Here is a 54,098-nt window from a genome sequence, read left to right as displayed (position 1 = left end):
GGAAGGCACCGATGCCATGGTGGCGGTCAAGCAGGCCACCGGTTGGCTGGGCCCGGTGCTGATGGTGCTGTTCCTGCTCAACATCATCAGCCACAACGCCCTCAACCTCTACGGCGCGGTGCTGTCGATCGTCACTGCGATCCAGACCTTTGCCGCCCAGTGGACGCCGAGCATCAGGCTGCGGGTGGTGCTGGCCGGGGTGATCCTGGTGGGCTGCGGCCTGGTGGCATTGAATGCCTCGGCGGACTTCATCGGCCAGTTCATCGGGCTGATCCTGGCGCTGTTGCTGGTGCTGGTGCCGTGGGCGTCGATCAACCTGGTGGACTTCTACCTGATCAAGCGCGGCGAGTATGACATCGCCTCGATCTTCCGCGCTGATGGCGGCATCTACGGGCGTTTCAACCACCACGCGATCATCGCCTACGCCTGCGGCATCCTGGTGCAGCTGCCGTTCGCCAATACGTCGCTGTATGTCGGGCCGTACTCGAACATCGTCGAGGGGGCCGACCTGTCGTGGCTGTTCGGGCTGTTGGTGACGGTGCCGCTGTATTACTGCCTGGCGACCCGGGCTCAGCCGGAAAAGGCGCAGCGGGTGGTCGACGTCAAATCCTGAAACTCGCGCCAACCTCATCACGGAGCATGCCCGATCCTGCACAACCCTTGCAGGAGCAAGCGTGCCCCGCGATGTTCATCAGGCCGTTCAGACCTTGAACTGCGCGACCAGCCCATTGAGCTCCAGCGCCAATTGCGACAGGTCCTGGGCCGATGCGCTGGTCTGGTTGGCCCCGGTGGTCGTCTGCATCGCCAGCTCGCGGATATTCACCAGGTTGCGGTCCACTTCCCGGGCCACCTGCGCCTGCTCCTCGGTGGCGCTGGCGATCACCAGGTTGCGTTTGTTGATCGAGGTGATGGTCCGGGCGATCAGTTCCAGAGCCTGACCGGCCGACTGCGCCACCTCCAGGGTGCCGCTGGCGCGGCCCTGGCTGCTGTGCATGGCGCTGACCGCCCGTTCGGTGCCGATCTGGATGCCGCCGATCATCTGCTCGATCTCTGCGGTGGACTGCTGGGTACGGTGGGCCAGGGCGCGCACTTCGTCGGCGACCACGGCAAAACCACGGCCTGCCTCGCCGGCGCGGGCAGCCTCGATGGCGGCATTGAGTGCCAGCAGGTTGGTCTGGCCGGCGATGGCGCCGATCACATCCAGCACCCGGGTAATGTCGTTGGCGCTGTTGGCCAACTGTTCGATCTCTGCGGCGGTGCCGGTGACATCGTCGACCAGATGCTGGATCGAGGCGAGCGCCTGGTTGACCTGGTCTCGGCCGTCACGGGTGGTCTGGTCCGCGTCCTGGGAAGCTTCAGCCGTGCTCACGGCGTTGGTGGCCACCTCCTCGACGGCGCTGGTCATCTGGTTGACCGCGGTGGCTGCCTGGTCGATCTCGGTGCTCTGCTGCAGCAAGCCACGGCTGGTGTCCTCGGTGACGCCGTGCAGCTCCTCCGAGGCCGAGGTCAGGCGGTCGGAGGACGCGGCGATCTTGCCAATGGTGTCGCGCAGGCTTTGCTGCATGCGGCGCAGGGCGTGCAGCAGCAGCGCGGGTTCGTCCTGGCCGACGACCACGATCTCGCGGGTAAGGTCACCGGTGGCGACACGCTCGGCCACCATGACAGCCTCGCTTAGCGGGGTGACGATGCTGCGGGTGAACAGGGTGGCGATGGCGATCAACACCAGGACGATCAGCACCAGTGAGCCGATGATCACTGTGAATGCCTGATCACTGACCGCGTCGCTACGCTGCGAGGCGGCTTGCGCGCCCTTGTAGTTGTAGGCCACCAAGGTCGCCAGGGTGTCCATCATGCGGTCGGCGCGTTGGATCAATGGACCATTGATCAGGCGCCGGGCTTCTGTCATCTGGCCGGCGCTGATGTTGCGCAGCACTTCATGCTGCTGCTGGGAGTATTGTTGGCGCGCAGTGATGAACGCACTGAAAAGGCCGCGGTCCTCGGCGTCGGCAATGGTCTTTTCATAGTCCTTCAGGTCCTGCTGCACCGCTTCCTCGATGCTGCTCAGCAAGTCGACGCTGGCATTGCTGTCACTGTTCTGCTCCAGGGCCGCACGGAGTGTCGCTGCGCGTTCCTGGGCGAGGGTACCGGTGATTTCGTTGAGGGAGATCACCGCTGGCAGCCAATTGCCGCGGATTTCGTCGGTGGCATCGTTCATCTGCCGGGTCTCGTACAGCGCCACCAGCCCCATGGCCAGGACCAGGGCCGCCAGCAGGGTGAACAGGCTGGTCGCCCGCTTGCCGATCTTCATGTTTCTCAACAGCATGGGTGTTCCTTGACGTGTGAATGCAAACGTCAAGAGCATGGGCTGGGGGATGAGCAGGGGGTAGTCGCCAGGTCCTACGCGCCATAGCGTTTTTTCCTGTTCGTCAGCGTTGGAATACGAGCGCGGGGCAAGCCTGTCCCTACAGCAACCTTGCAGTTGAGCTGTAGGAGGGGCTTGCCCCGCGAGGGTGTACCCGGCACCTCAGACCTTGAACTGCGCCACCATCCCGTTCAGCTCCACCGCCAGGCGTGACAAGTCCTGGGCCGCCGCGCTGGTCTGGTTGGCGCCTGCCGAAGTCTGCATCGCCAGGTCGCGGATGTTCACCAGGTTGCGGTCCACCTCCCGCGCCACCTGGGCCTGCTGCTCAGAGGCCGTGGCGATCACCAGGTTGCGCTGGTTGATCGTGGCGATCGCCTCGGCGATCAGCTCCAGGGCCTGGCCGGCCGATTGCGCCACTTCCAGGGTGCCGCCGGCGCGGCCCTGGCTGCTGTGCATGGCGTTGACCGCGCGCTCGGTGCCGGTCTGGATACCGCCGATCATCTGTTCGATTTCCGCCGTGGACTGCTGGGTGCGGTGGGCCAGGGCGCGTACTTCGTCGGCGACCACGGCGAAGCCGCGGCCCGCCTCGCCGGCACGGGCGGCTTCGATGGCGGCGTTGAGGGCCAGCAGGTTGGTCTGGCCGGCGATCGAACCGATCACGTCGAGCACCTGGCTGATCTGGTTGGCATGGCTGGCCAGTTGCTCGATTTCCTCGGCGGTACCGGTCACGTCATCGACCAGGTGCTGGATCGAAGCCAGTGCCTGGTTGACCTGGTCGCGACCATCGCGGGTGGTGCGGTCAGCGCCCTGGGAGGCATCGGCGGTGCTCACGGCGTTGCTGGCCACTTCTTCGACGGCGGCGGTCATCTGGTTGACCGCGGTGGCGGCCTGGTCGATCTCGGCACTCTGCTGGTGCAGGCCGCGGCTGGTGTCTTCGGTAACGGTGTGCAACTCCTCGGAGGCCGAGGCCAGCTGGTCGGAGGAGGCGGCGATCCGCCGCAAGGTGTCGCGCAGGCTGTGCTGCATGCGGCTCAGGGCGCGCAACAGCAAGGCCGGCTCGTCGCGGCCGAGCACGGTTATCTCGCGGGTCAGGTCGCCGGTGGCGACGCGCTCGGCCACGGCGACGGCGTCGGCCAGCGGGACGATGATGCTGCGGGTGAGGAGGGTGGCGATGCCGACCAGCGCGAGCAGGATCACGGCAATGGCGCCGATGATCAGGGCAAAGGCTTCGTCGGACGCCGCGCTGCTGCGCTGCGAGGCTTGCTCGGCGCCCTGGGTGTTGTAGGCGATCAGTTCGCCCAGCGCCTTCATCATGCTGTCGGCGTACTCGGCGAGCGGGCCGTTGACCAGGCGGCGGGCCTCGTCCATCTGGTCGTTGCCGGCGGCGTTGCGGATGGCTTTCTGCAGACCGTGGTAACGCTCGCTGAGACCGATGAAGGCTTCGAACAGTGCGCGGTCGTCGGCTTCGATGATGGTGCGCTCGTAGGCCTTGAGGTCGCCTTCGAGCTGCTGGTTGACCTGGACGATCTTGTCCAGGGTGGCGTGGCGGACGTTGCTGCTGTCCTCCAGGACACTGCGCAAGGTGAGGGCCCGGGCCCGGCCCAGGTTGCTGCTGACCTCGCCCAGGGCGAGTACTGCGGGCATCCAGGTGATGCGGATTTCGTCGGTGGCGCTGTCCATCCTGCGGGTTTCGTAGAGGGCGACCAGGCCCATGGCCAGGACCAGGATCCCGAGCAGGGTGAACATTCCTGCTGCCCGAATGCCGATCTTAACGTTCCGTAACTGCATGCGACGCTCCTTGACGGTGGCTGCAGGCGTCAAGAGCGCGGACGGACCGGGCTCGGCTGGTAGGGCTCTCGATGCACTGCGAAAGGGGTTATATCCTCACGGTTCATGTTGTTTTTTCTGAATGATGACACAGTGCCACTATTATTGACCAGTCGTTCAATGAAAGTTCGAGTTATTGGGTCTTTCGTCACTTGCTGACTGTCAGTCTTCGTTTCGTCGCAAAAAGGGCCGCGTGGCGGCCCTTTCTTTTGATCATGCAACGATCGGGATGGATGGGTCGGCAGCCGCCAGCGCCTGGGCGCGATCCGCTGCCGGGGGATAGATCCACACCGTGTTGATCTGGCGCTTGAGGTTCTTGCCGTCCTGGCCCTGCAAGTGCAGTTCGCGTTCCCAGCCTTCACTGTAGGCCGCGCCCCATTCTCCGAGGTCCAGGCAGGTGACGTACTTGGGCTGGCGATAGATCACCGGCTCCACGCCCAGCAGATCGGCCATGGCGTTGTTGCCCGAATGGCGGCCCATGGGAATGGCATGCTGGCAGGTCATCAGCGCGTGGTTGCCCAGGTCGTCGACCGCGGCGCAGGCGACATCGCCGGTGGCGTAGATGTAGTCCTGGCCAACGACTTTCAGGTGACCGTCGACTTTCAGGCGGCCCAGGCCGTCACGCTCGCCTGCGACCTGGGTGGTCAACGGGCTGGCCTTGACCCCCACGGTCCAGATCACGGTCTTGCTGGCGATGTATTCGCCGTTGTCCAGGGTCACGCCCCCCGCATCCACTGCCACCACCGAGGTGCCGGTCAGCCATTGCACCCCGGCCTGCTCGCTGGCGCTGACGATGGCCGGGGTGATCCCGGCGCCGAGCGCGGCGCCGATGCTGGCACCACGGTCGATGAGCACCACACGGGCCCGGCCTTCGCCAAGGATGGCGCGCAGCCGGGCTGGCAGCTCGGTGGCCGTTTCGATACCGGTGAAGCCACCGCCGCACACCACCACGGTGTTGCGCGCCGGTGAGGCGGGCAGGCTGGCCAGGCTGTGCAGGTGCTGCTCCAGGCGAGTTGCCGACTCCATCTGGTCGACATCGAAGGTGTGCTCGGCCAGGCCTGGGACGGCGGGGCGGGCCACCTGGCTGCCGGCAGCGAGGATCAGGCGATCGTAGGCGAGCTGGTGCTGGCGGCCGTCGGTATCGCGATAGCTGACCTGGCGGGTGTCGCTGTCGATGGTGTCGGCGGTGCCGTGGATGAACTCCACGCCCACCACGTCGAACAGTGCCTCCAACGGCGCCTGCAAGCTGTGCACGTCGGCTTCGTAGAAGCGTGGGCGGATCCGCAGTTGCGGCTGCGGGGCCAGCACACTGATACGCACGTCGCCGCGCTGGGCCTGGTCGAGCAGGCGGGCGGCGCTCAGGGCGCTCCAGACACCGGCAAAGCCGGCACCGATGATCAGGATACGAGAGGTCATGAAGGTGCTCCGCAAGGTAGGAAAGGGCTTCGACGAAGTGTGTGCTGCTTGCCGAATAACTGCGACTGTATTGGTCGTAGTTTAATTCGGCAAGTGTTTTTTCCGCGCCAGGTTGTTCGCCAACCGCCAAGAGACACCTGAATGCCTTGTGTTATCTAGCGTAAAGCAGGGTCCTGATCGGCCAGCCTGACGACGGACGGCTACGCCAGGCTTTGCTTGCCAGCATTGAAGGGCGTACTATTTGCGACAAAATCAGTCGGAGATTTATATGTCCCTCTACAGTGCCGGCGTCGAGTACGGCATCCACTGCCTGCTGTTCCTGGTGGACGAGCGCGGCGACAGCCGCGAGTCCAGCGTGCGCGACCTGGCCGAGCTGCAGGGGGTGCCCCAGGAGTACCTGGCCAAGGTCTTCACCAAGCTCGCCCGGGCCGGGCTGGTCGCCGCGACCGAAGGCGTGCGCGGCGGGTTTCGCCTGGCACGGCCTTCCGACGAAATCACCGTGCTGGATATCGTCACGGCCATCGATGGGCCGAAGAAGCTCTTCGATTGCCGGGAGATCCGCGAGCGCTGCGCGGTGTTCGAGGGTTCGGCGCCGGGCTGGGCGACCGAGGGCACCTGTGCGATCCACGCGGTGATGCTGGGGGCGCAGAAGCGCATGGAAGAGGCGCTGGCCCAACAGACCATCCTCGACCTGGCACGGCGCTTCGGGCGCAAGGCGCCGGCTGAGTTCGGGCAGAAGGTCAATGACTGGATGAGCGAGCGACGCGACGGCAAAGGCAGCGCTGGCGATATTCCGTTGCAGGCGGTTTGACCCGGGCACCACGGAAAATGCTGCTCAACCCCCAGGTAAATCCTTGCCTGGGTGATCCGCCCGCGCGCCTCAAGGCGCGGTAAGCTGACAGGAAAATCCCGCGCGCCGCCCACGGCGCCAGAGAGGTCAGCGTGGCTTCCTATACCTTGCGCCAACTGAAGTACTTCGTCACCACCGTGGAGGCCGGCAGCGTCGCCGAAGCCTCGCGCCAGTTGTACATCGCCCAGCCGTCGATTTCCACGGCGATCAAGAGCCTGGAAGAGAGCTTCGGCGTGCAGCTGTTCATTCGCCATCACGCCCAGGGCGTGTCGCTGACGCCCAGCGGCAAGCGCTTCTACGCCAAGACCCGGTCCCTGTTGCAGATGGCCCACGAGTTCGAGCAGAACGCCCTGGCCGACAACGACACGGTGGCCGGGCAGATCGATATCGGCTGCTTCGAGACCGTGGCGCCGCTGTATCTGCCGCGGCTGATCGCGGGCTTTCGCGAGCGCTACCCAGGGGTGGACATCCGCCTGCGCGACGGCGAGCAACAGGACCTGATCCAGGGGCTGACGGCCGGTACCTTCGACCTGGCGTTTCTCTATGACCACGACCTGGACGGCACCATCGAGACCGAGCCGCTGATGCCGCCACAGAAACCCTATGTGCTGCTGCCGGAAAAGCACCGTTTCGCAGGCCAAGCCCAGGTGTCGCTGCGTGACCTGTGCCCAGAGCCGATGATCCTGCTCGATGTGGCCCCCAGCCGCACCTATTTCGTCAGCCTGTTCAACGAACTGGGGCTGACGCCGAACATTGTCTTCAGTTCGCCGTCGATCGAGATGGTCCGGGGCATGGTGGGGCAGGGCTTCGGTTTCTCGCTGCTGGTCACCCGGCCGCACTCGGAATTTACCTACGACGGGCAACGCCTGGTGACGCTGGCGATTGCCGAGCCGGTGACGCTGTCGGGGTTGGCGGCGGCGCACCTCAAGCGCGTGCAACTGACCAAGCCAGCGCAGCTGTTCGTGGAATTCTGTCGTGAGGAACTGGCACGGATGTAAGTTATGACCGCCCGTCGCCTGTAGGGCGAAGACGACCGAACGCTGCCCGGCCAGTGGTTTCTTCCACTAAGGTGCTAGAGGTATTGAGCCGTCGTCATCGCCGGGGCGAATGGACCTGCGCCCCCTCATGGGCAATCTCAATTGGCATCCTGCCCGTGCAGGGCGTACCACACCCAACAGGCCATCCAGTACAAGAGAGGGGCGTACCATGTCGTTGATTGGCGTTTCGATGCTTGAGATGCGGCAGATGATCGAACAGGCCTGCCTGCCTGATCGCTGCGAGGTGAGCTGTGCGGACGGCGAGCACCTCACCATTCGCCTGGGCCAGGGCTCGAGCCTGGACGATTGCCTTACCGTGACGGGCGTGCCGATTGCCAGCCTCAATACCTGCCATGACCTGCTGGGCCTTGTAAGTCGGGTGAAGGCACAACGTGATGCGCCGCCGGGCGCCCGCAAAGCGATTGCCTGAGGTCATTGCAGCTCGAGCAACAGGTTGATGCCGCCGTCGCCGCATTTGACGTGTTCACGGACCACGCCCCGATAGTTGCGTCCCTCCCAGGCGAAGGCGACGCTGTGCGCTTTCTCCACCTTGCCGGGTAACGGTGGTTCGATATGCAGGCGCAGCGCAGGACGGCCTTGCAGGCTGAGAGCTGCCAACTGGACCTGGCACATGGCCCGCTGGGCCACCGGGCCGAACAGGGTATCGCGGACGAAATCCAGTTCCAGGCAAGCGCAAGGGGCACGACAGGGCATCTTCATGGCGGCTTTCCGACGAGAGAGGCATACCTCGAAGGTTTGAAGCCTAAAGGCGCGAGACGTTCAAATTATTTCAGCTGGCCTCTGGCATTGCACGGTTGCTGTGGAAGCCGGCTTGTCGTGGCGACGAACTGCGGCGATGGGCCGCAATGGCGTCGGTGCCTGACGGGCCTGGCCCTTCAGGGGGCTCACGGTGCGCCAAGAATCTCCAGCACTTTGTCGCGCAACTGGTCGATGCTGAACGGCTTGCCGATCAGGTGCATGCCTTGGGGCACGTTGAAGCTTTCGGCGTAGCCACTGGCGAACAGGACCGGCAGGTTTGGCCGGCTTTCCCGGGCCTTGGCCGCCAACTCCTCGCCGCGCAGGTCGGGCAACCCCACGTCGGTCATCAACAGCGCCAGCGGTTGCGTGGGATCCTCGATGATCTTGAGGGCCGCGGCAGCGCTGTCGGCCTCGATGGCGGCATAGCCCAGTTCGTCGAGCACTTCGACTATCAGCATGCGAACGATGTCGTCGTCTTCGACTACCAGAAGGTGCATTGTGTGGATCCTGTTTCGATGGATTGTCTCTACTCTGTGCGCGGGGCCATGGCAGAAGTTCCCAAGCTTAACGGCATGGGCAAATAGATGGAACGATTGCTGCAGACAGGCTTCAAATACTGGCTAAATGCCCTGCCAGATCCGCGAAAGCTGGTTAGACTCGCTGTATTCGCGGTCGGTCTGGCGCAGGGCAGCACTTACACGACGTAGACGCCGGTCTGTTCAATGGACTTTTTTCGCTCGGGCACTTTCACATGATTCAAGCAGCCTCGATGGACCAACGCAGTTTTCGCAAACTGCTGAGCCGCAACGTCGGCCTGCCCCTGGGAGTGGGGTTACTGGGCGCCGTGGCCTTTGTCGCGGTGATCAATTACCTGCTCTCGGCCATGCAGTGGGTCGAGCACACCGATCGGGTGATCGGCAATGCCAACGAGACGATCAAGCTGTCGATCGACATGGAAACCGGCATGCGCGGCTATCTGCTGACCGGCGAAGAGCGTTTCCTCGACCCCTACGAGGTTGCCAAGCCGCGCATCTTCGGCAGCCTGGACAGCCTGCGGGGAATGGTGGCCGACAACCCTCAGCAAGTCGACCGCATCGACCGCATCGCAGCGTTGCAGCGCGAGTGGAACACTTTCGGCAACGAAGTCATCAGCCAGCGGCGCAGCCAGCAGGGTGATGTGTCGTCGTCGATTGGCCGTGGCCGCGGCAAGCGCCTGACCGACGAGATCCGCAAGGAATTCGACACCTTCATCAACACCGAGCAGCAACTGCGCACGTCGCGCAACGAGACGGTCAGCACGGTCACCATGACCGCGATCTCGGCGTTCGTGCTGTTCATCGTAGCCCTGAGCGCGTTGCTTGCCTACCTTGGGCGGCGTGACCTGCTGGCCTTGTCCTCGAACTATGTCGAGAACCTGGAAGCCCAGCAACGCGCCGCCGAGCGCCTGGAGCAACAGGCCTGGCTGCGCGCCGGGCAGACCCAGCTGGCCGAACAGGTGCTCGGCCAGCTGACGCTGCCGATGCTCGGTGACAACATCCTGCGCTTTTTCGCCGGTTACCTGGGCAGCGTGGTCGGTGCGCTGTATGTGCGCGATGAGCATGGCCAGCTGGTGCGGGTCGCCGCCTATGGGCTGGATGCCGAACAGCAGGGCAGCGAACCGCGCGTGGGCGATCATGCCGGCCTGCTGGGCGAGGCGGTGGCCCAGGGGCGGCTGTTGCGCCTGGACGAGCTGCCGGAGGACTACTATCGCCTGAGCTCGGGCCTGGGCCGTGGTCTGCCGCGCAGCGGCGTGCTGGTGCCGGCGCAGGACGATGGGCGGGTCAACGGCGTGCTGGAGCTGGGGTTCCTGCGTCCGCTGCAGGAACGTGACGTGGAACTGCTGCAGCGAGTCGCCGAAAACCTGGGCATCTCCATCGAAAGCGCGCGGTACCGTCAGCGTCTGCAGGAAGTGCTGGCCGAGACCCAGCAGCTCAACGAAGAACTGCAGGTGCAGCAGGAGGAGCTCAAGACCGCCAACGAAGAGCTCGAGGAACAGTCGCGGGTGCTCAAGGAGTCTCAGGCCCACCTGGAGACCCAGCAGGCGGAGCTGGAGCAGACCAACGAGCAACTGGCCGAGCGCACCGAGGCCCTGGACCGCAAGAACAGCGAGCTGAACCAGGCCCAGGTCGAGTTGCAGGCGCGCGCCGATGACCTGCAGCGCTCGAGCAAGTACAAGTCCGAATTCCTCGCCAACATGTCCCATGAGCTGCGGACACCGCTCAACAGCTCGCTGATCCTGGCCAAGCTGCTGGCCGAGAACGCCGAAGGCAATCTCAGCGAGGAACAGGTGAAGTTTGCCGAGTCGATCTATTCGGCCGGCAATGACTTGCTCAACCTGATCAACGATATTCTCGACATTGCCAAGGTCGAGGCCGGCAAGCTGGAAGTGCGCGCCGAAAGCACCCCGCTGGAGCGTCTGGTCGAAGGCCTGCAGGGCATGTTCCGGCCGTTGGCGCAGGACAAGGGCCTGTCCTTCGCCGTGCAGCTGGAGCAGCCGTTGCCGGCGGCCCTGTTCACCGACCGCCAGCGCCTGGAGCAGATTCTCAAGAACCTGTTGTCCAACGCCATCAAGTTCACCGAGCGCGGCCAGGTCAGCCTGCGCATCAGCCATCAGGCGGGCCTGGGCATCGTCTTCGCGGTGCGCGACACCGGCATCGGCATCGCTGCCGACCAGCAGCAGGCGATCTTCGGCGCCTTCCACCAGGTCGATGGCACCAGCAACCGCCGCTATGGTGGCACGGGCCTGGGGCTGTCCATCTCCCGTGACCTGGCCCACCTGCTTGGCGGGCAGATCAATGTCGACAGCAGCCCGGGGCAGGGCAGCGTGTTCAGCCTGATCCTGCCCGAGCACTTCGAACCCTCGGCGCAGCAGGTCGAGGTGCACAGCCTGCGCCCGGCGGTCGACGAACTGCCGCCGGCGCCACCCGTGCCGGTCCCCGTTCGCAGCGAGCGCCCGACCCCGGCCTTCGCCGATGACCGCGAGCGTGCGCCGTTCGGCAACCGCTGCATCCTGGTGATCGAGGACGAGCCGAATTTCGCCCGCATCCTCTTCGACCTCGCCCACGAACTGGGTTATAGCTGCCTGGTCGCCCACGCTGCCGACGAGGGCTTCGAACTGGCCGCCCAGTACCTGCCCGACGCGATCCTGCTGGACATGCGCCTGCCTGACCATTCCGGGCTCACCGTGTTGCAGCGCCTGAAAGAGCAGGCCGGTACCCGGCACATTCCGGTGCATATCATCTCGGTGGAGGACCGCGTCGAGGCGGCCATGCACATGGGCGCGGTGGGCTACGCGGTCAAGCCCACCAGCCGCGAGGAACTCAAGGCCGTGTTCGGTCGCCTGGAGGCCAAGCTCACGCAGAAACTCAAGCACATCCTGCTGGTGGAGGACGATGACCTGCAGCGCGAGAGCATCGCCCGCCTGATCGGCGACGACGATATCGAAATCACCGCCGTGGCCATGGCCCAGGATGCCCTGGCGCTGCTGCGCGAGAACATCTACGACTGCATGATCATCGACCTCAAGCTGCCCGACATGCTCGGCAATGAGCTGCTCAAGCGCATGACCGCCGAAGACATCCGCAGTTTCCCGCCGGTGATCGTCTACACCGGGCGCAACCTCACCCGCGAGGAAGAGGCCGACCTGCTCAAGTACTCGCGCTCGATCATCATCAAGGGGGCGCGTTCGCCCGAGCGCCTGCTCGACGAGGTGACGCTGTTCCTGCACAAGGTCGAGTCGCAGCTGTCCAACGAGCGCCAGCGCATGCTCAAGACCGCCCGCAGCCGCGACAAGGTGTTCGAGGGGCGCAAGATCCTGCTGGTGGACGATGACGTGCGCAATATCTTCGCCCTGACCAGTGCCCTGGAGCACAAGGGCGCCATCGTCGAGATCGGCCGCAACGGGCGCGAGGCCATAGCATGCCTGGAAGCCAATGACGACATCGACCTGGTACTGATGGACGTGATGATGCCGGAAATGGACGGCTACGAGGCGACCCGGCTGATTCGCCAGCAACCGCGTTGGCGCAAGCTGCCGATCATCGCCGTGACCGCCAAGGCAATGAAGGACGACCAGCAGCGTTGCCTGCAGGCCGGGGCCAACGACTACCTGGCCAAACCGATCGAGCTGGACCGCCTGTTCTCGTTGATCCGGGTCTGGCTGCCGCAATTGGAGCGAATCTGAAATCTTGACCAGTGAACGCAATACCGATATCGAGATCCGGCTGCTGATCGAGGCGATCTACCTCAAGTACAGCTATGACTTTCGCGATTACTCCGGCGCCTCGATCAAGCGCCGGATCCTTCACGCCGTGCGCCAGTTCGATTGCCGCACGGTGTCGGCGCTGCAGGAGCGGGTGCTGCATGACCCGGGCATGTTCCTCGAGCTGCTGCAGTACCTGACGATCCCGGTCAGCGAGATGTTCCGCGACCCCGGGCACTTCCTGGCACTGCGCAACGAAGTGGTGCCGCTGCTGCGCACCTGGCCGTCGCTGAAGATCTGGATCGCCGGTTGCAGCACTGGCGAGGAGGTGTATTCCATGGCCATCCTGCTACGCGAGGAAGGCCTGCTCGAGCGCACCATCCTCTATGCCACCGACATCAACCCGCACTCGCTGGAGCGGGCCAAGCAGGGCATCTACTCGATGCAGAGCATGCGCGAGTACGAAGAGAACTACCGCAAGGCCGGTGGTCGGCGAGACTTTTCCGAGTACTACACCAGCGCCTATGGCAACGCCATCATGGACGCCAGCCTGCGTGACAACGTGACCTTCGCCGATCACAGTCTGGCCACCGACAGCGTGTTCTCCGAGACGCAACTGGTGTCGTGCCGCAATGTGCTGATCTACTTCAACAAGGGCCTGCAGGACCGTGCCCTGGGGCTGTTCCACGAGTCGCTGTGCCACCGCGGTTTCCTGGTGCTGGGCAGCAAGGAGTCGGTGGACTTCTCGGCCTACGGCGAGCGTTTCGAGCCGCTGGTACGGCCCGAGCGGATCTACCGCAAGATATGAACAGCGTGCGGGCGATAGTCATTGGCGCCTCGGCGGGTGGCGTGTCGGCACTGTTCAGCGTGCTCGGCGCGCTGCCCTCCGATTTCGCCATCCCGGTGCTGTGCGTACTGCACCTGCCCGACGATCGCCACAGCCAGCTGGCCGAGGTACTGCAGCGCCGCCTGCGCCGTCCGGTTCGCGAGGCCCTCGACAAGGCGCGGATAGAGCCGGGGCTGATCTATGTGGCGGGGCCGGGCTATCACCTGTCGGTGGAGGGTGATTTCACCCTGTCGCTGAGCCAGGAGGAACCGGTGCATTTCTCGCGACCGGCAATCGATTTTCTCTTCGAGTCGGCCGCCGACGCCTACGGCCCGGAGCTGCTCGGCGTATTGCTCACCGGCGCCAATGAAGACGGCGCCCAGGGGCTTTTGCGGATCAGACAAAGCGGTGGCCGGACGGTCGTCCAGGACCCCCGCGAAGCACAGGTCGCGTTGATGCCGGAGGCCGCCCTGGCCCTGCACGACCCGGACCATATTCTTTCCCTGAGTGGTATCGGGCAGTTGCTCGCTACCCTGGAACCCAGCGCATGCTAAGCCACATCATCGCGAAACTGCTGATCGTCGACGACCTGCCGGAAAACCTGCTGGCCCTGGACGCCCTGATCCAGGGCGATGACCGTGAGGTGTACCAGGCCCAGTCGGCCGACGAGGCGCTGTCGCTCCTGCTCGAACACGAGTTCGCCCTGGCCATTCTCGATGTGCAGATGCCCGGCATGAACGGCTTCGAGCTGGCCGAGCTGATGCGCGGCATGGAGAAGACCCGCAACATCCCCATCGTCTTCGTCAGCGCCGCCGGGCGCGAGATGAACTATGCCTTCAAGGGGTACGAGAGCGGGGCGGTGGATTTCCTGCACAAACCGCTGGAAACCTTGGCGGTGAAGAGCAAGGTATCGGTGTTCGTCGACCTGTTCCGCCAGCGCAAGGCCCTGGACCGCCAGCTGCAGGCGCTGGAGCAGGGCCGCGAGGAGCAGGAATTGCTGCTCAACCAGTTGCAGCTGGCCCGTGGCGAGCTGGAGCGGGCGGTGCGCATGCGCGACGACTTCATGTCGATCGTCTCTCACGAGGTGCGTACGCCACTCAACGGGCTGATCCTGGAGACCCAGTTGCGCCGCATGCACCTGTCTCGCGGCAACCTCGCGGCGTTCAGCGAAGACAAGCTCAAGGCCATGGTCGAGCGCGATGAGCGCCAGATCAACAGCCTGATCCGCCTGGTCGAGGACATGCTCGATGTCTCGCGGATTCGCACCGGCAAGCTGTCGATCCGGCCGCGGACTTTTGACCTTGGCCAGCTGGTACGGGGCCTGGTGGAGAACTTTACCGCCCAGGCCAGCGCGGTGGACACCGTCATCGAGCTGCAGCGCTGCGATGCCTTGCAGGGTGAGTGGGACGAATTCCGGATTGAACAGGTGGTGGCCAACCTGTTGTCCAATGCCTTGCGCTACGGCAATCGCAAGCCTGTGCAGGTGCGGGTGTTCGAAGAGCACGCCATGGCCTGCGTGCAGGTTCAGGACCAGGGTATCGGCATCGATGCGCAGAACCAGCAGCGGATCTTCCAGCAATTCGAGCGCGTCGCCGCGCAGCAGGCCAGTGGCGGCCTGGGCCTGGGGCTGTACATTTCCGAGCAGATCATCCTCGCTCACGGCGGGCGGATCCAGGTCCACAGCCAGGTTGGAGCAGGGTCGACGTTCACCGTCCAGCTGCCGCTTTCGGTGTTGCCGCACGCCTGTGACCAGACCCGGGCAACCTCTGCGTAAAGCTGCGGTCTGATAGCCAACCTATTGAATTCGAAGGCGTTGTCATGAGTGAAGATGCACAAGACGTGGTACTGGTGGTCGAGGACGAGCCGGCGATCCGCATGATTCTGCGTGATTACCTGGCAGGCGAGGGCTATCACGTGCTGGTGGCCGAGGATGGCGAGCAGGCGTTCGCGATCCTGGCCAGCAAACCGCACCTGGACCTGATGGTCACCGATTTCCGCCTGCCGGGCGGGATTTCCGGGGTGGAGATTGCAGAGCCTGCAGTGAAATTGCGGCCTGACCTGAAGGTGATCTTCATCAGCGGCTACCCGGCGGAGATTCTCGAGTCGGGCAGCCCCATCGCGCGCAAGGCGCCGATCCTGGCCAAGCCGTTCGACCTGGATACCTTGCACGAGCAGATCCAGACGTTGTTGCGCTAGCTGCGAGCACGTGGACGGTTAGCGTGGGAGCGGGCTTGCCCCGCGATGGCGCGCATGCAGGATGGCACCGGCGAGGCCGTGACGAGGCTTACCCGATCTGCGTACGCAGCAATGCCATGGCCCGGTCGACCTGCTGTTCGTCGTTGAGCAGGCTCGGCGCAAAGCGGATCACCGGCCCTGCGTCGCGGTCCACGGCATCGACCATGACCTTGTTTGCGTTCAGGTAGGCGGCCACGGCATCCGGATCACGATCCTTGATGCGCAAGAAGGTGAAGCCTGCGGAGAACTCGCGGCTGACCGGCGTCACCAGCTCGACGGCGCGGTGCTCGGCCAGCCGCGCCTTGAGGTAGTCGTTGAGCTGGTGAATACGCGCCTGGACATCGGCCTTGCCCAGCTCCAGGTGCAGCTTGAAGGCCTCGCCCAGCGCCCAGCGATGTTCGAAGGCGTGGTACCCGCCCGGCGTCATGATGGTGCCGAAGTCCTCGTTGCGCGAGAAGGTGGCGAAGGTCGGTGTCAGGTGCTGCATCTGCTCGGACGCCGCGCAGATGATCCCGGTCCCGCGTGGGCCGAACATCCATTTGTGGGTGCCGGCGATGAAGTAGTCGCAGTTGAAGTCGGCGAAGCGGGCGTTTTCCACGCCGAAGCCATGCACGCCATCGACCACGTAGACAATGCGCTCGGCCTCGTCGCGGTTGCGGTTGTGCTGGCGCACCAGCTCGCCGATGGCGCCCACCGGCAGCTTGACGCCGCTGCCCGAGTGCACCCAGGTCATGCCCAGCACGCGGGTTTCAGGGCGAATGCTGCTGTCGATCACGCTCAGCACCCGGTCGGTGGACACGTCGCCCGGCTTGTCGAACAGGCGCAGCTTGCGCACCTGGGTGCCATGCTGGCGCTGACGGAAGGCCAGGCAGTTGTGGGTCGAGTAGTGCTCGTGCGCGGTGGTCAGGATCTCCTGGTGCGACGCCACGTGCAGGCCGCCATAGATCATGCCCAGGCCCTCGGTGGTGCTGCCGGTGAGGGCGATCTGGCGGGGGCGCACGTCCAGATAGCGGCCTGCCCACTCGCGGACCTCATCCTCGCGCTGCCATTCGTACTGGCTCTCCCAGTCCATGCACACCGCAGGGTTGTGGTCGAGGGTGGCGCGGTGGCGGTCGATCGCGTCCTGCACCGGGCGCGGGTGGGCGGTGATCAGGAAGTTGGCGAAGTGCGCGACATCTGGCGCAAGGGGGAACAGTTGGCGCAACTGGCGCCATTTGTCCGCGCCCTGCAATGACGCTGGGGCGGGGGCGGCGGCCAGGGCACTTGGCAGCAACGGCAGGCTGGCCGCCAGGGCGGCGGCCTGTTTGAGGAAGGCGCGCCGATCAGTCATGGCGCACTTCCTGGACACTTTTGGCGACCAGGGCCACGGGGTTGGCGGCCTTCTGCACCTGCCCCCAGACGCGCAGGAAGTTGCCGGCCCAGAGCTTGGCGATATCGGTTTCTGAATAGCCGCGGGTCAGCAGTTCGGCGGTCACGTTGCGGATCTCGCCGACGTTCATGAAACCGGTGACGCCGCCGCCATCGTTGAAGTCGGAACTGATGCCGACATGGTCGATGCCCATCTTCTTCACGGCGTAGTCGATGGCGTCGACATACTCCTTGAGGCCGGCGCGGGGCTCTTCGTCGACGATGGCGTACAGGCTGCTGGCGTATTCGCCGAAGCGCGCCTCCGGCCAGATGGCGATGATCGGGTCGCCCGGCATCAGTGCGTTGGTCAGGCCTTGCAACGGTTGCAGGTCGAAGCGTGCGCGCAGGGCCTCGAGCTTCTCCAGGGTCGGCTTGCTCAGGGGCTTGAGGTAGGTGGTGAAGGCCACCACCTGAAGCACACCGCCGCTGTCCTTGATCAGTTGCATCTCCTTGTCGGACAGGTTGCGCGGAATGTCCACCAGCGCCCGTGGCGCCGAATGCGAGGCCACGAATGGCGCGCGGCTCAGGCGAGCGACGTCTTCAAGGGCCAGGGTGGACATCTGCGAGACATCGATGATCACCCCCAGGTCGTTGAGCCGCTTGACCGCCTGCTCGCCCAGTGGCGACAGGCCGCCGAAGGCGTCGGGGGTGTCGTTGAAGAAAGGCAGCGGCCGCGAGGAATCGGCCCAGGCGTTGTTACCGGTGTAGCTGAAGCCGAACATGCGCATGCCGCGCTTGGCCCACAAGTCGAGCTGCGACAGGTCGCTGCCCAGCGGGTAGGCGTTGAGCATGCTGATGAAGATGGCGAACTTGCCTTCGCCGTTCAGGCGCCGGAAGTCGTCCGGTGTGTAGGCGATGCCGACCTGGTTGGGGAAGTCGCGCACGATGCCGCTGATGATCTTGTAGCGCACTTCCTGCTGGTTGCGAGCCTCGTCGATGAAGCCAGGCGTTGGGCGGTGCGGCGCGTTCGGGCCGTTCCACAGCTCCGGCCAACCGAAGACGGTCAGCGCCGCGCCGGACAGCCGGCCTTTGGCCGCCTTGGCCAGGTCGAACTGGCCACGGCCGTCCTTGTCTGCTTCGTAGCCGGTGCTGCCGTAGCCCAACGGCACGGTCACATGGCTGTCGAAGGAGAGCATGTGCTCATGCAGGTCGTTGGCCTGCTGCACGATTGCACGGGGGTAGCCGCCGTCCTGTTTCCAGAAGTAATAGCCGGCGGCTCCACCCAGGGCGGCCACCAGGGCCAGGGGCAGGCCGATGTACAAGGCTTTGCGGGAGCGGGTCTTGGTCATTGCCATCTCGTTGCAGGGCTGATCGGTTCCGGCCTGGCGGCGCGGTGGGCGCTAGGGCAGGGCTCGGGTATCAGGTGGACGAATGGCGGGCGGGTAAATTTATCGGTGGGTGAGCATCAAGTTTGCGCGCGTGGTGCCGATACTCCAGTCATTGAAAGGACCCACCGTGGAGGATTAGGGAATGGTAGGTATCAACAACGTCAGCAGCAGCATCGCCACGCAACTGGTCAAAGGACAGGCCAAAGAAGACGAGAAGTCGCCGGCTACTGTCGCGGTAGACCTCAAAGGCACAGACGAATCAGGCAAGCCTGCCGGCGCAAAGAAGGCCGAGGAGGACAAGGGTAGCGGCGAGCCGTCCTACATTGAGGAAATGCGCGAGATGATCAGGCAGTTGCAGAAGCAGCTGGCCGAAGAGCAGCGTCAGCTGGCGAAGATCGCCGCGCAGGACATGGACGACACCGCCAAGGCGACGATGATTCTCGCCAAGCAGTCGAGCATCGCCACCCTGAGCGGGCAAATCCAGGCAGCGACCGCGAAGTTGCTTGAAACGCTGAGCAGGACCGGCGGCAACAGTGCCGGTGGCATGGTATCCACCCAGGCCTGAAAGCGGCCGGTTTCAGTTCACAACGCCCCGCTTATGCGGGGCGTTGCCGTTTCAGTCCTGCGCCAGGCGCGCTCGCTGCCTTTCACTCTTGTACTGCATGGCCACTGCCGGCGCTGGCTTGGCCGCGCCGGTCTCCAGCCACTGGCGCATGCGGCTGGCGTCGGCGAAGTGGGTGTACTTGCCGAACGCATCGAGAATCACCATGGCCACCGGGCGGTTGTCCATCTTCGTCAGCAGCACCAGGCAGTGCCCCGCCTCGTTGGTGAAGCCGGTCTTGGTCAGCTTGATGTCCCAGTTGCTCTTGTTGACCAGGTGGTCGGTATTGCGGAAGCCCAGGGTGTAGTTGGGCTTGCGGAACGCCACGGTCTTTTCGCGGGTGACCGACAGCTCGCTGAGCATCGGGTACTTGCGCGAGGCCATCAGCAGCTTGGCCAGGTCCTGGGCGGTGGAGACGTTCAAGGTCGACAGGCCGGTCGGCTCGACGTAGCGGGTATGGCTCATGCCCAGGCTGCGGGCCTTGGCGTTCATCGCCTTGATGAACGCGCCATAGCCACCGGGGTAGTGGTTGGCCAGGGAGTTGGCCGCACGGTTTTCCGACGACATCAGGGTGATCAGCAGCGTCTCGCGACGGTTCAGCTCGCTGCCCAGGCGCACCCGGGAATACACGCCCTTCATCTCCGGGTTGTTGGCGATGGTCATGCTGAGCATTTCGTCCATGGGCAGCTTGGCGTCGAGCACGACCATCGCGGTCATCAGCTTGGTGACCGAGGCGATGGGGCGCACGCGATCGGCGTGGCTGGAATACAGCTCCTTGTTGGTGTTGAGGTCGATCAACAGGGCGCTGCCGGACGCCAGGTGCAGTTTGCTCGGGTCACGCTGGACCTGGGCCGGGGGTTGTGCAGCAGCGGTCGACGGTAGGGTCGCGGTTCCTGTGAGCAACAGCAGCAGGCTGAGGATGGACAGGGAAGTTTTCACGTTGAGGCTCACTAAATGTTGGTATGTCGTTGGCTGTGCAAGGGTTTCCCCCCAAAAAACCGTTGCATTCTGGAGTATGGTCGAACGGCTGTCGAATGCCTTATATCCAAAGGGCGTAACGTGAAGGAAATTTAATCCTGTACCAATTCCGTACCAATTACTGCCGATTCCAGCTTGGCAAGTTCGGACCAGTCATTTGCTGAATTCAGCCACTTGGCGTACGTGGTGAGCAGTACCTGAACGGAGTGCCCCAGTTGCCCGGCGATGAAAGCGGGATTCATCCCTGACATGAGGCACATCGTGGCATATGTGTGCCTGCAGTTGTACTGTGGCCTGGCCCGAATTGAAGTCGCTTCGACCGCCTGGTTGAAGTGAAAGCCAGGCGTGCTGGTACCTTTCATGTGAGGGGATCTGCCGGCAGGCTGAAAGATGAACGGTGATTCAGCGGACACCCGCCTACCGTTTCGCTTTCGAGTGCTTGCAATCTCCCTGGCTCGCCCGAGAGCTGCCAAGGCGCGACTGTTGAGCATGATCGTTCGGGTGTACTTGGTCTTCGTCCGCTCCACGACCTGGTTTTCTACGACGATCCGGCAGACGTGGGCCGTCTTCTTCTCGAAATCGATCTCGTCCCAGCGCAGCGCCATGATCTCGCCAGTGCGCATTCCGGTATAGAAGGCGAACTCATAGAAGGCTGCGAACACCTGGTTGCAGCGCGAAAAGTTCTTGTACATCCACCTGATCAGGTCATCCGCCTCTTCAACCGTGAAAGGGTCGACCTGCTTCTTGTTCTTCTGCGGCAACTGGATCGATGCCGCCGGGTTCCTGTCCACCACCTCGTCATACACCGCTGCGCGAAACATCGCTTTAACCCGGGCGATGGCGGCGCGCTTGACTGTCGAGCTCTTCCATTCGGTCTTTGCGACCACCTCCCTCAGCACCATCGGCGTTACCGCCTTGATCGGTAGTGTCGCCAGATGGGGCATCCAGTAGTTGTTCATCAATCCTTTGTAGTTGACCCGAGTGTCGTGCACCACCTCCAAGCTGTTCAGCCAGCTCTGCGCGTACTCGCCAAACATCAGTTCGTTGGCTGACGCTGTGTAGCTGGAGGCCGGAAACAGCTCGGCGTACCTTTTTTCGTCCAGTACTCCGTGCTTGGCCAGGCTGACTACTTGAGCGCGTAGATCGGCTGCCGCCTTGATCCCCTTGGCGGTTTGGGGATATGCGAGCGTTTCGGATCTACGCTCACTGTTCCAAGTAAAACGGATCCGAATTGACTTGCCGATGAGCTCGACTCCAGTGGGTAGCCCCAGCTTCCTTCCAGCCACGCTTCGTATCTCCTGATGCTGTAAAAAATCCGGCCGTCGATCTTCTTCCAAACCCCCTCAGGGATCACGCCGCGGCTTCGCTTTCCTTCCAAGGCCCGCTTGGTCGTCCCGATCAGTTCGGCCATTTTTTCCTCTGGGACCTTGTCGGATACATAGGCCACCGGCTGGCGTTCTTCGTCTTGCATGTTGGTCTCCACGCCGCTGGTGGCGGCAGGTTATGGCTATGGATAATTGATAGGGTCGCGGTTAACCTCCGGCTTTGAATTCCAAATCCAGGGGGGCGCATGTCGAATGGAGTCAAGTGGTGTGCAGTTATCCTGCTGAGTTGTTTCATGGCAGGCTGTGGTAGCCAGCGCCTGAATTACTCGCCATCTGCGACACATTTCAGTGATCGGCAGCAGGCAGCTGAATTCGTTGAGCAAGCATTCTTTGAAGACTACGGAAAGAAATTCCGACCACAGTCCGTGTTGATCAATGACAAGGTCATTATCTTGTCCGACGGTATGGTTTCTGAGGGGACGGGGTTTGCTACTGCTGCGCCTCTCGGTGCGGGCGCTATAGCTGCTGGCAGCAGCAGAAGCGTTATCAAAGACGCCAGCAGGCGTATCTATCTGAATTCCATTGACGATATCTCCATCTATCAAAAGCGTGGTAGGTCCAGCCGCTTTACAGTGGTCATTCGCGGGCAGGACGGCAGAGAACTTGGTTCAGTAAGGACCGGTAGCCTGGAGCGAGCGCAGCGATTCAGCGATGCGCTGACTTATTTAAAAGCCTCAGCGAAACCGTGATCCTCACCCGCGCATGTCGGCGGGCTTGAGTAGTTGGGGGAGGGGTTAGGCTTCGGTGATGGGCGCGGGGATGGCCTGGGCCTTCCACTCTTGGTCGATCTTCCAGGCTATGCAGGGCGGTTCGGTCTTGCTCTTGTAGCCGGCCAGCCAGTAGTAGCCGCTGTGCTTGGATGTTCCGCAGACGCTGCAGGTGTGCCAGCTACCGAAGCCCCGAGCAGAGAATGGCTGGTACTGGTGGCTGTTCACCGCGGTGCCCGATAGATCAGGTAGGCCATGTAGGCGAGGGCGATCATTTGCGTTTCTCCTCTGGCGGGTGAACCGGGCACGGCCAGCGCAGTGAGCCGTCGCCGGATGGGCAGGTGCAGGTCTTTTCGATCAGGTTGGTCATGTCCGCGCCTGCTTGCGGTAGCCCGCGTCGTACAGGAGCCCAAGCCCTTCAAAAGCGGACTGCACCTCTGGCTTCCAGTAGGTCGCCCACATTTCTTCGATAGCTGCAGCCCGTTCATTGGCCGCGATCTGCTCGGGTGTGAGACATGGGGTGAAGTCCACCTTGTCCGTCCGCGTCGTGATGAACGAGAGCGAGTCGGATCCGTCGCTATGCAGCTCCATCAGCCATTCGTGATCAGCCTGGCGGGCAACAACCTTGACGCGGCGCGTGTCGAGATTTTCGAAGCCCCAGAGCGTGTTGTGCGGGGTCACCATGCATTCTGTGCCAGGTGGCGGCAAACCTTCTCCATTCCAATGAGCATCGGTCACAGCTGATACCTCTCATCATTCCAGGCCGCCGGCGCGGCAGCAGGTGTAGGTTCGGGTTGGGTTTCGTGCGGGGAGAGCTGGCGCTCGTTGCCGGCCTGCAGTTGGCTGTCGGGGATGCAGCTGATGCCGACCCCATTCAGCAGGTAGCAGGTGACGCCGCGCTGGCTGTCGTGCTGCACGTCGATGACGTTCTCGGTTGCGCTGGCGCCGGTGGCCAGCAGCAGGAGGCAGAGGGCGAGCCGGGTCATGGACGCACCTGCAGACAGGCCTGGCAGATATCTCCGGTACCGGCCCCGCGGTTCTCTGCCTTAGCCCAGATATGCGAGCACTCGACAGGTTGCACCCTGCACGCCCATTGCACATGCGGGCCGTCCTCGGTGTCGAAGATGCCCATCAGGAACCATTCCGGGCCAGGCGACTCAGGCTCCCAGCCGTTGCAATGGCCGTCGCCGTCGAAGTACGGGTGCCCAACCAAGTCCGAATCCATGCACCAGGTCTTCAGTTCCAGGCCTTGCTCAGCCGCCCAGGCCTTGTACGGGCCAGGATCTTCGGTTCCGCCAAAGTCCGGGATGCTGGGGTGGTACCACCATCCGTTCTCATCGCGCACGACCGGCGCCGGCTGGATCAGCTTGATTTCTTCAGGCATGACGATTCCTTGGCCGCTCGCTCGCGGCAGTGAATAGAGGGGAGAGGGGTTACAGTTGGATGGAGCACAAATGTGCTCATTCAGGGTTTTCCGAGCAGCACGTCGGCATCCATCAAGGCCTGGCAGGCAGGGCAATCGTTGTCACGTGCGGTATGCCCTTCGACCTCGTCGGGGCAGGAGCCGTTGTTGACGTGGAAAACGTTGCGGGCGCCGATCGTGCGGAGCCTGTCGACCAACTCATCACGCTCCGTCAGGTCGGCCTGCAGCTGGTCGCACAACCTGCACTTGGTCAGCACCATCTGCGCCGGCTTCGGGTCAGCCAGCAGCGCCTGCATGGCTCGCTCGCCGAGCTTCACTATCTGTGGATCGTATGTGCGGAGCTTGGATTCGGCCTCGATGGCCCGACGTTTCCAAGTGATTAGGTCGCACTGCTCATCGCGCTTGGCTGACACACTGGCCAAGAATCGGTTTTCTGTGGGCATGGGGATACCTCGATAGATCGACTAGAGTTTGTCTAACCACCGGAAAAGGAGTTTGAGTTATGGGCGAGTGGAGCGAACTTGCCTCTGGCGTGGCTGGAGGCGGGCTGGTGATTACTGTGCAAATGGGTAAGCAAAAGTGGGATGACTTCAGGGACTCCAAGAAGATTCATGATTGGCTTGTCCGAGAGTTTGCGAGAACCGATAAGTACAAATTTCGATCTACACGCGCCATTGCCAAGGCCGTGAACATGACTCCTGCCAGGGTTGACGCGCTTTGCCACAGCCACGAGCTTATTAAGCACGTGCTAGAGACGGATGAAGATTTATGGAGCCTTGACGGCTCTGACTTGGCGAAGCCCTAAGCGGCCTTCAACAGCGCTTCAATTACTCGCTGCCCCGCAAGGGGCGGTACCGCGTTACCGGCCATGTGCATGGTCAACCGGTGGTTAGCCGGACGCAGGGTGTCGGCCGGGAATGACATGGCGGCCAGGGCCTCGTTGGCGCTGAGCATCCGCATGCGGTTGCCGTCTACTAGGGCCCAGCGGTCCAGGGTGGTGATGGTGCCGATCGGCCGGTTGATGTCGCGGCCGGTAGTGCCGGAGCCTTTGCCGTAGTAGGGCATGATGAACCGATCACCGAAGCGCTGCCGGCCGTTGCGCACCCGGTCAAGGGTGGCCTGGGCTCGGCCTGGTTTCTCGATTGGCGACCAGCGCCCTGCGTCGAAGTCGAGGAAGCTGCTGGCCGGAACGTGCTCGCATTGCTGCAACTGCAGCTGGATCGGCGCCTTGCTCTTTGTGCAGATCAGGAACAGGCGCACCCGGTGCTGCGGCACGCCGAGGTCGGCGCAATCGACAACGTGCGGCGCGACCTGATATCCCAGGCGCTGCATCGCATCCACCCAGCTAGGGTAGAGCACCCAGTTCACGAACTCGGGCACGTTCTCGATCACCCAAGCATCCTGCTGGAGCACCTCGGCCGCTGAAGGCACAGCCCAGGCGGTGGATCTCGACGCATCATGTTCCGGGTTTCCGTTCTTCTTGCCGCGGGCCTTTGCGTGGCCTTGGCAGCATGGGGAAGCGATGCCGATATCTGTGCGCGGAACTGCTGCCCAGTTGGCCTGGTGCAGGTCCTGGCATACGTGGTCGGTGTCCTTGTGATTGGCTGCATGCCACTTCACGGCCTCTGGCCAGTGGTTTGCCGCCCAGAGAACCTGGACGCCTGCAGCGCGAGCGCCGGTACTCCATCCGCCGAGGCCGGCGAATAGGTCGATTGCGGTAGGCATGGTTATACCTCGCCGCCATATTGCGGCAGTGAATAGAGGGGAGATAAACACGGTTGCCTGCCGCTTTTTCGAATACGCCTATGGTTTCGCGGCGAGACAAATGCAGGAGGCCCATTGCCTGGCCTAATGGCATTTGTGATGATATCGTTTCGATGGCGCAGCTCTAGTGTCTCAAGCTTGGAAATTGAATGTCAGGGAGAGATAGCATGAAATTGGGCGATGTCGCACGAAACCCGTTGGGTATAATTGGGTTGTTTATATCTCTTGTCTATGGATTTGCTAACTGGATGTTAGGTAGTGCGGCAAACACATTGCTGGCGAATGAGAGAATAGTAATAATATGGTTTATTGTCTTGTTTCCTGTGCTGATTTTGGTGGCGTTTTGTTATTTGGTTGTTAAGCACCATGGGAAATTATATGCACCAAAGGACTATAGCAAGGACGAGTCTTTTTTACAGACGTTAAGCCCGTTTGACAGCTTTGTCAGACTGACAACTGAGACTTTTGGTAATGGCCAGGAAGGTGCTGGTCAAACTCCACAGGGCTCGAGTGGTTTGCCAGTTGAGAGCTATAGGGATGCTGGAGTAGTAGCCGGCATTGAAGTCCAATCTATTCAAGTTGATGCTGATTCTTTGCAGGTCGATAATGCTGGGTCAAGCCCAGCGGCTGAACAGTCCGTGGAACTTATTGATATGGTCGCTGATGAATCGGCCGTTTCGGATGGTGTCGTGTCTGCATCTACAGATAATGATGTGGATTTGATTGAGCACGCCAAAAAACAAAAGCAACTTTCTCAAATTAAGGAAGTGTTCGAGCTTACCCAGCATTTTATTGATTCTGATGAGCGCTTTGCAGGATTTGATGTGAAGCCTAATGTGAAAATGGGAGCGACGGGTGTTGTATATGATGCCGCTGCTTATACAGGTTCTGGGCTGCAGTGTTTGGAGGTTAAGTATCTCCGATCCGTGTCGAATTTTAAAAACCTGCTGATAAAGTATATTAACCAGGCTCGTGTTGTTAGGGCGGCTGTTCTGCCTGCGGATTTCCATCTGAGGTTGGTAATTATTTATGATTGGGATATTGGGCGCGAAAAGAGATTGAGAACGGTTTTGAGCGAGCTTCGTCCTATGCTCCAAGATTTCGTGAGGATTGAGCTGGTAGCGCGAGCGTCTATTGGTATTTAAAATGCAAACACTGTCTGCGTAATAAAATTTCAGGTGCGGCAGTTTAAAGAACAGGAAAGATAAATGGCGGACAAGGCCGAGCTTTTAAAAGATTATGAGGGCAAAAGAGATCTGTATGCCTCTTTTGCTACTACTGTGGGGGCTCTTATATCGAGGCTTTTGCACTCTGATGGTATAGAGTTACACTCCATCGGGAACCGCTGTAAAACCATTCAAAGCTTTAAGGGTAAGATTGATAGGAAAGATGGGTATGAGTGCCTGGAGCAGATAACTGATCTAGCAGGGGTTCGATTGATTACCCACTATGAAGATGATGTGGATCGTGTGGCGGAGCTTATTGAGTCTGAATTTTCAATTGATGTCGAAAATTCAATTGATAAGCGTAAAGCGCTGGACCCAGATAGATTTGGCTATCTTTCACTTCACTATGTAATTTCTTTAAGTGAAGATAGGGCTGCCCTAAAAGAGTACCAATCATTTTCTGGTATGAAGGTGGAGGTACAGATAAGATCAATATTGCAACACACGTGGGCGGAAATTGAACACGACACAGGCTATAAGTCAACTGTCGAAGTGCCTAAGCACATACGGCGACGATTTTCTCGTTTAGCAGGGCTTCTTGAGCTCGCCGATCAAGAATTCATCGGTATACGAGAAGCTTTGCAGGCTTATTCTCAGGATGTGGCAAGCAAAGTCGAGTCTTCCGCTGTGACAGAAGTGGTTGACACGTATATTGATAAAGTTTCCTTGACTAAGTTCTTGGAGCTTGATCCTTTTGTGCTCGATCTGGACCTTGAAATTATTAAAATTCTAGGTGTTACCAGCTCTCCAGTAGATTGGGATCAAGCTGAAGCGGATATAAACCGCCTTAAGCTTGTAGGTGTTGAAACATTGGCGCAGTTGAAGGCTGCGTTGTTAGCTAATAGAGGTTTAGTGCTTGCGCGTGCTAAATCTATAGTGGAGTCTAGGCCTCCAGGAAAGGATGTTCCAAGGCGGGCGCTTAGAAAAGCGATATCAGTTCTCTATCTTGCGCAGGTGCTGGCGGTAAGAAATTACAATCCTGATGAGGCTAGCACTGTTTTGAAGAAGATGGGTTTCGTTGGAGTTGATGATATCATAGCCTCACTCGTCAAGGTGGTGTCAGCTGAGTCCGGTTGACTATGAGCTTATTTAAAGGATGGTCCTGGCCCGAGTTTTGTGTGGGATAATCGTGTAAAAAGCAACTTTCTGTAAGATCGAACGGGTTGCTGTCTGCATGTAATTATACTCTATGATATTCGAAGGCCTCGGCCTTACGAACGATTCGAATCTGAGCAGTGCGTCGCTCGGGCGCTCTGCGGTCGCGGCGCAGAGGGTCGCTGTCATCAATGACAGCATGCATGGCAATCAGGCCGGCGAGGGCGATGCACAGCGGACTAATGATCTGCCTACGCATAGCCTCGGCTACTGCAGCGGCCCGACGTGCTACGCCGAGCTTGAACATGGCGTTCTCGATGCGGTTGGCAACAGTGCCCGGAGTGATCTGCATCTGCTGGGCGATCTGTTTGGCGGTCATGCCTTGGGCGACGCCGAGCAGCGCCTCTAGCTCGCGTGGGGCTAGCCCTTTGCCAAGGTGGCCTGTCCATGTGCCGCATGTGATCGTTTCCATGAGTTATCTCGGTAGAGCGCCTTCCAGGGCTTTGCGCAGCTCGAGGACCAGCGAGGTCGGCAGGGTGAGGTGTCCGCTGTCTTCGTCGATGGAGTCCAGCGTTGCAATCAAATTGCGTGAGGCGGTGTGCACTGCCATGAGCCTTGGCTTCGGAATCGTCGGGCCTTTCATCGTGCCGGCTGTGACCTTCTTCTTTCCTTTGGCCTGAGCTTTTTCCAGCTCGGCGCCCAGCACCTTGCCGGCACCGTCTCCGTGCTCGCGGACAACCAGGGCGGCCGTTGTCGCCGATACATGTCCTGCTGCAACTAGGCTCTGCACGTCAGTGTTTGCATTGCCCACCGTTAGCACCTGATCGACGTGCTGTCGGGTCCTGCCTACCTTCTTGGCAATCTGTTCGGGCGTCCACCCGAAAGCTCGCAATCGCTTGTAGCCCTCGGCCAGCTCAAGAGGGGAAAGCTTTTCGTTTTCCTGGCTGGTGATGATCCGTGCGACTCGATCTGCATCACTGCCTTCGAAGGCGGTGACTGCAATCCAAGCCTCGGGAGGCTGATTAGGATCCTTGCTTGGCGTGCGAGGTAACCGCCCGGCGTTATCGAGCTTGAGGAGTGAGCGACGGCGCCGGTGACCATCGACTACCCATACGCCACCTTCTGCGCGAGGTCGCACTTCGAGCGGCGGGATCTGGCCGCCCCCGGCGATGAATTCTGCAAGGGCGTCGATACTTGCTTCGAGAGCATCGCCCTCTGTGCGCAGGTTAAAGCCGGGTTCCTCATGGAGGTCTTCCAGTTTCACCTTCATGGCGTCTGCGCGGCGCACATCGCCATCCTTGATCATTTGCTTGAATGACTTTGTCATTGCAATTCACTTCCGTTGGGGCTGCATTGGAGAGCCTATCCCGCCTGTCTCCCTGAACATGTTGATGTAGGGTCGGGAATGCTCTCCGATATAGCCTGGGGAAAATCAGAACGAAGCGGGCTGTGTCTTTGCTATCGGGGGGAACAGGCGGGAACCTAGCAGTCCAAGGCTTCTTGCTTCGGTCACTCCACGATCCAGCCGCCCCCAACGGCCTGTAATGATTTGCTGAGAGTCTTGTTTCCCCGCTTTAAACATTCGACGGAAGCGGATACGATATTGGATCCACAATCGAGATAAGGAATATCCGTATGGCGGAGTACATGGTTGGTGTTGAGTTGTTCAACGTAAATGCAGAGGAATACAATCAGTTCCACGAGCAATTGAGCACCCAAGGCCTGTTTAGACAGATTAAGTCAGATAACGGGCTCTATTGCGACATGCCGTCAGGTACTTACTTCGGTGAAAGTAAGCTCAGCGTGTCTCAGCTTCAAGAGTGGGTTAGCAGCGTGGCTGATCAGGTTTCGAGTCCAGGGGCTGCAGTTTTTGTTGTTCGAATCGCGGAAAGGTGCTCATTCCTTCAGCGAAGCAAGTGATCAGTAACTGAGGCTTTTCCATCGAGAGAGAGGCAACGTCTGCGATCTGAGTTCCGTCGAGTGATCTTAGAGGGTTGTGCGATGGAATTAGGATCGCAGAAATTTCAACGCATTTTTAGCTCATTCTTGTTGCGCCGGCTTCGCTACTGGCAACAAGCCGGTTTCATTTCATTAGCTGTTATTCCAGCCGCGGCGTTCGCCCGCTGGAAAACTGATTTGGCGCTTTACGCTGCACGCCCAGGGCAGTTGCCACCCCTCTGAACAGTTGAGGCCTGTTCATCGCTGCCTTCGTTGCTGGCCGGTGTCGATCCGGCGAAGGCAAATATCACGTATTGTGTTAATTGATGTCAACACGAATCGTGATTATTTTTCAGGCACGCAACAAAAAGCCCGGCAGTTAGCCGGGCTTGGTTGGCGAAAGGAGTGCTACCAGAGGACCGAGGACCAGAAGACTTTCCCTAGAATGACGATCTCTTTAGCGACCATCTCTTCTGCGCTGTATTCCTCGTCAGGATGCTCATCACGGTTGAAGCTGCGCATCCTGATCCCACCACCAGGCAAGCGGTATAGGGTTTTCACCCGCAGCTGGCCGCCATGATTGATTGCGTACATCTTGCCATCGATTACGGTAGTGGCGCCCTGATCAACGCCGACGGTGCTTCCATCGGGTAGCACGGGCTCCATGCTATTGCCGCCAACGGTCACGCAAACTGCTTCGCTTGGTTGCACGTTCTGTCGGCGAAGGGTGATTTTGCCGAACCGCAATTTGCGCGTATGTGATTGCTCAACAACCGTGCGGCCTCGGCCTGCTGAAAGCTCGACCTCTTTCAGGTAGGGCACGTATACCTCATCTCCATCCAATGGCGTTTCGTCATCCCACACATCAAATGGGCCAATCATCGTCGCGTTTGATTCGACAGCCTCAGCGCCCGCTTCCGGGGCGCTCGGTTTGTAATCCAAGATGATTTCCGACTCATCCACACCAATCGCATTTGCGATTAGGCGCAGATCCGCGAGAGATGGCTCCCGCGTATCAGTTTCGTAGTTGCCCACCCGTGATTGGGATTTCCAGCCGCAGGCAGTCGCCAGCGCGGCCTGGGAGAGCCCGGCAGCCTTGCGGTGGCGTTTGATGCGTTGTCCGAGGGTCTCTTTCATAGCCGTGATTGTAATCACGTTACGAAATAGCTTGCTTTCACTCTTCGTGATTGAAAATAACACGTTACGTGTTTATCCTGGGGCCCAGTCAAGAGGAACCCCTATGAACCACGTTCGACAGATCCGAAAGGGGGCGGGTATCAGTCAGGCCAGTCTCCGGCGAAAGCTCGATTGGAACCAATCACGGCTCGCCAATTATGAGGCAGGGCGGAGGGCACCAGGGCTGGAAGAGGCTAGACAGATCGTCTCGGCCCTAAATCAACTTGGAGCGACTTGCGCCCTGGATGATGTTTTCCCTGTTTCAGCCGGAGGTCTGACGCCAAGTGGTGCAGATTCTGATCTAGCCAGCTCTGTACGAGTAGATGGCCAAAACACCTGCTAATTCATCCAGTACCCAAATCGCGGGCATAAAAAAACCGGGTGGCAGCCCGGCTTTCTCAACTTCTGAATCGGGATCAATTATGCATCTCTCCAATGCTGCGCGCAATGCTGCGCCTGTCGCTCTATGTCAATCGCAACGGTGGCAAGCGTGAGCGTACAAGCTATGACCTGGGCACTCGCCATTCCCAAAGCTGCACTTGAGAATCCTGCAGCGCGCCATGTACTGCTCTGCCTGGCCAATTACGCTGGCAGCGATGGAAGAGGGGCATTCCCTTCTGCCTCGACGCTCTCCGACGACACCGGCCTTTCTGAGCGAACAGTGCGGCTGAAACTTGATGAACTCGCCCAGGCCGGCTGGATTGCTGAGGGCAACCAGGCAATTGCTGCCGCCCATATCGATCGCCGCGACCGTCGCCCCGTCGTTTATGACCTCCTAATTAAGCGGGGTGCATCTGCTGCACCTCGTCCTGAACGGGGTGCAGGAAACCGCACGGGGTGCAGCTCGCAGCAGAACGGGGTGCAGCAAAACGCAGAACGGGGTGCAGCAGCTGCACCCAATCCGTCATTGAACCAATCTACTCTCTCTCAGCGCGAGCCGTTCGCAATGTCCCTCGAATGGGAACCGAATCCGGAACTGCTGAAAGCCTACGCCCGTCGGGCAGGTCTGACCCTGGATCAGTTCAACGCGGTTGCCATATCCGGCTTTGTGCTCCACCACGATGCCAAGGGCGTGGCCCAAACCGAAAAGCAGTGGCTGGCCGCTCTGGTCAGCTGGGTGAAGTCCGATCTCGCCCGCGCTGCGCGCTCTCCAGTTGTTCGCAGCAGCGGATCGCAGCGCTCCAGCTTCGATGACGATGACACATCGTGGATCGGGGAAGGGGGCGGCCAATGAATCAGGTGGCAACCGTGGCCCATGACTTGTGGGCAAAGGTCCAGGCTGGCCAATACGTGCCATCGGATTACTCGCTGCCTGCCGATGTGAAGGCCGAGCTCAATCGCAAAACTGCTGGGGTGATCAACGACCTGTTCCGCGATCTGCGCACGATCTGCAGCGCCTGGAAGCAGGCATGGCCGGATGAAGCGACGTACAAGGCGGCCAAGCAGCAGTGGCTAACCGCGTTTCTTGAGGCTGGCATCAACACCCCGGAGCAACTGCAGTTCGGTTTGATGCGCTGCCGGCAATCCGGCCGGGAGTTCATCCCGGCCCCCGGGAAGTTCATCGAGTGGTGCCAGCCTTCGCCCGAAATGCTGGGCCTTCCCCCGCTGGCAGCTGCATTCCGCGAGGCTTGCCGTAACGCGCACCCCGCCATGGCAGGGAAGGGCAAATGGACCCACGACGCGGTCTGGCACGCCGCCAAGGAAAGTGGTTTCGAGAACCTGAACAAGCTGGCTACCGATGTGAGCGCCAAGCTGTTCGAGCGCAACTACACGATTGCCGTTCGGCGCTTGGTCGCAGGTGAGCCGCTGCAGAGAATGCCGCTGGCTCTCCCTGCGGAGGTGCCAGGCCAGCGCACGCCAAAAGTGGGGAATGAAGCCCTGGCGGCGATCCGATCCAGGATGCTGCGCCGATGATCGAGCTTCCCGCACCTGACCTCACCGAATACCGATACGCGCTGTACTGCCGCTCCGACCTGTTCGGGCTCTCCAGTACCTCGCATCCACCCATTGCGCTCTACCGCGACGAAGCCGCGGCCATCGCTCATGGCGAACTCATGTGGCCGAGCGCTTACACCGTCATTGACCTTCATGGAGACGACAGCCCATGCGGCAATCGAAACTGACCAAGGCTGCACGCGGCCGGGAGTGCCAGGTGCGCATCCCGGGCATCTGCAACGGCAATCCCGAAACCACTGTGCTTGCCCACTACCGCCTGGCCGGCACCTGCGGCGTTGGCAAGAAGCCGCACGACCTGCAAGGCGCCTGGGCATGCTGCGCTTGCCATGACGTTTGTGATGGACGAAGCCGGGAGCTCGATCGCGATACGGTTCGCAGGTATCACGCTGAGGGCGTCATGCGTACTCAGGCTGTGATACTGAGCGAAAGCGTACCCTTCCAATGAGTGCGACCCGGGAAGTGAAGTTCAGCGAAGCCGAGGTGCGCCGCCAGGCCGCCGACAAGTCGGTACGCGATCTACGTGATCCACGACATCCTGGCCTTTACCTGCGGTTCTGGAGCAATCGCGAGCGGGGCACATGGCATCTGGTGCGCGGCAAGCAGTGGATGCCCCTTGCACGCTGGCCAGAACTGGGCGTGTCGGCGGTGCTGGCCGAGCTACCTGCGCTACGTCGACGCCTGCTGCGCAGTCCTGCCACTGCGCCGATTGCTTCGGGGATGGTCACCGTGGGCCAACTGCTCGACTGGTACGGCGACCGCATGGCCCGCGACCGCTCGCTGTCGGCCAAGCGCAAGGCCGGCGCCCGGTCGGCCATCGCCCAGCACCTGAAGCCACGACTGGATGACCTGCCCCTGGTCGAAGTGAGCGCTGACACCGTGGACAAGCAGCTGATGTGGCCATGCCAGGCCGAGGTGTCGCTGTCCTATCTGCGGCAGATGTTCGTGCTGCTGCTGACCGCCTTCCGCCAGGCCCGGCAGCTCGGCCTGATCGACCATAACCCCATGGCCGGAATGCGCTTCAACGACTTCACCAAGGCCAAGATCCTGCCCAAGGCAGCGCGCTTGCGTGACGTGCAGTTGCCCGAGCTGGTGCAGCAGCTGGCCCAGGCCTTCAAGGCGACCCCGGGTGACGCCATGTTGGCGGTGATGATGCTGGCTCACGGCACGCGGATTGGCGAGACCCGCATGGCGCGCTGGGCGGATATCTCCCTAGCGGCGGCCGAATGGTTCATCCCGGCGGCGAACACCAAGACCCGCACCGAGCATCGCCTGCCACTGACCGCCCAGCTCAAGGCGCTGCTGGTCCGCTACCGGGCCATTCAGCAGTCCCAAGGCTATGAGGGCGTGTACCTGTTCCCGAACCGTCGCGGCCTGTCGATGAGCGAGACCCAGGCCAGCATGGTGTTCACCCGGTTGGGGCAGGGCGCCTGGACCAGCCACGACCTGCGCAAGGTATCGCGCAGCACCTGGACCGACCTCGGCATCGACGGCCACATCGGCGAGATGCTGCTGAACCACACGCTGGGCAAGATCGCCAGCACATACATCCACACCCAAGCCATGCAGCAGCGCCGTGCAGCCCTGGAGAAGTGGCACGCCTGGTTAGATGGCATCGGCTTTGGTGCCATCCACGGCCTTACCGAGGCCTTATTTGAAATTTCGCAGAATTCGCCACAGGCCACGACTGCCGTGGCTTCGAGCAACCTTACCGAATTTGTAATTAGCGAGGATTCGAAAGCATGAAAAAGAGCCACGGACCGGCCCTGAAAAAGCCGGTGATCGAACTGGCTCAATGTCCGGGCTGCTACGGAAAGGCTGTCATCAAGGGCGTATTTCACGATCTGTCTTGCGACCGCTGCAGCGCCTCAGGCTGGGTAGCGGCTGCGACCGGCGAGGCCCTGGCATTGGATGAACTGGTGACCCAGCTCAGCATGAGGCTGCAGGCCGCGACGCGGCAGATCGAGCAGTTGAAAAGACCTCAGGCCGGCGGGCCGGAGGCTGGATATCAGGAAGGCAACCGGCTCGGCGCCGGCGGACCAACTACACCGGGGATTGAGGGGAAAGGGATGATTTACAACAGCGTATCGGGTGCAGTAGTTGCCGCTCTGGCGGCAGGAGAGAAGGGCGCTGCGAAAGGCCAGGCATGGCAGAAGCTATATAGGTCGGTAGAAGAAGAGGGCGGGTGCCTCGCCTCGCTTGGTGGTAACTCGGGTGGATTTGACCGGGCTCAAGTGGATTATTGGCTGTCGGCGCGCCTGCATCACATGCTCAAGGGCAGGCACTGGGATGCCTTGGTCGCCAAGTACAGCACCAATAAGGCCAAGAAGGTGCAGGCCATCACGCTGGTAAGGCCGCTCATCGCGAGCCCGGCCTCGGCGCTCTTCATCTACAAAGCAGTCACTGCCTGGGCCATTCCGAAGCTCAAGGGCGCGCGCCGCAAAGCCCCGCAATCTGTTTCGGTGAGCATCCCGTTGGATGCGTCGCCATGGCGCCGCGAGGCCACTGTGAACGCTGCGGTTGCCGCCGGCCATGCCGCGAAGAAGCGCATCGAGGCGCTCGAAGAGGATGTGATCATCCTGCCGGACAGCTTCTACGACATGAACACTTGGGACCTCGACGCTACGCCGGAGCCAACGCGACGACGCTGGAGGCAGGGTATCAACGAGAAACTTGACGGTATGGTCAACGACGCGATGGCCGAAGTTCGGTTGCTTCTGGAGGCTGAGGGACTATTGATGGACGAGGCCGCGTGATTGCCTGTTGACATCAGTGAGCGACTGAGCGAAATTATCCCCATCCTGTCATTCCTGCGCGTTTTGAGGACTGATAAGCAAAAGCCCGGCCATTGTGTCGGGCTTTTTGTTGAATTCGATTTCTTAGCGGTTTACCGTTCGCTCCTCATCAAAGGAGCGTGCATGAAGAAGGTTTCTGCTGTTCAACATACCCTTGCTCAAGCTGTGAAGCTCAATAGCCGCCTTGCCGAGGGCATTCAGATCGGGCCAGACGAGCCAGATTTCGTATGGGTTGTGTTTTCCGGTGAAATGGTGGTGGGTGTATTCAAGGACTGGCCATCGGCGAGCGCAAAAGTAGGTGAGATAGAAAGGATTCAATTGAGGAATTGGCTTGAGCTCAATAAAACTTCAGAACTAAATTTATAGGTCAGTGGACTGCTATATCGACTGGCTAAGCCGGATAATCACCGGTCTCTACCCTATACAAGCCTCGGCATTTGCCGGGGCTTTTTATTTTCGCTCCCTGAAACGGGAGACACGGAGATGCCTGACATGCCTGAGAAGGATCCTGGCCTGTGGGCCACTGTGCTCGCGTGGCTGATTGCACATCAGCCGCAGTTGGCCACCGGCGGCATAGCTGCTGCTGTGGCAATGTGCCGCGTCATCTATGGCGGCGGCCGAGGTCGCAAGGTTGTACTTGAGGGAGCGCTCTGCGGCCTTATCGCAATCAGCTTGCTGCCAGTGCTGGAGTACTTTGCACTGCCAGCCAATCTGTCCGTGTTTGCGGGCTGCATGGTCGGCTTCATAGGGGTCGATAAGCTGCGCGAGTACTCCGACCGTTTCATGAACCGCAAGGTAGAGGGCTGATACATGCCGCCGAAGGCCAAGCGCCCGTGCCGAGTACCGTTGTGCCCAGGTAAGACCAGCCATAGCCACGGCTACTGTGACGCTCATGCGTCGCTGGCTGTGGGGTGGAACAACCCCGCGCGCGGAACAGCTGAGCAGCGCGGGTACGATTGGCGGTGGCGCAAGCTGGCCAAGGCAGTGCTCAAACGTGATCGGCATCTGTGTCAGTGCGAAGACTGCAAAGGAAAGTGCCTACCAGCGACAGAAGTCGACCACAAAACACCGAAAAGTCGCGGTGGAACGGACGATTTCGACAACCTGCAGGCGATCAATACCGACTGCCACCGCCGCAAAACGCAGCGTGAAGCGGCAGAGGCGCGCCGTTGATCTTGAGCCGATCAGGCGCCAAAAAGTGGTCGAAAAATCACCAAATTGGGGGGCGGGGCAAAATCTCTGCAGCTTCGCCCCTTCTCCACCGATCGCCCAGCCTTTTTCACACACCCGCGAAATTAAAAAAAATCGCATTCCAGAAAATCGGGAGGCCTGAACGATGGGGCGACCCGCGAAACCTACCGCCCTCAAGCTGCTGCAGGGCAATCCCGGCAAGCGAAAACTCAAGAAGGACGGCCCCGCGCCGGCGCCGCTGGCGGAAACCCCGGACGCCCCGGAGTGGCTGGGGGAATGGGCCATTGAAATGTGGGACGCCATTGCGCCCTGGTTGACCCAGACCGGGATCATGACCCGCACCGACACGCACAACCTGGCGGTCTTCTGCGCCGCCTATGAGCGGTGGCGGCTGGCTGAGGTAGAAGTGGCCAGCAATGGCATCACCGTCGTGGACGCCAAGGGCGTGCTCAAGAAAAACCCCGCCTGCACCGTGATCAATGAGGCGCTGCGTCAGCTGGCCAGCTTCGGGGCAGCCCTCGGGCTGGACCCGGCCAGCCGTGCGCGCCTGATGGGCAGTGGCGGGCCGGAGAAACCAGAAAACCCGTTCATCGTGCTCAAAGGAGGGCGGGCCTCGAAGTGAGTTAGGACATGGCCAGCTACCCAAACGTAAACGCGGCGAACAAGTACGCCCGCGACGTGGTGGCCGGCAAGATCGCAGCATGCAAGTACGTGCGTCGTGCCTGCCGGCTTCACCTGGAAGATCTGGCCAAGTCGAAGAAGCGCGGCTTTCGCTGGACCTTCGACCGCGACACGGCCGAGCAGGTGGCGGTGTTCATTCAGCTGCTGCCGCACGCCAAAGGTAAATGGGCGGCGCTGCGTGAGCTGATCAAGCTGGAGCCGTGGCAGCTGTTCATCTTCTGCAGCATCTTCGGTTGGGTCGACAAGAAGACCCGCCGCCGGCGGTACCGCGAGGTTTACATCGAGGTGCCGCGCAAGAACGGCAAGAGCGTGTTGGCCGCTGGCGTCGGCCTGTACATGCTGGTCATGGACGGGGAATTCGGCGCTGAGGTGTATTGCGGTGCGACCACCGAGCGGCAGGCCTGGGAGGTGTTCAAGCCGGCGCGGCAGATGGTGCGACGCACCCCCGAACTGGTCGAAGCCTTCGGCATCCAGGTCGCGGCGAAGAACCTGTCGGTGATCGGTGACGAAAGCAAGTTTGAGCCGCTGATCGGTGACCCCGGCGACGGTCAGTCGCCGAGCTGCGCCATCGTGGACGAGTTCCACGAACACACCTCGGCCGCGCTCTACGAAACCATGCTGACCGGCATGGGCGCCCGCGATCAGCCGATGATGTTCGCCATCACCACGGCGGGCTACAACATCGCCGGGCCGTGCTACCTGCAGCGCGCCCAGGTGATCGACAAGCTGGAAGGGACGGTGCCGAACGACGAGTTGTTCGGGATCATCTACACGATTGACGAGGACGACGACTGGAAAGACCCAGCGGTCCTGCGTAAGGCCAACCCCAACTATGGCGTCTCGGTCGGGGCTGAGTACCTGCTGAAACGCCAGGCTGATGCGACGCGTTACCCGTCACGGCAAAACGCGTTCAAGACCAAGCACCTCAACATCTGGGTAAGCGCCAAGGAAGCCTGGCTGAATATGGCCGACTGGGAGGCGTGTGGTGACCCCACGCTGACCCTGGATCAGTTCCTGGGGCAACGCTGCTGGATTGGCATTGACCTGGCCAGCAAATCGGATATCTGCGCGGTGTCGCTGGCGTTCCTGGACAAGGTGGAGCTGGTCCCGGGGAGCGGCAAGTGGGTCAACCGCTGGACCATCTTCTGCAAGTCGTTCTTGCCCGAAGGCGCGATAGAGCGGGGCGGGCCGAACAAGGCCGCTTACGAGGCCTGGGCCAATGCCGGGCTGCTGGAAATCTGCGACGGCGAAGAAATGGACTTCGACCTGGTGCGCGACATGGTGGGCGAGTTCGCCGCGATGTTCGATGTGCAGGAGGTGGCCTACGACAAATGGCGCGCTACCCAGCTGGCCCACCAGCTGCAGAAAGACGGCGCCGAGGTGGTCGAGATGGGCGGTGGCGTGGCCAGCATGAACTTGCCCATGCGCGAGCTGGAGGCGGCGCTGCTGTCCGGCCGTGTGCGCCACTCCAGCGACCCAGTGTTGGCCTGGCAGGCCGGAAACGTCGTGGTGCGTCCGTACAAGGGCTGCATCACGCCGATGAAGGCCGACGAAGGCAAGACCGACATGCGCAAAATCGACGGCATTGTCGCCGCGCTGATGGCGATGAACCGCGCCATGGTCAGCGAATTTGAGCCGGAAGGGCTGTTGGCCAGCCTGACCGAAGACGACCTATTAGCTATGTGAGCCCCTACGATGAAATGGCTTCCTGAATCTATCGGGACGGCAGGCTTTTGCCTGTTTGTCGCGGGCCTCTACGTCCAGTTCGGGGCGGGTGTGGCCTTGATGGTCGGTGGCGGCCTGCTGTTGGCCGGCGCCGCCAAGGCGGTGTGGCGATGATCCTGGGCGCGATGTTCGAGCAGCGCAGCAGCCTTGAAGTGCCTAGCACGCCGATGAACAGCAAGGAGCTGACCGAATACCTGTTCGAAGGGCAGGGCATCAGCGTCAGCCCGGCTTCGGCCATGCGCCTGACGGCGGTGTATGCCTGCATCTACGTGCTGTCCAGCTCCATGGCCCAGCTGCCGCTGAGCGTGCTGCGCAAGGTCAACGGGCGGATCGAGGTGGCCACCGACCACCCGGCCCATTACCTGCTGCACGACGAGCCGAACACCTGGCAGACCTCCTACCGCTGGCGGGAAACCAAGCAGGCGCATGTGCTCGGCTGGGGCAACGGCTACACCCGAGCGGTACGCAGTCGTCGCGGTGAATTGCTGTCGCTGGAAATGCACGAGCCGCAACACACCGAGCTGGTGAAGAACGGCAATCGCTGGGTGTACTCGACCCAGGATGAAGACGGCGCGCCGCTAGCGGTGTCGCCCGAGGACATGATTCACCTGCGCGCCATCGGCTCGCACCGGCGCATGGGTATCAGCCCCATCCGGCAGAACGCCGACACCATTGGCCTGAGCATGGCCACGGTGCGCTACGGCAAGGAGTTTTTCGAGGGTGGCGGCCGGCCTACGGGCCTGGTCACCGTCAAGGACGGGAAGCTGGATAACGCCAGTTGGGAGCGTCTGAAAACGGTCTGGCGCGCCGCCGTGGAACGGCTCAAGCGTTCGGACAACAAGACGCTGCTGTTGCCGGCTGACCTCGATTACAGGGCGCTGACCATCGCGCCCGAGGATGCGCAATTTCTCGAGACTCGCAAGCTGACCCGCAGCGAGATTGCCAGCATCTTCAACGTGCCGGCGCACATGATCAACGACCTGGAAAAGGCCACGTTCTCGAACATCAGCGAACAGGCCATCCAATTCGTGCGCCACACGGTCATGCCGTGGGTGAAGAACTGGGAGGAAGAAGTTAACCGCCGCGTCTTCACCCGCGCCGAGCGCATGGCCGGCTACTACGTCAAGTTCAACCTGGCCGGCCTGTTGCGCGGCACCCCGAAAGAGCGCGCCGAGTTCTACCGCATCGCCATTCAAGACGGCTGGATGAGCCGCAACGAAGTGCGCGTGCTGGAAGACCTCAACCAGCTGGAAGGCCTCGACTCCATGTTGCTCAACGTCAACACGCAACTGCTCGGCGCCGATGGCAAGCCGTTACCCGTAACGACGCAGGAATAACCCATGAGTGAATTCGAACAACGCATGCTGCAGGCGCAGCATTGCGAGCTTCGTGCTGTGCAGCCGGATGAGCAGGGCAGCGCGCCGAAGATCGCCGGCTATGCCGCTGTCTTCAACCAGCGTAGCGACCTGCTGGGCGGCACCTTCGTGGAAATCATCGCCCCGGGTGCGTTTGACGACGTGCTGAACCAGGACACCCGGGCGCTGTTCAACCATGACCCGACCTACCTGCTGGGCCGCACGGCCAGCGGCACGCTGCGCCTGACCGTGGATGAACGCGGCCTGGCCTACGAAATCGACACGCCCAACACCCAGACCATCCGCGACCTGGTGGTCGAGCCGCTGCGCCGTGGCGACATGAGCGGCAGCAGCTTCGCCATGCGCGTGGCCAAGGGCGGCGATACCTGGCACGAGGAAAAGGACGGGCTGATTGTCCGCACCATTTTCAGGATCGCCGAGCTGCGCGACGTAGGGCCGGTGGCATTCCCGGCTTACCCCGACTCCAGCGCTGCCCAGCGCTCCCTGACTGCCTGGAAGCAGGCGCAAACCGAAGGCGACGAAGCCCGCGCACATTTCGAGCGCGAGGCCCGCGAGCGCCTGCTTGACCTCAACGAACTGTGATCCCAAGGGGGAGCTATGACCCTGCAACAACTGAAAGAAGCCTATAACAAGCTGTCGGCCGAAATGCGCTCGCTGCACGAAACCACCCCGGACGACGGCTGGACCGGTGAAGTCCGCAGCAAGTGGGAAGGCATGAAAGCCGACCTCAAGGCACTCAAGGACAAGATCGAGCGCGAAGAAGAACTGCGCGCCCAGGATCAGAGCTTTGTCGAAGGCCTGGACCGTGAACGCCCGAACAGCGCGCCGCAGAACGAAGCCGACACCGAGCAGCGCAGCGCCTGGGATAACTGGGTGCGTCGTGGCCTGGAGTATCTGACCCCCGAGCAGCGCTCCGTGGTTCTGGAAATGCGCGCTCAAGGCACCAACCCGAACGAGGCGGGCGGTTTCACCGTGCCGACCACCCTGCAGGCCAAAGTGATCGAATCGCTGGTGACCTACGGCGGTATTGCTTCGGTGTGCCAGCTGCTGCAGACCGACAACGGCGCGCCCATCGCCTGGGCCACCAGCAACGGCGGTGAGGAAGAGGGCGAGCTGATCGGCGAGAACAAGGCCGCCGGCGAAAAGGATGTCGAGTTCGGCATGGGCACCCTCGGGTCGCACACCATCAGTTCGCGAATCATCCGCGTTTCTGAACAGCTGCTGCAGGACTCAGGCATTGACATGGAAGGCTACCTGGCCGGCCGCATCGGCAAGCGCGTGTCGCGTACCCGTAACCGCCTGATCGTCCAGGGCACCGGCGCCGGTGAAACCGCCGATGCGCCCGCGCAGCCGAAGGGCCTGGAATACTCGACCCCTCAAGGTGCCATGACCGCCAAGGCCACCGCGTTCACCTGGCAGGAGGTCAACAACCTGATTCACTCCATTGACCCGGCGTATCGTGCGGCGGCCAAGTTCCGCTTGGCGTTCAACGACAAGACGCTGCAGGCGATGGAAGAAATGGTGGATGCCAATAACCGCCCGCTGTGGCTGCCCGGCATCGACAGCGACCGTCCGGCCACCATCCTCAAGCATCAGTACGTGATCGATCAGGCCGTTGCCGATATCGGCGCCGGCAAGAAATTCATGTATGCCGGCGACTTCAACGAACTGGTGCTGCGCGCGGTCCGTAGCCTGACCCTCAAGCGCCTGGTGGAGCGTTACGCCGAGTACGGCCAGGTCGGTTTCCTGGCGTTCGTGCGCTTCGGCCTGGTGCTGCAGGACACCGCCGCCATCAAGCACCTGGTGGGCAAGACCGCCTGACGGGAGGGTTGCCCATGCTGAAGCTTGAGCAGATCAAGAGCCATTGCAAGCTGGAGCTGGACGAAACCGAGGAAGACACGCTGCTGCGGGCCTACGCCCGCGCAGCACGTCGCCAGGTCGAGAAGGACAGCGGCCGGCGGTTGTACTGGGTCACGCTGCCGGCCGACGCGCCGGCAGACGCGACCGGCGATGAAGCCTACCTGCGTGGGCTGCTGCCGATCGATGCGCCGGAGAACGCGTTACCCGTAACGGATGACGTGGAGCTGGCCATGCTGCTGTTGGTCGCTCACTGGCACCGCAACCGCGAGCCGGTAACCGAGTCGACCAGCAACGGTACCAAGGCGATGCCGCTGGCCTATGACGCCCTGGTGCAGCCTTACCGCTGGTTCACGCTGTGAGGGAGCCGGAAGCGGGCGAACTGCGCACCCGGGCGGTGGTGCGCATCCGCAATGACACGCCAAAAGGCTCTGCAAGCCTTGAGTCAAATTACGAGCCGGTGGCCAAACGCTGGTGCAAGATCGAGCCGTTAGGCACGGCCACCTACACCGGGTCGGTGCAGACCGGTACGACCATCACCCATCGCATCTATTGCCGGTTCGTGCGTGACCTGGACACGCGGCATGAACTGGTCGCCGGTGGCCGGGTGTTCCGCGTCAAGCGGGCTACCGGCATGCGTGGGCGGCAAGTGTGGTCGGTGATCGAGGTCGAGGAACTGCAGGCGGTGAATGCGCCGGCGGGAGGTAGCCGTGGCCAACTCCGTTTCAATTGACGGTTATTTGCATGTCGAGGGCTTCGACAAGTTCGACCAAGAGGCCTTCAACAAGCGGAAGATCCGCGCCGGCATGCGTAAGGTTGGCCAGCTGATCACCGGCCGGGCACAGATGAATCTAGCGCTCGGCGGTGGCCAGGACGGCTACCCCGTAAACCGTAGCGGGGCCACCACCGACTCCATCGGCTACAAGGTGTCGCGCTCGGGCTTTCTGGTGCGTGTCGCACCCAGCAAGACCGCGAGCATGAGGGCCTTCTATCCCGCTTACCTGCACTACGGCGTGCGCCGCAAGAGTGGGGGCGGGTGGCGGATCAAACCCCGCGACAACTACATGACCGACGCCCTGGTCGACAGCCGAGACGAGGTGCGGCGCATCCTGCAGCAGGCCTTTGCCGCCGCGCTGCTCAACTGAGTACCTGACATGAAAATCACGCCTGTGATCGAGCAGCTGCGCGCCTATGCGCCTGGATTCGAAGGGCGCGTGGCCGGCGGACTGGATTGGGACCCGACCGCCGACAGCGCCAAGATGAAGCCGCCGGCGGCCTATGTGATCGCTGTTGGTGACTCGGCCGACGAGCCGCAAGCGCAGAACGTTTACACCCAGGCCGTGCGCGACGTCATCGACGTGTGCGTTGTACTGCCGACCGACGATGAACGCGGGCAGTCGGTGGTCGACGTGTTGCACGACGTGCGCGCCCAGTTGTGGCGCGCCTTGGTGGGCTTCGAGCCGGATGATGAATCTGGGCCGCTGCTGTACGACGGTGGCCAGCTGCTGCTGCTCGACCGCGACCGCATGGTCTACCGCTATCGCTTCTATGCCGATTTCCAGCTCGGCCGCTGGGAACAGACCGGCGAGAGCAAGCCGCAGACCTGGCAGGAATGGCAGCTGGCCGGCTTGCCGGCCTTGGAAGGCATCGACACCCGTTTCGACTTCCTCAACCCCCTGAAAGACCCCAACGTCACGGCCTCGGGGCCAGACGGGCGGGTCGAATTCATTACCCGCGAGGACTTGAACCCATGACCACCATTCACCTCAAGCCGGCACCGGGGCGCGATTGCCCGCTGCCGGATCAGCCGGGCAAGTACCTGCCCGCCGAGGGCGCCGCAGTGCCCCGTGATGCCTATTGGGAGCGCCGTATCATCGACGGCGACGCCCTGGAACAGAAGACCGCCACCCGGGGGAGCAAAGCGCGATGAGCGTCAGTTTCAGCAACATCCCCAGCGACATTCGCGTGCCGCTGTTCTATGCCGAAGTCGACAACTCCATGGCCAACAGCGGCGGGTCCAGCCTGCGCCGGCTGATCGTCGGCCAGGKCAACGACGACGCCGACAGCGACGAAATCGGCCGCCTGGTGCTGGTGTCGAAGACCAGCGACGCCAAGGACATTGGCGGCACCGGCTCGATGCTGGCCGCTATGCATGCACGCTGGCGGGCCATCGACGTGGCCGGCGAGGTCTGGTGCCTGCCGCTCAAGGTGGCCACCGGCGCGGCCGCGACCGCCACCGTTACCGTAACGGGCAGTGTCGCCACCGCCGGCCTGGTCAATCTGTACGTGGCCGGCCAGCGCGTGCGCGCCGATGCCGTGGTCCGGGCCTCGGCCGAGGCCGTGGCGGCCAGCCTGGCGGCGGCCATCAATGCCGCCATTGACCTGCCGGTGACGGCCACGGCCGCCGCCGGCGTGGTCACCCTGCAGGCCAAGTTCAAGGGCGAGCTGGGCAACGATATCCAAGTGCAGCTGAACCGCCTGGGGCGCGCCAATGGCGAGACTACGCCGGCCGGCCTGACGCTGGTGGCCACGGCCATGACCAACGGTGCCGGCACCCCGGCTGTATCGGCGGCGTTGGCCGCGCTGGGCGACGAAGAGTTTGAGTTCATCGCCCAGCCCTGGACCGATGCCGACACGTTGGGCGCCTGGAAAACCGCCATGGACGACAGCGCCGGCCGCTGGTCCTGGGCGAAGCAGCTCTATGGCCATGTGTACAGCGCGCAGCGCGGCACGCTGGGCCAGCTGGTCGCTGCCGGTCGCCTGCGCAATGACCCGCACGTCTCCGTACATGGTTTCGAGCGTGGCGTGCCGCAGCCGGCGTGGGAAGTGGCGGCGGCCTGGGCGGCGCGCACCGCCGTGTTCATCAGCGCCGACCCGGCGCGGCCGACGCAGACCGGCGCGCTGACGGGTATCGACCCGGCGCAGGCCAGCGACCGTTTCACCCTGACCGAGCGGCAGTCGCTGCTGACCAGTGGGGTGGCCACCGCTGTCTACAACGGCGGCAGCTACCGCATCGAGCGGGCCGTTACGACCTACCAGCGTAACGCCTATGGCCAGCCGGATGACTCCTACCTGGACAGCGAGACGCTGCACCAGTCGGCCTACGTGATCCGCTACCTGCGCAGCATCATCACCAGCAAGTACGGCCGTCACAAGCTGGCCAATGACGGCACCCGCTTCGGTCCCGGCCAGGCCATTGTCACGCCGAAGGTGATTCGCGGCGAGCTGATCGCCGCTTATGGCGCGCTTGAGCGTGAGGGCATTGTCGAGAACGCCGAGGCGTTCAATCAGTACCTGATCGTGGAGCGCGATCCGAAGAACCCGAACCGCCTGAGTGTGCTGTACCCGCCGGACCTGGTGAACCAGCTGCGTGTGTTCGCGCTGCTGTATCAGTTCCGCCTGCAGTACCCGGACGCGGCGTAACCCTCATCGTTCAACCCCAGCCCGCCCAGTGCGGGCTTTTTTATGGGAGTGCCCTTTATGGGTCAGAAAGTCGCGGGCACCTGTTTTATCAAGGTCGACGGCGATCAGCTGGTGATCACCGGCGGCGTGGAATGCCCGCTGTCGGACACAAAGCGCGAAACCATCACGCGGGGCTACTTCAAAGAAGAAGACCTGATCCCCTATGTGGTGGTCGACGCGGTGAAAACCACCAATTTCCCCCGGGCCAAGCTGGCCAATGGGATCGGCATGACCATCACCGCCGAGCTGGCCGACGGCTCGGTGTACGTGCTGAGCGGCGCGTACCTGGTGGACGAAACCAAAGTGACCGGCGATGACGCCAAGGTCTCGCTCAAATTCGAAGGCATCCAAGGAGACTGGCAGTAATGAGCACCACAACCCACGAACTCGCAACCCCGATCCAGGCCCACGGCGAAGAGGTCAAGGAACTGAATCTGCGCCGCCCGACCGTGCAGGAGTGCCGGGCCATCAAGGTGCTGCCGTACAACATCGGCGGCGACGGTTACCCGGTGGTCGATCTCGAAGCGGCGGCGAAGTACATCGCCGTATGCGCCGCGATCCCGGCCAGCTCGGTCAACCAGCTGGACCTGCCAGACCTGAACACCCTGGCATGGATCACCGTCGGTTTTTTCATGCCCCAAGATTCGAAGCAGTCGGCGGCCTGACCGAGCTGGCCTATGACCTTGCTTGGTGGTGGAAAGCCACCCCGGGCGAGGTGCTGGGCTGGACCCTCGACACGTTGTTCGAGAGTGAGGAAAACGCGTGGCGCATCAACGCGCTAAATGGGGGAGGCGGTGGCGGATAAATTCCAACTCAAGGCGCTGATTACCGGCGTCGACAAGCTGTCGCCTGTGCTGAGCGGGGTGCGCAAGAACGCCGCGGTGCTGCGTAAGCAACTGAACAGCTCGGGCCTGGGCAAGATCACGTTCGGTGAGGCCCTGCAGGGCGGGGCGATTGCGGCCCCGTTCGTCATGGGCGTGAAGGCGGCCATGGGCTTTGAAAGCGCCATGGCCGACGTCAAGAAGGTGGTCAACTTCGAGTCGCCGGCGCAGTTCAAGGCGATGAGTGATGACGTGCTGGGCCTGTCCGAGCGCCTGCCCATGGCGGCCGAGGGCATCGCGCAGATTGTCGCCGCCGGCGGCCAGTCCGGCATTGCCCGGGAAGAGCTGAACCGCTTCGCCGAAGACGCGGTAAAAATGGGTGTCGCCTTCGACCAGACGGCCGAAGAATCGGGCTCGATGATGGCCAAGTGGCGCACGGCCTTCAAGATGAACCAGGATCAGGTGGTCACGCTCGCTGACCAGATCAATTACCTGGGCAACACCGGCGCGGCCAGCACCGGGCAGATCTCCAACATCCTGACCGCCATAGGCCCGTTGGGCGAAGTGGCGGGCGTCAGTGCGGCGCAGCTGGTGGCGATGGGCTCAACCCTGGCCGGGGTGGGTATCGCCCAGGACGTGGCGGCCACCGGCATCAAGAACTTCATGTTGACCCTGACCGCCGGCACGGCGGCCACAAAGTCGCAGAAGGAGGCCTACAAGGCCTTGCGCCTGGATGCCAACGAGCTGGCCAAAGGCATGCAGACGGACAGCGAAGGGACGATTAACCGCGTCCTGGAGACGTTGGCCAAGGTCGAGAAAAGCAAGCAAGCGGCGGTGCTGACCAACCTGTTTGGCAAGGAATCGGTAGGGGCCATCGCGCCGCTGCTGACCAGCCTGGGCACGCTGCAGAAGAACTTCAAATCGGTCGGCGACGAAAGTCAGTATGCCGGGTCGATGAACAATGAGTACGCCGCACGGGCCGCGACCACGCAGAACGCCATGCAGCTGCTGCAGAACCGGGTAACCCGCCTGGGTATCACGGTCGGCAGCATGCTGTTGCCGCCGCTCAACGACTTTATGGCGGCCGTGGGGCCGATCATCAGCAGCGTGGCCACCTTGGCCGGGGCGCACCCGTGGTTGATCAAGGGCGTGCTGGGCGCGGCCGTCGGCTTCACCGTGTTGCGCTTGGCCACGGCCGGGGCCACGGCGGCGCTTGCCATGATGAACGGTGTCGCGAGCATGAGCCCGGTGGGCATGATCGTCCGGGGCATCGCCATTGCCGCCGGCGTCCTGATCGCCAACTGGTCGACCGTGGCGCCGTACTTCCAAGCGGTGTGGGACAAGATCAAGGCCCCGGCGATGGCCGTGTGGGAGTGGATGAAAACCACTTTCGCCTGGTCGCCGCTGGGCCTGATCGTCGCCAACTGGGAGCCACTGACGGCGTTCTTTGGCGCGCTGTGGGAGCTGGTCAAAGCCCTGTCGGTGCCGTTCTTTGACTTCCTCAAGGCGGTCTTTGACTGGTCGCCGCTGGGTTTGATCATCAAGCACTGGGAGCCCATCACCGGCTTTTTCAAAGGGATCTGGGACAAGCTGCGACCCATCATCGAGCCGATGATGAAATTCCTGGGCTTCGACAGCGAGTCGAGCGGCGACGGCGTGATCAGCGCGGCGACAGCCAAGGTCAACGACTGGGCCGAGCAGCAGAAGGCGCGCAACGCCGCCGGCGAGCCTGTACCGGGTGCACTGGTCAAGCCGATGGCGCAGCCGGTGCAGTTGATGCCCGAGGCCACCAGCGTGGCCAGCTTGATGCGTGCGCCGGATCAGCCGGGACCGTGGGCGGCGATGCCGCTGTCGGCCTCGCAGATGGCCGAGCATGCGCAGGAAAGCCTGGCCAAGGGGCTTACCCCGGGGGAGGCGATGAAGCGCGCTGAAATGGGCCTGCCTGGGCAGAGCAGCCTGGCAGCACCTGCAGCGGGCGCCCTGGCCGCGTCGCGGGGCTCCCTGGTGCAGCAGGCGGCCCAGGCCAGTAAAGCCCAGCTGGAAGGGCAAATGGTCGTGCGCTTCGACAACGCACCGCCCGGCATGCGGGTGGAGCAGGCCGACACCAATCAACCCGGGCTGCAGGTCAGCCCGCAAGTGGGTTACCGATCCTTGGGGAGGGCGTCATGAGTACCTGGCGGGATCAGCTGCACCCGGCCTCATTCCGGGGCGTGCCGTTCCACGTCGACAGCGACAGCATGCCGTCGGGACGGCGCACGCAAACGCATGAGTACCCGCAGCGGGACAAGCCGCTGGTGGAAGACCTGGGCCGCGTCACGCGGGAAATCAAGCTGGCCGCCTTCGTGATCGGGGAGGACTGCTATTTCCAGCGTGACAACCTGCTCAACGCCCTGGACAAGCCCGGGGCGGGCGAGCTGGTCCACCCCTGGTATGGTCGGCTGACGGCCACCGCGACGGTCTGTAGCGTCAGCCATGAGCGACGCGAAGGCGGCATGGTCCGCTTTGACCTGGTGTTCGTGGAGGACGGCGAGAAGGGTTTTCCTGCCGGCGTGCCGAACACGGCGCGGCAGCTGGAAGACTCATCGGAAAGCCTGCTTGAGTCGGCGATTGCCCGCTACAAGGCCGCCATGGCGGTGGTCAACCGGGCGCGCCTGGCCGTGGTCGCGCTGCAGAACGGTGTGGCCGGGGTGCAGATGGCCATTGCCTCGGAGCTTCGCCAACTGACTGGCCTGGTCAGCTCGGTGGAGGCGCTGGCCGACATGCTGATTAACGCCCCGGGCAACTTCGCGGCGATGATCCGGGGGCAGTTCGCCAGTGTCGGCGGTAGTTCGCGGTCGTCCGGTTATCGCTGGGGGCCGTCGAGCGGCGGCGAGTCGGCCAGCCTGGAGGCCGATCCGGAGTTTGCCCGCACCGTCGCTGCGCTGCCCGAGGCGACGCCGGAGTTTGCCAGCTTCGCCGAGTCCGGCCGGGCCATCACCGGCCAGGTGGAGCAGGCCCGCCAGTTGGTCAACGCGCCGCCACCTGCCGGAGGAACCGATACCGCCGCCGTGGTCACCGCTGCCCGTGAGCTGGTGCGCGATGCGCTGATCGTGCTGGCCGTGCGCGAGGCGGTGGCCATGCCGGTTGTGCAGGCGCCCGAGCCGTTGACGGGTTTCGCCACCCTGGAGCAGCAGGTGGTGGCCCCGATCCAGCGCCCCGAGGTGCCGGTCACTGCCGATGTGGTAGCGCTGCGTGACGCCATTAGCGACGCCCTGTGGCTGGCCGCCCTGGCGTCGTCGGTCGATCACGTCGAGCGCCTGGAGGTGGTGCGCAACCAGGTGCGGGCGCACATGACCGAAGTGGCCCGCGCCGGCGTGCGGCTGTCCGAGGTCACTACGCGGGAAAGCCTGCCGGCGGTGGTGCTGGCGTACCAGCGCTATGGCGACGCCACCCGCGCCGAGGAAATCGTTACGCGTAACAAGGTGCAGCACCCGGGCTTCCTGCCCGTGGGCGCGCTGACCATCGCTCGAGAGTGAACCCATGGACAACCAAAATACTGTCACGCTGAGCGTGAACGGCCTGGACTATCGCGGCTGGAAGAAAGTCAGCATCAGTGCCGGCATCGAACGCCAGGCCCGGGATTTCCGCCTGGGCGTAACCTGGAGCTGGCCGGGCCAGGTGCAGGAAATCCCGGTGCGCCAGGGCGACCGCTGCGAAGTTCGCATCGGCGCCGACCTGGTGCTGACGGGCTGGGTGTTCGGTACGCCGATCAGCTACGACGCCCGCAGCGTAGAACGGTCGGTCGTCGGCCGCTCGCTGACCGCCGACCTGGTGGACTGCTCGGCGGTGAACAAGCCCGGCCAGTGGCGCGGGCAGAGCGTGCAGAAGATCGTGCAGGCCTTGGCCGAGCCTTATGGGGTGCGCGTGCTGAGCGAGGTGGCGGAAACCACCAAGCTGGCCGACCACCAGATTGAACCGGGCGAAACTGCCTTCGAGTCCATCGACCGCCTGCTGACGCTTTCGCGACTGCTGTCGACCGATGATGCCCGGGGGCGGGTGGTGATCATCAAGCCGGGCAGCGCCGGCCGCGCCATCGATCGCCTGGAACTGGGGCAGAACCTGCTGACCGGTAGCGCGGAGCTGGATTTCTCGGGGGTGTTTTCCGAGTACCGCGTCACCGGCCAGCGCTCGGGCACCGACACCGACTACGGCGAGAAGGCCAGCGAGGTGAAGGCCGGCGTCACCGATCCGCGTGCCACACGGCGCCGGGTACTGCTGATTCACGAAAGCGGCCAGATGACCCCGGAGCTGGCCCAGGCGCGGGCCAACTGGGAGCGCGGCAGCCGGATGGGGAAGGCGTTGACCCTGCGTTACAAGATCCAGGGCTGGCGGCAGTCCACCGGCGCCCTGTGGGTGCCGAACATGATCGTGCGCGTGGTCGACCCGCTGATCGGTATCGACCGCGACATGCTCATCAGCGAAATCGAGTATGTGCTCGATGACGCCGGCACCGTGGCCAACATCGTAGTAGGCCCGCCGGATGGCTTCGACCCCGAGCCGAAAGACCCGCACAAGTCGCGCAAGCTCAAGAAGGGCGGCAAGGCCGACAACTTCGAATACCTGATCCCCGCTGACTGGAAGCCTGGCCAATGAGACCCATGAGAAATTTTCTCGCCCGGGGCGTGGTCGCCCTGGTCGATGCCGGCCGCAAGCTGCAGGGCCTGCAGATGCGCCTGACCGCCGACGAAGTGAAAGACGGCATGGAGCACTTCGAGCCCTACGGCTTTACGTCCAACCCGCTGCCCGGCGCCGAGGCCCTGGCGGCGTTCCTGGGCGGCGACCGCTCCCATGGGGTGGTCGTCTGCGTCGCCGACCGGCGCTTTCGCCTGCAGGCGCTCAAGAGCGGTGAGGTGGCTATTTACACCGACGAGGGCGACCGCCTGCACTTCAAGCGCGGCCGCGTGATCGAGATCCAGACGCTGACGCTTAAGGTCAAGGCCGAGACGGCCGTGGAGTTTGACACGCCGGTGATCCGCACCACGGGCCAGATTGTGTCGCAGGGCGACCAGATCGCCGCTGGCGTCAGCCAGGTCAACCACCCGCATGAGGGCGTGACGAAGGGTAACCAGCAGAGCGGTAAGCCGGTGGTGACCGCATGACGCTGCTCGATGCCGAATCCGAACGCGCCTGGCAGCGCGCCGTGGTGATCAGCCTGTTGACCTGGCGGCGCGCCGAGGCCGGCGACCTGCTGGACGACGACCAGCGTTACGGCTGGTGGGGCGATACGTTCCCGACCCTGGCCAATGACCGCATCGGGTCACGCCTGTGGCAGCTGCGCCGGCGCACGCTGACTGACGACACGGTGCGCACGGCCGAGGCGTTCGCCCGCGAGGCGCTGCAGTGGGCGGTGGATGACGACCGGGTGAGCGCCGTTACGGTAACGGCGTCGCGCAAGGTCGACCGCCTCGACATGCAGGTGCGGGTCGGCCTGCGCGACGGCCCCGTGATCGATGTTCAACTAGACAACCTGTGGCAGGTGATCAATGCCGTTTGAAATCCCAACATTGCCCGCTCTGGTGGCCAGGGCACAGGCCGACCTCGCCGGCGGTAGCGCCCTGGTCCGCTCTGACGCCGAGGTGCTGGCCCGCGTGCTGGGCGCGGCATCATCCGGCCGCTACGGCCATCAGCGTTACATCGCTGACCAGATCCTGCCGGACACGGCCGATGACGAAACGCTGTTGCGCATGGCCCAGGCACGGCTTAAGCGCGGCCGCCTGGAGGCCGTGAAGGCAAGCGGGGTGGTCACTTTCACCGGCGCCGTCTCGGCGCTGCTCGATGCCGGCACGCTGCTGCAGCGCGATGACCAGGTGCTGTTCAGGGTGCGGGCTTCGGTCAAGCTGAGCAGCACCGAAGGCGTCGCCCAGGTCGAGGCCCTGGAGCCGGGCGAGCTGGGCAACACGCCCGCCGGCACGCAGCTGCGCCTGGTGTCGCCGGTGCTGGGCGTCAATGACACGTTCACCGTGGCAGCGCCGGGCCTGACCCGTGGCACCGAGCAGGAGAGTATCGAGGCTCTGCGCGCTCGGGTGATTCGCTCGTACCGCGTCATTGCCCACGGCGGCAGCAAGAGCGATTACGAGACCTGGGCGCTGGAGGTCGCCGGGGTGACCCGGGCCTGGGTCGTGCGGCGTTGGGTGGGGCCGGGCACGGTGGGGGTGTTCTTCGTGCGTGATGGCGATATCGACATCATCCCGAACGCCGAGGCCCTGGCGGCCGTGGCGGCGTACATCAAGCAGGAGCAGCCCGTCACGGCCGAGGTGTACGTGCTGCCGCCGGCAGAGAAACCGGTGCAGTACCAGCTATCGGTCACCCCGGACAGCAGCGTGGTACGGCGCGCCGTGGAAGCCGCCCTGGTGGACCTGCACAACCGTGAATCGGAGCTGGGCGCCTCGCTGCTGGCCACCCACATTGCCGAGGCCATCAGCGGCGCCACGGGCGAGCGTGATCACAAGGTCATCAGCCCCGCCGGCGACGTGCAGGCGGCCCCTAATGAGCTGCTGACCTATGGGGGTGTGCTGTGGTCGTGAGGACGGAGCAGGACTACTACGCCCACTTGTGCACGCTGCTGCCGCCGGGGCCGGCCTGGGATCGCGAGTTCAACCCGGGTGTCGACCAGGTGCTGCAGGTGGCGGCCCGAGAGCTGGCCACCGAGGACCGCCGCGCCGCCGACCTGCTGGCCGAGAGCGAGCCTGCCACGGTGCGCGAGCTGGTCCCCGATTGGGAGCGGGTCATGCACCTGCCTGACCCCTGCATGGGCGATTCGCCGGCATTTGCTGATCGGCAACTGGCCGTGCGCCGCCGGCTGCTGGAAGTGGGCGGGCAGACGCCGGCCTATTTCGTTGAACTGGCTTTCTCGCTGGGCTACCGCAATGCCCGCGTGATCGAGCACCGAGCGCCGCGCTTCGGCCGGTCGCGATTCGGCTCGGCCCGTTTCGGCACCTGGAGTGCTCAATTCATGTGGACCCTGGAGACAGGGGCGCGTCTGGCCCAGGGCAGCCGCTTCGGCTTCAGCCATTGGGGGCAGACCTTCGGCGGCGCTGCCAATGGCGCCTTGGAATGCTTGGTCAGCCGCGCCGCCCCGGCGCACACCCTTGAAACAATCAACTACGGATAACGCGATATGGACTACCCGAAACGTACACCCGGTATCGGTCTGGTGGGCGGCAAGTTCGCTGACGAGAACGCCAGTACCGGCCAGCCTGGTTCGCTGATCCCCGCGACCTGGGGTAACGCGGTCACTGACGAACTGTTGGCCGTGATCAAGGCTGCAGGGCTCACGCCCAGCGAAGACGACAGCGCGCAGCTGCTGCAGGCGATTCAGGGCCTTGCGGCCAGCGACGTAAAGCGCGCTGTGCGTGCGGCCACTACCGGGCCGATTGCCCTGTCGGGCCTGCAGACGATTGACGGCGTGGCCCTGGTGGCCGGTGATCGGGTGCTGGTGAAAGACCAAGCCAACGCCGCGCAGAACTGGATCTACACCGCGTCCGCCGCCGCTTGGCCGCGTGCGCTCGACGCCAATGACGACGCCGAATGCACGCCGGGGCATCTGATCATCGTCCAAGCGGGCACGGCCTACGCAGGAACGATGTGGCAGCTGAGCAACACCCAGCCGCCGCAGGTG

At 62.6% G+C, this 54,098-nt stretch carries 64 protein-coding genes and 2 pseudogenes (2 of these 66 running past the window's edge); 47 read left to right on the top strand and 19 right to left on the bottom strand.

Features of this window, described 5'->3' with window-relative positions; genetic code table 11:
• A protein-coding gene (locus ABZO33_RS24090; protein ID WP_414538083.1) for a purine-cytosine permease family protein crosses the window boundary here: on the top strand, window positions 1–613 show its 3' end. Its footprint begins 791 nt before the window's first position; only the last 613 of its 1,404 coding nucleotides appear in the window; its start codon lies beyond the left edge, outside the window; the stop codon is at window positions 611–613.
• An 87-nt stretch (window positions 614–700) separates the two neighbouring features.
• On the opposite strand, the gene ABZO33_RS24085 is transcribed toward ABZO33_RS24090, so the two are convergent.
• From ABZO33_RS24085 to ABZO33_RS24075, 3 genes are all read right to left on the bottom strand, one after another.
• Complete coding sequence (locus ABZO33_RS24085) at window positions 701–2,308, bottom strand: methyl-accepting chemotaxis protein (RefSeq protein WP_414538099.1); 1,608 nt, start codon at window positions 2,306–2,308, stop codon at window positions 701–703.
• 216 nt (window positions 2,309–2,524) lie between these two features.
• Window positions 2,525–4,108: a methyl-accepting chemotaxis protein gene (locus tag ABZO33_RS24080; protein ID WP_414538098.1), complete on the bottom strand. Its 1,584-nt coding sequence runs from the start codon at window positions 4,106–4,108 to the stop codon at window positions 2,525–2,527.
• Between the two features lie 294 nt (window positions 4,109–4,402).
• The gene (locus tag ABZO33_RS24075) at window positions 4,403–5,605 is read right to left on the bottom strand and encodes an NAD(P)/FAD-dependent oxidoreductase (RefSeq protein ID WP_414538082.1); all 1,203 of its coding nucleotides are present in this window, start codon (window positions 5,603–5,605) and stop codon (window positions 4,403–4,405) included.
• 268 nt (window positions 5,606–5,873) lie between these two features.
• Here ABZO33_RS24075 and ABZO33_RS24070 point away from each other — a divergent pair, with 268 nt between their 5' ends.
• The 3 genes from ABZO33_RS24070 (at window position 5,874) to ABZO33_RS24060 (ending at window position 7,922) form a co-directional block, all read left to right on the top strand.
• Entirely contained in the window at window positions 5,874–6,416 is a 543-nt protein-coding gene (locus ABZO33_RS24070) for an RrF2 family transcriptional regulator (RefSeq protein ID WP_046855245.1), read from the top strand.
• A 131-nt stretch (window positions 6,417–6,547) separates the two neighbouring features.
• Window positions 6,548–7,453, top strand: coding sequence for a LysR family transcriptional regulator (locus ABZO33_RS24065; protein ID WP_046855246.1), 906 nt, complete (start codon window positions 6,548–6,550; stop codon window positions 7,451–7,453).
• 208 nt (window positions 7,454–7,661) lie between these two features.
• A complete protein-coding gene (locus tag ABZO33_RS24060) occupies window positions 7,662–7,922 on the top strand; it encodes a DUF1652 domain-containing protein (protein ID WP_217866199.1) in 261 nt (86 codons plus the stop codon).
• 2 nt (window positions 7,923–7,924) lie between these two features.
• Here ABZO33_RS24060 and ABZO33_RS24055 read toward each other — a convergent pair whose 3' ends face one another.
• Window positions 7,925–8,212, bottom strand: a complete 288-nt coding sequence (locus ABZO33_RS24055) for a hypothetical protein (RefSeq protein WP_102682381.1) — start codon at window positions 8,210–8,212, stop codon at window positions 7,925–7,927.
• A gap of 185 nt (window positions 8,213–8,397) precedes the next feature.
• A complete protein-coding gene (locus ABZO33_RS24050) occupies window positions 8,398–8,748 on the bottom strand; it encodes a response regulator (protein ID WP_414538081.1) in 351 nt (116 codons plus the stop codon).
• A 254-nt stretch (window positions 8,749–9,002) separates the two neighbouring features.
• Here ABZO33_RS24050 and ABZO33_RS24045 point away from each other — a divergent pair, with 254 nt between their 5' ends.
• The 5 genes from ABZO33_RS24045 to ABZO33_RS24025 are packed head-to-tail and all read left to right on the top strand — an operon-like array spanning window position 9,003 to window position 15,513.
• Entirely contained in the window at window positions 9,003–12,473 is a 3,471-nt protein-coding gene (locus ABZO33_RS24045; protein ID WP_414538080.1) for a response regulator, read from the top strand.
• 4 nt (window positions 12,474–12,477) lie between these two features.
• Window positions 12,478–13,299 (top strand): CheR family methyltransferase, encoded by an 822-nt coding sequence (locus ABZO33_RS24040; RefSeq protein WP_414538079.1) that lies wholly within the window; start codon window positions 12,478–12,480, stop codon window positions 13,297–13,299.
• Window positions 13,296–13,871, top strand: a complete 576-nt coding sequence (locus ABZO33_RS24035; RefSeq protein ID WP_414538078.1) for a chemotaxis protein CheB — start codon at window positions 13,296–13,298, stop codon at window positions 13,869–13,871. Before ABZO33_RS24040 ends, ABZO33_RS24035 begins: the two co-directional genes overlap by 4 nt.
• Window positions 13,865–15,091, top strand: a complete 1,227-nt coding sequence (locus tag ABZO33_RS24030) for an ATP-binding protein (RefSeq protein ID WP_414538077.1) — start codon at window positions 13,865–13,867, stop codon at window positions 15,089–15,091. The genes ABZO33_RS24035 and ABZO33_RS24030 overlap by 7 nt, the downstream gene beginning before the upstream one ends.
• Window positions 15,092–15,135: 44 nt before the next feature.
• On the top strand, window positions 15,136–15,513 hold the full coding sequence (locus tag ABZO33_RS24025; protein ID WP_110699668.1) for a response regulator: 378 nt from the start codon (window positions 15,136–15,138) through the stop codon (window positions 15,511–15,513).
• An 88-nt stretch (window positions 15,514–15,601) separates the two neighbouring features.
• Here ABZO33_RS24025 and ABZO33_RS24020 read toward each other — a convergent pair whose 3' ends face one another.
• Complete coding sequence (locus tag ABZO33_RS24020; protein ID WP_414538076.1) at window positions 15,602–16,882, bottom strand: aminotransferase class V-fold PLP-dependent enzyme; 1,281 nt, start codon at window positions 16,880–16,882, stop codon at window positions 15,602–15,604.
• Complete coding sequence (gene pvdM / locus ABZO33_RS24015; protein ID WP_414538075.1) at window positions 16,875–18,248, bottom strand: pyoverdine-tailoring dipeptidase-like protein PvdM; 1,374 nt, start codon at window positions 18,246–18,248, stop codon at window positions 16,875–16,877. The genes ABZO33_RS24020 and pvdM overlap by 8 nt, the downstream gene beginning before the upstream one ends.
• Before the next feature lie 181 nt (window positions 18,249–18,429).
• On the opposite strand from pvdM, the gene ABZO33_RS24010 reads away from it, so the two are divergent.
• On the top strand, window positions 18,430–18,852 hold the full coding sequence (locus ABZO33_RS24010; protein WP_414538074.1) for a hypothetical protein: 423 nt from the start codon (window positions 18,430–18,432) through the stop codon (window positions 18,850–18,852).
• A gap of 51 nt (window positions 18,853–18,903) precedes the next feature.
• Here ABZO33_RS24010 and pbpG read toward each other — a convergent pair whose 3' ends face one another.
• The 3 genes and pseudogenes from pbpG to ABZO33_RS23995 form a co-directional block, all read right to left on the bottom strand.
• Entirely contained in the window at window positions 18,904–19,827 is a 924-nt protein-coding gene (pbpG, locus tag ABZO33_RS24005) for a D-alanyl-D-alanine endopeptidase (protein WP_414538073.1), read from the bottom strand.
• Between the two features lie 131 nt (window positions 19,828–19,958).
• Complete coding sequence (locus ABZO33_RS24000) at window positions 19,959–20,903, bottom strand: tyrosine-type recombinase/integrase (protein ID WP_414538097.1); 945 nt, start codon at window positions 20,901–20,903, stop codon at window positions 19,959–19,961.
• Between the two features lie 84 nt (window positions 20,904–20,987).
• Window positions 20,988–21,152: pseudogene (locus tag ABZO33_RS23995) on the bottom strand (Arm DNA-binding domain-containing protein); the annotation flags it as partial.
• A 284-nt stretch (window positions 21,153–21,436) separates the two neighbouring features.
• Between ABZO33_RS23995 and ABZO33_RS23990 the strand changes: the two are divergent.
• On the top strand, window positions 21,437–21,940 hold the full coding sequence (locus ABZO33_RS23990) for a hypothetical protein (protein ID WP_414538072.1): 504 nt from the start codon (window positions 21,437–21,439) through the stop codon (window positions 21,938–21,940).
• 45 nt (window positions 21,941–21,985) lie between these two features.
• Here ABZO33_RS23990 and ABZO33_RS23985 read toward each other — a convergent pair whose 3' ends face one another.
• From ABZO33_RS23985 to ABZO33_RS23965, 5 genes are all read right to left on the bottom strand, one after another.
• Entirely contained in the window at window positions 21,986–22,186 is a 201-nt protein-coding gene (locus ABZO33_RS23985) for a hypothetical protein (protein WP_414538071.1), read from the bottom strand.
• 138 nt (window positions 22,187–22,324) lie between these two features.
• Window positions 22,325–22,642, bottom strand: coding sequence for a hypothetical protein (locus tag ABZO33_RS23980; protein ID WP_414538070.1), 318 nt, complete (start codon window positions 22,640–22,642; stop codon window positions 22,325–22,327).
• Window positions 22,643–22,692: 50 nt separating this feature from the next.
• A complete protein-coding gene (locus tag ABZO33_RS23975) occupies window positions 22,693–22,944 on the bottom strand; it encodes a hypothetical protein (protein WP_099431079.1) in 252 nt (83 codons plus the stop codon).
• Window positions 22,941–23,342, bottom strand: coding sequence for a hypothetical protein (locus ABZO33_RS23970; RefSeq protein WP_414538069.1), 402 nt, complete (start codon window positions 23,340–23,342; stop codon window positions 22,941–22,943). Before ABZO33_RS23970 ends, ABZO33_RS23975 begins: the two co-directional genes overlap by 4 nt.
• Before the next feature lie 80 nt (window positions 23,343–23,422).
• Complete coding sequence (locus ABZO33_RS23965; RefSeq protein ID WP_414538068.1) at window positions 23,423–23,824, bottom strand: hypothetical protein; 402 nt, start codon at window positions 23,822–23,824, stop codon at window positions 23,423–23,425.
• A gap of 59 nt (window positions 23,825–23,883) precedes the next feature.
• Between ABZO33_RS23965 and ABZO33_RS23960 the strand changes: the two genes are divergently transcribed.
• On the top strand, window positions 23,884–24,186 hold the full coding sequence (locus ABZO33_RS23960) for a hypothetical protein (protein WP_414538067.1): 303 nt from the start codon (window positions 23,884–23,886) through the stop codon (window positions 24,184–24,186).
• Here the strand turns inward: ABZO33_RS23960 and ABZO33_RS23955 are convergent.
• Window positions 24,183–25,106: a DNA cytosine methyltransferase gene (locus ABZO33_RS23955; RefSeq protein ID WP_414538066.1), complete on the bottom strand. Its 924-nt coding sequence runs from the start codon at window positions 25,104–25,106 to the stop codon at window positions 24,183–24,185. The two genes, ABZO33_RS23960 and ABZO33_RS23955, sit on opposite strands and share 4 nt — an antisense overlap.
• Before the next feature lie 206 nt (window positions 25,107–25,312).
• Between ABZO33_RS23955 and ABZO33_RS23950 the strand changes: the two genes are divergently transcribed.
• Together ABZO33_RS23950 and ABZO33_RS23945 are read left to right on the top strand one after the other, a co-directional pair.
• Window positions 25,313–26,290: a hypothetical protein gene (locus ABZO33_RS23950; RefSeq protein ID WP_414538065.1), complete on the top strand. Its 978-nt coding sequence runs from the start codon at window positions 25,313–25,315 to the stop codon at window positions 26,288–26,290.
• Window positions 26,291–26,353: 63 nt separating this feature from the next.
• Window positions 26,354–27,448: a GTP pyrophosphokinase gene (locus ABZO33_RS23945; protein ID WP_414538064.1), complete on the top strand. Its 1,095-nt coding sequence runs from the start codon at window positions 26,354–26,356 to the stop codon at window positions 27,446–27,448.
• Between the two features lie 103 nt (window positions 27,449–27,551).
• Here the strand turns inward: ABZO33_RS23945 and ABZO33_RS23940 are convergent, their stop codons facing one another.
• On the bottom strand, window positions 27,552–27,938 hold the full coding sequence (locus ABZO33_RS23940; protein WP_414538063.1) for a helix-turn-helix domain-containing protein: 387 nt from the start codon (window positions 27,936–27,938) through the stop codon (window positions 27,552–27,554).
• A 3-nt stretch (window positions 27,939–27,941) separates the two neighbouring features.
• Window positions 27,942–28,793 carry a ParB N-terminal domain-containing protein gene (locus ABZO33_RS23935; RefSeq protein ID WP_414538062.1) on the bottom strand — a complete coding sequence of 284 codons (852 nt, stop codon included), beginning with the start codon at window positions 28,791–28,793 and terminating at the stop codon, window positions 27,942–27,944.
• A gap of 308 nt (window positions 28,794–29,101) precedes the next feature.
• Between ABZO33_RS23935 and ABZO33_RS23930 the strand changes: the two genes are divergently transcribed.
• Window positions 29,102–29,386, top strand: a complete 285-nt coding sequence (locus ABZO33_RS23930) for a hypothetical protein (RefSeq protein ID WP_414538061.1) — start codon at window positions 29,102–29,104, stop codon at window positions 29,384–29,386.
• A 426-nt stretch (window positions 29,387–29,812) separates the two neighbouring features.
• Here ABZO33_RS23930 and ABZO33_RS23925 read toward each other — a convergent pair whose 3' ends face one another.
• Complete coding sequence (locus ABZO33_RS23925; protein WP_050706358.1) at window positions 29,813–30,541, bottom strand: XRE family transcriptional regulator; 729 nt, start codon at window positions 30,539–30,541, stop codon at window positions 29,813–29,815.
• Between ABZO33_RS23925 and ABZO33_RS23920 the strand changes: the two genes are divergently transcribed.
• From ABZO33_RS23920 to ABZO33_RS23765, 32 genes and pseudogenes are all read left to right on the top strand, one after another.
• Window positions 30,516–30,923: a helix-turn-helix transcriptional regulator gene (locus ABZO33_RS23920; RefSeq protein WP_414538060.1), complete on the top strand. Its 408-nt coding sequence runs from the start codon at window positions 30,516–30,518 to the stop codon at window positions 30,921–30,923. The genes ABZO33_RS23925 and ABZO33_RS23920 overlap by 26 nt on opposite strands.
• A gap of 147 nt (window positions 30,924–31,070) precedes the next feature.
• Window positions 31,071–31,814 (top strand): helix-turn-helix domain-containing protein, encoded by a 744-nt coding sequence (locus ABZO33_RS23915; RefSeq protein ID WP_414538059.1) that lies wholly within the window; start codon window positions 31,071–31,073, stop codon window positions 31,812–31,814.
• The gene (locus ABZO33_RS23910) at window positions 31,811–32,494 is read left to right on the top strand and encodes a replication protein P (RefSeq protein WP_414538058.1); all 684 of its coding nucleotides are present in this window, start codon (window positions 31,811–31,813) and stop codon (window positions 32,492–32,494) included. The genes ABZO33_RS23915 and ABZO33_RS23910 overlap by 4 nt, the downstream gene beginning before the upstream one ends.
• Entirely contained in the window at window positions 32,491–32,703 is a 213-nt protein-coding gene (locus ABZO33_RS23905; protein ID WP_414538057.1) for a hypothetical protein, read from the top strand. Before ABZO33_RS23910 ends, ABZO33_RS23905 begins: the two co-directional genes overlap by 4 nt.
• Window positions 32,685–32,981 carry a DUF1364 domain-containing protein gene (locus ABZO33_RS23900; RefSeq protein WP_414538056.1) on the top strand — a complete coding sequence of 99 codons (297 nt, stop codon included), beginning with the start codon at window positions 32,685–32,687 and terminating at the stop codon, window positions 32,979–32,981. The genes ABZO33_RS23905 and ABZO33_RS23900 overlap by 19 nt, the downstream gene beginning before the upstream one ends.
• Window positions 32,978–34,279, top strand: a complete 1,302-nt coding sequence (locus tag ABZO33_RS23895) for a tyrosine-type recombinase/integrase (RefSeq protein ID WP_414538055.1) — start codon at window positions 32,978–32,980, stop codon at window positions 34,277–34,279. The genes ABZO33_RS23900 and ABZO33_RS23895 overlap by 4 nt, the downstream gene beginning before the upstream one ends.
• Window positions 34,276–34,592, top strand: a pseudogene (locus tag ABZO33_RS23890) (hypothetical protein). Before ABZO33_RS23895 ends, ABZO33_RS23890 begins: the two are co-directional and overlap by 4 nt.
• Window positions 34,593–34,602: 10 nt before the next feature.
• Entirely contained in the window at window positions 34,603–35,289 is a 687-nt protein-coding gene (locus ABZO33_RS23885) for a hypothetical protein (RefSeq protein ID WP_414538054.1), read from the top strand.
• Window positions 35,290–35,694, top strand: a complete 405-nt coding sequence (locus ABZO33_RS23880; protein WP_414538053.1) for a hypothetical protein — start codon at window positions 35,290–35,292, stop codon at window positions 35,692–35,694.
• Between the two features lie 126 nt (window positions 35,695–35,820).
• Complete coding sequence (locus tag ABZO33_RS23875) at window positions 35,821–36,135, top strand: phage holin, lambda family (RefSeq protein WP_414538052.1); 315 nt, start codon at window positions 35,821–35,823, stop codon at window positions 36,133–36,135.
• A 3-nt stretch (window positions 36,136–36,138) separates the two neighbouring features.
• Window positions 36,139–36,501, top strand: a complete 363-nt coding sequence (locus ABZO33_RS23870; RefSeq protein WP_414538051.1) for an HNH endonuclease — start codon at window positions 36,139–36,141, stop codon at window positions 36,499–36,501.
• A gap of 163 nt (window positions 36,502–36,664) precedes the next feature.
• Window positions 36,665–37,141, top strand: a complete 477-nt coding sequence (locus ABZO33_RS23865) for a phage terminase small subunit P27 family (RefSeq protein WP_414538050.1) — start codon at window positions 36,665–36,667, stop codon at window positions 37,139–37,141.
• A gap of 8 nt (window positions 37,142–37,149) precedes the next feature.
• The gene (locus ABZO33_RS23860) at window positions 37,150–38,886 is read left to right on the top strand and encodes a terminase large subunit (protein ID WP_414538049.1); all 1,737 of its coding nucleotides are present in this window, start codon (window positions 37,150–37,152) and stop codon (window positions 38,884–38,886) included.
• A 149-nt stretch (window positions 38,887–39,035) separates the two neighbouring features.
• The gene (locus ABZO33_RS23855; protein WP_414538048.1) at window positions 39,036–40,262 is read left to right on the top strand and encodes a phage portal protein; all 1,227 of its coding nucleotides are present in this window, start codon (window positions 39,036–39,038) and stop codon (window positions 40,260–40,262) included.
• Between the two features lie 3 nt (window positions 40,263–40,265).
• Window positions 40,266–40,883 carry an HK97 family phage prohead protease gene (locus tag ABZO33_RS23850; protein ID WP_414538047.1) on the top strand — a complete coding sequence of 206 codons (618 nt, stop codon included), beginning with the start codon at window positions 40,266–40,268 and terminating at the stop codon, window positions 40,881–40,883.
• 15 nt (window positions 40,884–40,898) lie between these two features.
• Window positions 40,899–42,122 (top strand): phage major capsid protein, encoded by a 1,224-nt coding sequence (locus ABZO33_RS23845; RefSeq protein ID WP_414538046.1) that lies wholly within the window; start codon window positions 40,899–40,901, stop codon window positions 42,120–42,122.
• Window positions 42,123–42,136: 14 nt separating this feature from the next.
• A complete protein-coding gene (locus ABZO33_RS23840) occupies window positions 42,137–42,520 on the top strand; it encodes a head-tail connector protein (RefSeq protein WP_414538045.1) in 384 nt (127 codons plus the stop codon).
• Window positions 42,517–42,891: a head-tail adaptor protein gene (locus tag ABZO33_RS23835; RefSeq protein WP_414538044.1), complete on the top strand. Its 375-nt coding sequence runs from the start codon at window positions 42,517–42,519 to the stop codon at window positions 42,889–42,891. Before ABZO33_RS23840 ends, ABZO33_RS23835 begins: the two co-directional genes overlap by 4 nt.
• The gene (locus ABZO33_RS23830) at window positions 42,869–43,303 is read left to right on the top strand and encodes a hypothetical protein (protein ID WP_241412604.1); all 435 of its coding nucleotides are present in this window, start codon (window positions 42,869–42,871) and stop codon (window positions 43,301–43,303) included. Before ABZO33_RS23835 ends, ABZO33_RS23830 begins: the two co-directional genes overlap by 23 nt.
• Before the next feature lie 9 nt (window positions 43,304–43,312).
• Entirely contained in the window at window positions 43,313–43,912 is a 600-nt protein-coding gene (locus tag ABZO33_RS23825; RefSeq protein ID WP_414538043.1) for a hypothetical protein, read from the top strand.
• Window positions 43,909–44,088 (top strand): DUF2635 domain-containing protein, encoded by a 180-nt coding sequence (locus ABZO33_RS23820; protein WP_414538042.1) that lies wholly within the window; start codon window positions 43,909–43,911, stop codon window positions 44,086–44,088. Before ABZO33_RS23825 ends, ABZO33_RS23820 begins: the two co-directional genes overlap by 4 nt.
• Window positions 44,085–45,581 (top strand): phage tail sheath subtilisin-like domain-containing protein, encoded by a 1,497-nt coding sequence (locus tag ABZO33_RS23815; RefSeq protein WP_414538041.1) that lies wholly within the window; start codon window positions 44,085–44,087, stop codon window positions 45,579–45,581. Before ABZO33_RS23820 ends, ABZO33_RS23815 begins: the two co-directional genes overlap by 4 nt.
• A 57-nt stretch (window positions 45,582–45,638) precedes the next feature.
• Window positions 45,639–45,986, top strand: a complete 348-nt coding sequence (locus tag ABZO33_RS23810; protein ID WP_414538040.1) for a phage tail tube protein — start codon at window positions 45,639–45,641, stop codon at window positions 45,984–45,986.
• Window positions 45,986–46,285 (top strand): phage tail assembly protein, encoded by a 300-nt coding sequence (locus ABZO33_RS23805; RefSeq protein ID WP_414538039.1) that lies wholly within the window; start codon window positions 45,986–45,988, stop codon window positions 46,283–46,285. Before ABZO33_RS23810 ends, ABZO33_RS23805 begins: the two co-directional genes overlap by 1 nt.
• 129 nt (window positions 46,286–46,414) lie before the next feature.
• Window positions 46,415–48,610, top strand: coding sequence for a phage tail tape measure protein (locus tag ABZO33_RS23800; RefSeq protein WP_414538038.1), 2,196 nt, complete (start codon window positions 46,415–46,417; stop codon window positions 48,608–48,610).
• Entirely contained in the window at window positions 48,607–49,956 is a 1,350-nt protein-coding gene (locus tag ABZO33_RS23795) for a DNA circularization protein (RefSeq protein WP_414538037.1), read from the top strand. Before ABZO33_RS23800 ends, ABZO33_RS23795 begins: the two co-directional genes overlap by 4 nt.
• 4 nt (window positions 49,957–49,960) lie before the next feature.
• Window positions 49,961–51,073, top strand: coding sequence for a phage baseplate assembly protein (locus tag ABZO33_RS23790; protein ID WP_414538036.1), 1,113 nt, complete (start codon window positions 49,961–49,963; stop codon window positions 51,071–51,073).
• Entirely contained in the window at window positions 51,070–51,579 is a 510-nt protein-coding gene (locus tag ABZO33_RS23785; RefSeq protein WP_414538035.1) for a phage baseplate assembly protein V, read from the top strand. The genes ABZO33_RS23790 and ABZO33_RS23785 overlap by 4 nt, the downstream gene beginning before the upstream one ends.
• Window positions 51,576–51,974, top strand: coding sequence for a phage GP46 family protein (locus ABZO33_RS23780; protein ID WP_104444098.1), 399 nt, complete (start codon window positions 51,576–51,578; stop codon window positions 51,972–51,974). Before ABZO33_RS23785 ends, ABZO33_RS23780 begins: the two co-directional genes overlap by 4 nt.
• Window positions 51,964–53,004, top strand: coding sequence for a baseplate J/gp47 family protein (locus tag ABZO33_RS23775; protein WP_414538034.1), 1,041 nt, complete (start codon window positions 51,964–51,966; stop codon window positions 53,002–53,004). The genes ABZO33_RS23780 and ABZO33_RS23775 overlap by 11 nt, the downstream gene beginning before the upstream one ends.
• Window positions 52,995–53,591 carry a YmfQ family protein gene (locus ABZO33_RS23770; protein WP_414538033.1) on the top strand — a complete coding sequence of 199 codons (597 nt, stop codon included), beginning with the start codon at window positions 52,995–52,997 and terminating at the stop codon, window positions 53,589–53,591. Before ABZO33_RS23775 ends, ABZO33_RS23770 begins: the two co-directional genes overlap by 10 nt.
• Window positions 53,592–53,597: 6 nt before the next feature.
• Window positions 53,598–54,098, top strand: the 5' end (the start) of a protein-coding gene (locus tag ABZO33_RS23765) for a phage tail protein (RefSeq protein WP_414538032.1). 1,035 nt of this gene lie beyond the right edge of the window; 501 of the gene's 1,536 nt are visible here — the first part of the coding sequence; it begins with the start codon at window positions 53,598–53,600; its stop codon lies beyond the right edge, outside the window.

It is taken from the genome of Pseudomonas sp. CAM1A (assembly GCF_047501685.1).
In the GTDB taxonomy this organism is placed as follows: domain Bacteria; phylum Pseudomonadota; class Gammaproteobacteria; order Pseudomonadales; family Pseudomonadaceae; genus Aquipseudomonas.
This window is presented reverse-complemented; position numbering and strand designations above follow the sequence as displayed.

Bases quoted from the DNA above. Each gene is read 5' to 3' on its own strand.
- ABZO33_RS23970 (WP_414538069.1), bottom strand. From the start codon at position 23,342: ATGCCTGAAGAAATCAAGCTGATCCAGCCGGCGCCGGTCGTGCGCGAT.
- ABZO33_RS24025 (WP_110699668.1), top strand. From the start codon at position 15,136: ATGAGTGAAGATGCACAAGACGTGGTACTGGTGGTCGAGGACGAGCCG.
- ABZO33_RS23900 (WP_414538056.1), top strand. From the start codon at position 32,685: ATGCGGCAATCGAAACTGACCAAGGCTGCACGCGGCCGGGAGTGCCAG.
- ABZO33_RS23965 (WP_414538068.1), bottom strand. From the start codon at position 23,824: ATGCCCACAGAAAACCGATTCTTGGCCAGTGTGTCAGCCAAGCGCGAT.
- ABZO33_RS23895 (WP_414538055.1), top strand. From the start codon at position 32,978: ATGAGTGCGACCCGGGAAGTGAAGTTCAGCGAAGCCGAGGTGCGCCGC.
- ABZO33_RS24055 (WP_102682381.1), bottom strand. From the start codon at position 8,212: ATGAAGATGCCCTGTCGTGCCCCTTGCGCTTGCCTGGAACTGGATTTC.
- ABZO33_RS23885 (WP_414538054.1), top strand. From the start codon at position 34,603: ATGATTTACAACAGCGTATCGGGTGCAGTAGTTGCCGCTCTGGCGGCA.
- ABZO33_RS23945 (WP_414538064.1), top strand. From the start codon at position 26,354: ATGGCGGACAAGGCCGAGCTTTTAAAAGATTATGAGGGCAAAAGAGAT.
- ABZO33_RS23805 (WP_414538039.1), top strand. From the start codon at position 45,986: ATGAGCACCACAACCCACGAACTCGCAACCCCGATCCAGGCCCACGGC.
- ABZO33_RS23775 (WP_414538034.1), top strand. From the start codon at position 51,964: ATGCCGTTTGAAATCCCAACATTGCCCGCTCTGGTGGCCAGGGCACAG.
- ABZO33_RS23795 (WP_414538037.1), top strand. From the start codon at position 48,607: ATGAGTACCTGGCGGGATCAGCTGCACCCGGCCTCATTCCGGGGCGTG.
- ABZO33_RS23990 (WP_414538072.1), top strand. From the start codon at position 21,437: ATGTCGAATGGAGTCAAGTGGTGTGCAGTTATCCTGCTGAGTTGTTTC.
- ABZO33_RS23950 (WP_414538065.1), top strand. From the start codon at position 25,313: ATGAAATTGGGCGATGTCGCACGAAACCCGTTGGGTATAATTGGGTTG.
- ABZO33_RS23940 (WP_414538063.1), bottom strand. From the start codon at position 27,938: ATGGAAACGATCACATGCGGCACATGGACAGGCCACCTTGGCAAAGGG.
- ABZO33_RS23810 (WP_414538040.1), top strand. From the start codon at position 45,639: ATGGGTCAGAAAGTCGCGGGCACCTGTTTTATCAAGGTCGACGGCGAT.
- ABZO33_RS23905 (WP_414538057.1), top strand. From the start codon at position 32,491: ATGATCGAGCTTCCCGCACCTGACCTCACCGAATACCGATACGCGCTG.
- ABZO33_RS23840 (WP_414538045.1), top strand. From the start codon at position 42,137: ATGCTGAAGCTTGAGCAGATCAAGAGCCATTGCAAGCTGGAGCTGGAC.
- ABZO33_RS23870 (WP_414538051.1), top strand. From the start codon at position 36,139: ATGCCGCCGAAGGCCAAGCGCCCGTGCCGAGTACCGTTGTGCCCAGGT.
- ABZO33_RS24070 (WP_046855245.1), top strand. From the start codon at position 5,874: ATGTCCCTCTACAGTGCCGGCGTCGAGTACGGCATCCACTGCCTGCTG.
- ABZO33_RS23910 (WP_414538058.1), top strand. From the start codon at position 31,811: ATGAATCAGGTGGCAACCGTGGCCCATGACTTGTGGGCAAAGGTCCAG.
- ABZO33_RS23925 (WP_050706358.1), bottom strand. From the start codon at position 30,541: ATGAAAGAGACCCTCGGACAACGCATCAAACGCCACCGCAAGGCTGCC.
- ABZO33_RS23960 (WP_414538067.1), top strand. From the start codon at position 23,884: ATGGGCGAGTGGAGCGAACTTGCCTCTGGCGTGGCTGGAGGCGGGCTG.
- ABZO33_RS23780 (WP_104444098.1), top strand. From the start codon at position 51,576: ATGACGCTGCTCGATGCCGAATCCGAACGCGCCTGGCAGCGCGCCGTG.
- ABZO33_RS23975 (WP_099431079.1), bottom strand. From the start codon at position 22,944: ATGACCCGGCTCGCCCTCTGCCTCCTGCTGCTGGCCACCGGCGCCAGC.
- ABZO33_RS24010 (WP_414538074.1), top strand. From the start codon at position 18,430: ATGGTAGGTATCAACAACGTCAGCAGCAGCATCGCCACGCAACTGGTC.
- ABZO33_RS23980 (WP_414538070.1), bottom strand. From the start codon at position 22,642: ATGGTGACCCCGCACAACACGCTCTGGGGCTTCGAAAATCTCGACACG.
- ABZO33_RS24050 (WP_414538081.1), bottom strand. From the start codon at position 8,748: ATGCACCTTCTGGTAGTCGAAGACGACGACATCGTTCGCATGCTGATA.
- ABZO33_RS24080 (WP_414538098.1), bottom strand. From the start codon at position 4,108: ATGTTCACCCTGCTCGGGATCCTGGTCCTGGCCATGGGCCTGGTCGCC.
- ABZO33_RS24060 (WP_217866199.1), top strand. From the start codon at position 7,662: ATGTCGTTGATTGGCGTTTCGATGCTTGAGATGCGGCAGATGATCGAA.
- ABZO33_RS24085 (WP_414538099.1), bottom strand. From the start codon at position 2,308: ATGAAGATCGGCAAGCGGGCGACCAGCCTGTTCACCCTGCTGGCGGCC.
- ABZO33_RS23785 (WP_414538035.1), top strand. From the start codon at position 51,070: ATGAGACCCATGAGAAATTTTCTCGCCCGGGGCGTGGTCGCCCTGGTC.
- ABZO33_RS23845 (WP_414538046.1), top strand. From the start codon at position 40,899: ATGACCCTGCAACAACTGAAAGAAGCCTATAACAAGCTGTCGGCCGAA.
- ABZO33_RS24035 (WP_414538078.1), top strand. From the start codon at position 13,296: ATGAACAGCGTGCGGGCGATAGTCATTGGCGCCTCGGCGGGTGGCGTG.
- ABZO33_RS23850 (WP_414538047.1), top strand. From the start codon at position 40,266: ATGAGTGAATTCGAACAACGCATGCTGCAGGCGCAGCATTGCGAGCTT.
- ABZO33_RS24075 (WP_414538082.1), bottom strand. From the start codon at position 5,605: ATGACCTCTCGTATCCTGATCATCGGTGCCGGCTTTGCCGGTGTCTGG.
- ABZO33_RS24020 (WP_414538076.1), bottom strand. From the start codon at position 16,882: ATGACTGATCGGCGCGCCTTCCTCAAACAGGCCGCCGCCCTGGCGGCC.
- ABZO33_RS23955 (WP_414538066.1), bottom strand. From the start codon at position 25,106: ATGCCTACCGCAATCGACCTATTCGCCGGCCTCGGCGGATGGAGTACC.
- ABZO33_RS23820 (WP_414538042.1), top strand. From the start codon at position 43,909: ATGACCACCATTCACCTCAAGCCGGCACCGGGGCGCGATTGCCCGCTG.
- ABZO33_RS23855 (WP_414538048.1), top strand. From the start codon at position 39,036: ATGATCCTGGGCGCGATGTTCGAGCAGCGCAGCAGCCTTGAAGTGCCT.
- ABZO33_RS24045 (WP_414538080.1), top strand. From the start codon at position 9,003: ATGATTCAAGCAGCCTCGATGGACCAACGCAGTTTTCGCAAACTGCTG.
- ABZO33_RS23865 (WP_414538050.1), top strand. From the start codon at position 36,665: ATGGGGCGACCCGCGAAACCTACCGCCCTCAAGCTGCTGCAGGGCAAT.
- ABZO33_RS23875 (WP_414538052.1), top strand. From the start codon at position 35,821: ATGCCTGAGAAGGATCCTGGCCTGTGGGCCACTGTGCTCGCGTGGCTG.
- ABZO33_RS23790 (WP_414538036.1), top strand. From the start codon at position 49,961: ATGGACAACCAAAATACTGTCACGCTGAGCGTGAACGGCCTGGACTAT.
- ABZO33_RS24000 (WP_414538097.1), bottom strand. From the start codon at position 20,903: ATGTTTGGCGAGTACGCGCAGAGCTGGCTGAACAGCTTGGAGGTGGTG.
- ABZO33_RS23935 (WP_414538062.1), bottom strand. From the start codon at position 28,793: ATGACAAAGTCATTCAAGCAAATGATCAAGGATGGCGATGTGCGCCGC.
- pvdM (WP_414538075.1), bottom strand. From the start codon at position 18,248: ATGACCAAGACCCGCTCCCGCAAAGCCTTGTACATCGGCCTGCCCCTG.
- ABZO33_RS23825 (WP_414538043.1), top strand. From the start codon at position 43,313: ATGAAAATCACGCCTGTGATCGAGCAGCTGCGCGCCTATGCGCCTGGA.
- ABZO33_RS23860 (WP_414538049.1), top strand. From the start codon at position 37,150: ATGGCCAGCTACCCAAACGTAAACGCGGCGAACAAGTACGCCCGCGAC.
- ABZO33_RS23930 (WP_414538061.1), top strand. From the start codon at position 29,102: ATGGCGGAGTACATGGTTGGTGTTGAGTTGTTCAACGTAAATGCAGAG.
- ABZO33_RS24030 (WP_414538077.1), top strand. From the start codon at position 13,865: ATGCTAAGCCACATCATCGCGAAACTGCTGATCGTCGACGACCTGCCG.
- ABZO33_RS23920 (WP_414538060.1), top strand. From the start codon at position 30,516: ATGCGTTGTCCGAGGGTCTCTTTCATAGCCGTGATTGTAATCACGTTA.